53 protein-coding genes (2 of these 53 running past the window's edge) are annotated in these 55,800 nt (G+C 68.0%); 32 read left to right on the top strand and 21 right to left on the bottom strand.

The annotated features are described in order from the left end of the window. Window positions 1–353 carry the 3' portion of a YdeI/OmpD-associated family protein gene (locus tag AC5RVG_RS05940; RefSeq protein ID WP_494013097.1) on the top strand. The gene continues 241 nt to the left of window position 1, outside the view, so only the last 353 of its 594 coding nucleotides appear in the window; its start codon lies off the left edge, out of view; its stop codon occupies window positions 351–353. A gap of 103 nt (window positions 354–456) precedes the next feature. Here AC5RVG_RS05940 and AC5RVG_RS05935 read toward each other — a convergent pair whose 3' ends face one another. Beyond that, window positions 457–1,617, bottom strand: a complete 1,161-nt coding sequence (locus tag AC5RVG_RS05935; RefSeq protein ID WP_494013096.1) for a glycoside hydrolase family 76 protein — start codon at window positions 1,615–1,617, stop codon at window positions 457–459. A 162-nt stretch (window positions 1,618–1,779) separates the two neighbouring features. On the opposite strand from AC5RVG_RS05935, the gene AC5RVG_RS05930 reads away from it, so the two are divergent. The 12 genes from AC5RVG_RS05930 (at window position 1,780) to AC5RVG_RS05875 (ending at window position 17,793) form a co-directional block, all read left to right on the top strand. Beyond that, on the top strand, window positions 1,780–2,556 hold the full coding sequence (locus tag AC5RVG_RS05930; protein WP_494013095.1) for an SDR family NAD(P)-dependent oxidoreductase: 777 nt from the start codon (window positions 1,780–1,782) through the stop codon (window positions 2,554–2,556). A gap of 273 nt (window positions 2,557–2,829) precedes the next feature. Beyond that, complete coding sequence (locus AC5RVG_RS05925) at window positions 2,830–5,793, top strand: phosphoenolpyruvate carboxylase (RefSeq protein ID WP_494013094.1); 2,964 nt, start codon at window positions 2,830–2,832, stop codon at window positions 5,791–5,793. 442 nt (window positions 5,794–6,235) lie between these two features. Then, a complete protein-coding gene (locus AC5RVG_RS05920) occupies window positions 6,236–6,922 on the top strand; it encodes an HD domain-containing protein (RefSeq protein ID WP_494013093.1) in 687 nt (228 codons plus the stop codon). 307 nt (window positions 6,923–7,229) lie between these two features. Further along, entirely contained in the window at window positions 7,230–8,024 is a 795-nt protein-coding gene (locus AC5RVG_RS05915; protein ID WP_494002246.1) for an IclR family transcriptional regulator, read from the top strand. Window positions 8,025–8,402: 378 nt separating this feature from the next. Beyond that, window positions 8,403–9,677, top strand: a complete 1,275-nt coding sequence (locus tag AC5RVG_RS05910; protein ID WP_494013092.1) for a cytochrome P450 — start codon at window positions 8,403–8,405, stop codon at window positions 9,675–9,677. A gap of 4 nt (window positions 9,678–9,681) precedes the next feature. Then, a complete protein-coding gene (locus tag AC5RVG_RS05905; protein WP_494013091.1) occupies window positions 9,682–10,857 on the top strand; it encodes a PEP/pyruvate-binding domain-containing protein in 1,176 nt (391 codons plus the stop codon). Window positions 10,858–11,005: 148 nt separating this feature from the next. Then, entirely contained in the window at window positions 11,006–12,874 is a 1,869-nt protein-coding gene (locus AC5RVG_RS05900) for a PEP-utilizing enzyme (protein ID WP_494013090.1), read from the top strand. Window positions 12,875–12,978: 104 nt separating this feature from the next. Beyond that, window positions 12,979–13,782 (top strand): SDR family NAD(P)-dependent oxidoreductase, encoded by an 804-nt coding sequence (locus AC5RVG_RS05895; protein ID WP_494013753.1) that lies wholly within the window; start codon window positions 12,979–12,981, stop codon window positions 13,780–13,782. Window positions 13,783–13,805: 23 nt separating this feature from the next. Beyond that, a complete protein-coding gene (locus AC5RVG_RS05890) occupies window positions 13,806–14,126 on the top strand; it encodes a 2Fe-2S iron-sulfur cluster-binding protein (RefSeq protein ID WP_494002250.1) in 321 nt (106 codons plus the stop codon). A 2-nt stretch (window positions 14,127–14,128) separates the two neighbouring features. Continuing rightward, window positions 14,129–15,442, top strand: a complete 1,314-nt coding sequence (locus AC5RVG_RS05885) for an NAD(P)/FAD-dependent oxidoreductase (RefSeq protein WP_494013089.1) — start codon at window positions 14,129–14,131, stop codon at window positions 15,440–15,442. Window positions 15,443–15,481: 39 nt separating this feature from the next. Further along, the gene (locus AC5RVG_RS05880) at window positions 15,482–16,252 is read left to right on the top strand and encodes an HD domain-containing protein (protein WP_494013088.1); all 771 of its coding nucleotides are present in this window, start codon (window positions 15,482–15,484) and stop codon (window positions 16,250–16,252) included. Beyond that, entirely contained in the window at window positions 16,249–17,793 is a 1,545-nt protein-coding gene (locus AC5RVG_RS05875) for an aldehyde dehydrogenase family protein (protein ID WP_494013087.1), read from the top strand. Before AC5RVG_RS05880 ends, AC5RVG_RS05875 begins: the two co-directional genes overlap by 4 nt. Window positions 17,794–17,830: 37 nt before the next feature. Here AC5RVG_RS05875 and AC5RVG_RS05870 read toward each other — a convergent pair whose 3' ends face one another. Together AC5RVG_RS05870 and AC5RVG_RS05865 are read right to left on the bottom strand one after the other, a co-directional pair. Beyond that, entirely contained in the window at window positions 17,831–18,850 is a 1,020-nt protein-coding gene (locus AC5RVG_RS05870; RefSeq protein ID WP_494013086.1) for a glycosyltransferase family 4 protein, read from the bottom strand. Window positions 18,851–19,010: 160 nt separating this feature from the next. Next, entirely contained in the window at window positions 19,011–21,158 is a 2,148-nt protein-coding gene (locus AC5RVG_RS05865; RefSeq protein WP_494013752.1) for an amylo-alpha-1,6-glucosidase, read from the bottom strand. A gap of 371 nt (window positions 21,159–21,529) precedes the next feature. On the opposite strand from AC5RVG_RS05865, the gene AC5RVG_RS05860 reads away from it, so the two are divergent. From AC5RVG_RS05860 to AC5RVG_RS05850, 3 genes are all read left to right on the top strand, one after another. Beyond that, the gene (locus tag AC5RVG_RS05860) at window positions 21,530–21,883 is read left to right on the top strand and encodes a DMT family transporter (protein WP_494002255.1); all 354 of its coding nucleotides are present in this window, start codon (window positions 21,530–21,532) and stop codon (window positions 21,881–21,883) included. After that, entirely contained in the window at window positions 21,883–22,200 is a 318-nt protein-coding gene (locus tag AC5RVG_RS05855; protein ID WP_494013085.1) for a DMT family transporter, read from the top strand. The genes AC5RVG_RS05860 and AC5RVG_RS05855 overlap by 1 nt, the downstream gene beginning before the upstream one ends. Window positions 22,201–22,277: 77 nt before the next feature. Further along, a complete protein-coding gene (locus AC5RVG_RS05850; RefSeq protein ID WP_494013084.1) occupies window positions 22,278–22,586 on the top strand; it encodes a hypothetical protein in 309 nt (102 codons plus the stop codon). 24 nt (window positions 22,587–22,610) lie between these two features. Here the strand turns inward: AC5RVG_RS05850 and AC5RVG_RS05845 are convergent, their stop codons facing one another. Both AC5RVG_RS05845 and AC5RVG_RS05840 read right to left on the bottom strand, forming a co-directional pair. Beyond that, window positions 22,611–23,465: a TspO-related membrane protein gene (locus tag AC5RVG_RS05845; protein WP_494013083.1), complete on the bottom strand. Its 855-nt coding sequence runs from the start codon at window positions 23,463–23,465 to the stop codon at window positions 22,611–22,613. Window positions 23,466–23,491: 26 nt separating this feature from the next. Beyond that, entirely contained in the window at window positions 23,492–24,151 is a 660-nt protein-coding gene (locus AC5RVG_RS05840; RefSeq protein WP_494013082.1) for a DedA family protein, read from the bottom strand. Window positions 24,152–24,197: 46 nt separating this feature from the next. On the opposite strand from AC5RVG_RS05840, the gene AC5RVG_RS05835 reads away from it, so the two are divergent. Further along, on the top strand, window positions 24,198–24,719 hold the full coding sequence (locus AC5RVG_RS05835; protein ID WP_494002260.1) for an O-acetyl-ADP-ribose deacetylase: 522 nt from the start codon (window positions 24,198–24,200) through the stop codon (window positions 24,717–24,719). Here the strand turns inward: AC5RVG_RS05835 and AC5RVG_RS05830 are convergent. The 3 genes from AC5RVG_RS05830 to AC5RVG_RS05820 all read right to left on the bottom strand — a co-directional run bounded on the left by AC5RVG_RS05830 (window position 24,716) and on the right by AC5RVG_RS05820 (window position 27,280). Next, complete coding sequence (locus AC5RVG_RS05830; RefSeq protein WP_494013081.1) at window positions 24,716–25,594, bottom strand: FRG domain-containing protein; 879 nt, start codon at window positions 25,592–25,594, stop codon at window positions 24,716–24,718. The two genes, AC5RVG_RS05835 and AC5RVG_RS05830, sit on opposite strands and share 4 nt — an antisense overlap. After that, window positions 25,594–26,337 (bottom strand): MBL fold metallo-hydrolase, encoded by a 744-nt coding sequence (locus tag AC5RVG_RS05825; RefSeq protein ID WP_494013080.1) that lies wholly within the window; start codon window positions 26,335–26,337, stop codon window positions 25,594–25,596. Before AC5RVG_RS05825 ends, AC5RVG_RS05830 begins: the two co-directional genes overlap by 1 nt. 61 nt (window positions 26,338–26,398) lie before the next feature. Beyond that, window positions 26,399–27,280: a manganese catalase gene (locus AC5RVG_RS05820; protein WP_494013079.1), complete on the bottom strand. Its 882-nt coding sequence runs from the start codon at window positions 27,278–27,280 to the stop codon at window positions 26,399–26,401. Window positions 27,281–27,558: 278 nt separating this feature from the next. Between AC5RVG_RS05820 and AC5RVG_RS05815 the strand changes: the two genes are divergently transcribed. Further along, window positions 27,559–27,906 carry a hypothetical protein gene (locus tag AC5RVG_RS05815; protein ID WP_494002264.1) on the top strand — a complete coding sequence of 116 codons (348 nt, stop codon included), beginning with the start codon at window positions 27,559–27,561 and terminating at the stop codon, window positions 27,904–27,906. Here the strand turns inward: AC5RVG_RS05815 and AC5RVG_RS05810 are convergent. Next, a complete protein-coding gene (locus AC5RVG_RS05810; RefSeq protein WP_494013078.1) occupies window positions 27,903–28,946 on the bottom strand; it encodes an SDR family NAD(P)-dependent oxidoreductase in 1,044 nt (347 codons plus the stop codon). The two genes, AC5RVG_RS05815 and AC5RVG_RS05810, sit on opposite strands and share 4 nt — an antisense overlap. Before the next feature lie 327 nt (window positions 28,947–29,273). On the opposite strand from AC5RVG_RS05810, the gene AC5RVG_RS05805 reads away from it, so the two are divergent. Next, a complete protein-coding gene (locus AC5RVG_RS05805; RefSeq protein ID WP_494002266.1) occupies window positions 29,274–29,753 on the top strand; it encodes a DUF4383 domain-containing protein in 480 nt (159 codons plus the stop codon). A gap of 45 nt (window positions 29,754–29,798) precedes the next feature. Here AC5RVG_RS05805 and AC5RVG_RS05800 read toward each other — a convergent pair whose 3' ends face one another. From AC5RVG_RS05800 to AC5RVG_RS05745, 12 genes are all read right to left on the bottom strand, one after another. Next, window positions 29,799–30,794, bottom strand: a complete 996-nt coding sequence (locus AC5RVG_RS05800) for an RluA family pseudouridine synthase (protein WP_494013751.1) — start codon at window positions 30,792–30,794, stop codon at window positions 29,799–29,801. A 44-nt stretch (window positions 30,795–30,838) separates the two neighbouring features. Then, a complete protein-coding gene (locus AC5RVG_RS05795) occupies window positions 30,839–32,791 on the bottom strand; it encodes a DUF6541 family protein (RefSeq protein ID WP_494013077.1) in 1,953 nt (650 codons plus the stop codon). Window positions 32,792–32,938: 147 nt separating this feature from the next. Then, a complete protein-coding gene (locus AC5RVG_RS05790; RefSeq protein WP_494013076.1) occupies window positions 32,939–33,727 on the bottom strand; it encodes an Fpg/Nei family DNA glycosylase in 789 nt (262 codons plus the stop codon). Continuing rightward, entirely contained in the window at window positions 33,720–38,693 is a 4,974-nt protein-coding gene (locus AC5RVG_RS05785) for an Lhr family helicase (RefSeq protein WP_494013075.1), read from the bottom strand. The genes AC5RVG_RS05790 and AC5RVG_RS05785 overlap by 8 nt, the downstream gene beginning before the upstream one ends. Before the next feature lie 76 nt (window positions 38,694–38,769). Beyond that, window positions 38,770–39,411, bottom strand: a complete 642-nt coding sequence (locus AC5RVG_RS05780) for a DUF4232 domain-containing protein (protein WP_494013074.1) — start codon at window positions 39,409–39,411, stop codon at window positions 38,770–38,772. Window positions 39,412–39,510: 99 nt separating this feature from the next. After that, window positions 39,511–40,227 (bottom strand): YcnI family copper-binding membrane protein, encoded by a 717-nt coding sequence (locus AC5RVG_RS05775; protein ID WP_494013073.1) that lies wholly within the window; start codon window positions 40,225–40,227, stop codon window positions 39,511–39,513. A gap of 101 nt (window positions 40,228–40,328) precedes the next feature. Continuing rightward, entirely contained in the window at window positions 40,329–40,949 is a 621-nt protein-coding gene (locus AC5RVG_RS05770) for a hypothetical protein (RefSeq protein ID WP_494013072.1), read from the bottom strand. 2 nt (window positions 40,950–40,951) lie between these two features. Then, window positions 40,952–41,419, bottom strand: a complete 468-nt coding sequence (gene rlmH, locus AC5RVG_RS05765) for a 23S rRNA (pseudouridine(1915)-N(3))-methyltransferase RlmH (protein ID WP_494002273.1) — start codon at window positions 41,417–41,419, stop codon at window positions 40,952–40,954. Further along, on the bottom strand, window positions 41,416–42,276 hold the full coding sequence (locus tag AC5RVG_RS05760) for a thioesterase family protein (protein WP_494013071.1): 861 nt from the start codon (window positions 42,274–42,276) through the stop codon (window positions 41,416–41,418). Before AC5RVG_RS05760 ends, rlmH begins: the two co-directional genes overlap by 4 nt. A gap of 80 nt (window positions 42,277–42,356) precedes the next feature. Beyond that, a complete protein-coding gene (locus AC5RVG_RS05755; protein ID WP_494013070.1) occupies window positions 42,357–43,982 on the bottom strand; it encodes a hypothetical protein in 1,626 nt (541 codons plus the stop codon). Between the two features lie 9 nt (window positions 43,983–43,991). Next, window positions 43,992–46,277 carry a transglycosylase domain-containing protein gene (locus tag AC5RVG_RS05750; RefSeq protein WP_494013069.1) on the bottom strand — a complete coding sequence of 762 codons (2,286 nt, stop codon included), beginning with the start codon at window positions 46,275–46,277 and terminating at the stop codon, window positions 43,992–43,994. A gap of 463 nt (window positions 46,278–46,740) precedes the next feature. Further along, on the bottom strand, window positions 46,741–46,950 hold the full coding sequence (locus tag AC5RVG_RS05745; protein WP_494013068.1) for a hypothetical protein: 210 nt from the start codon (window positions 46,948–46,950) through the stop codon (window positions 46,741–46,743). A gap of 292 nt (window positions 46,951–47,242) precedes the next feature. Here AC5RVG_RS05745 and AC5RVG_RS05740 point away from each other — a divergent pair, with 292 nt between their 5' ends. From AC5RVG_RS05740 to AC5RVG_RS05680, 13 genes are all read left to right on the top strand, one after another. Further along, window positions 47,243–47,431: a hypothetical protein gene (locus tag AC5RVG_RS05740; RefSeq protein ID WP_494013067.1), complete on the top strand. Its 189-nt coding sequence runs from the start codon at window positions 47,243–47,245 to the stop codon at window positions 47,429–47,431. A 126-nt stretch (window positions 47,432–47,557) separates the two neighbouring features. Further along, a complete protein-coding gene (locus tag AC5RVG_RS05735) occupies window positions 47,558–47,911 on the top strand; it encodes an ArsR/SmtB family transcription factor (protein WP_494013066.1) in 354 nt (117 codons plus the stop codon). A gap of 298 nt (window positions 47,912–48,209) precedes the next feature. Beyond that, entirely contained in the window at window positions 48,210–48,818 is a 609-nt protein-coding gene (locus AC5RVG_RS05730; protein ID WP_494013065.1) for a gluconate 2-dehydrogenase subunit 3 family protein, read from the top strand. Beyond that, window positions 48,811–49,188, top strand: a complete 378-nt coding sequence (locus AC5RVG_RS05725; RefSeq protein ID WP_494013064.1) for a hypothetical protein — start codon at window positions 48,811–48,813, stop codon at window positions 49,186–49,188. Before AC5RVG_RS05730 ends, AC5RVG_RS05725 begins: the two co-directional genes overlap by 8 nt. A gap of 23 nt (window positions 49,189–49,211) precedes the next feature. Further along, window positions 49,212–50,528, top strand: coding sequence for a GMC family oxidoreductase (locus tag AC5RVG_RS05720; protein WP_494013063.1), 1,317 nt, complete (start codon window positions 49,212–49,214; stop codon window positions 50,526–50,528). Window positions 50,529–50,540: 12 nt separating this feature from the next. After that, the gene (locus AC5RVG_RS05715) at window positions 50,541–50,741 is read left to right on the top strand and encodes a tautomerase family protein (RefSeq protein ID WP_494013062.1); all 201 of its coding nucleotides are present in this window, start codon (window positions 50,541–50,543) and stop codon (window positions 50,739–50,741) included. A gap of 83 nt (window positions 50,742–50,824) precedes the next feature. Next, the gene (locus AC5RVG_RS05710) at window positions 50,825–51,637 is read left to right on the top strand and encodes a cyclase family protein (RefSeq protein ID WP_494013061.1); all 813 of its coding nucleotides are present in this window, start codon (window positions 50,825–50,827) and stop codon (window positions 51,635–51,637) included. A 153-nt stretch (window positions 51,638–51,790) separates the two neighbouring features. After that, a complete protein-coding gene (locus AC5RVG_RS05705) occupies window positions 51,791–53,200 on the top strand; it encodes an MFS transporter (protein WP_494013060.1) in 1,410 nt (469 codons plus the stop codon). Window positions 53,201–53,273: 73 nt separating this feature from the next. Next, a complete protein-coding gene (locus AC5RVG_RS05700) occupies window positions 53,274–53,672 on the top strand; it encodes a GlcG/HbpS family heme-binding protein (RefSeq protein ID WP_494013059.1) in 399 nt (132 codons plus the stop codon). Window positions 53,673–53,681: 9 nt separating this feature from the next. Further along, window positions 53,682–54,437 carry an SDR family NAD(P)-dependent oxidoreductase gene (locus AC5RVG_RS05695; protein ID WP_494013058.1) on the top strand — a complete coding sequence of 252 codons (756 nt, stop codon included), beginning with the start codon at window positions 53,682–53,684 and terminating at the stop codon, window positions 54,435–54,437. A gap of 258 nt (window positions 54,438–54,695) precedes the next feature. Then, complete coding sequence (locus tag AC5RVG_RS05690) at window positions 54,696–54,899, top strand: cold-shock protein (protein WP_494002279.1); 204 nt, start codon at window positions 54,696–54,698, stop codon at window positions 54,897–54,899. A 328-nt stretch (window positions 54,900–55,227) separates the two neighbouring features. Beyond that, window positions 55,228–55,407 carry a zinc-ribbon domain-containing protein gene (locus AC5RVG_RS05685; RefSeq protein ID WP_494013750.1) on the top strand — a complete coding sequence of 60 codons (180 nt, stop codon included), beginning with the start codon at window positions 55,228–55,230 and terminating at the stop codon, window positions 55,405–55,407. Between the two features lie 269 nt (window positions 55,408–55,676). Beyond that, window positions 55,677–55,800 carry the beginning of a Glu/Leu/Phe/Val family dehydrogenase gene (locus tag AC5RVG_RS05680; RefSeq protein ID WP_494013057.1) on the top strand. It continues 1,184 nt past the right edge of the window, so the window shows 124 of its 1,308 coding nt (coding positions 1–124); the start codon lies at window positions 55,677–55,679; its stop codon lies off the right edge, out of view.

Below are 55,800 nucleotides of genomic sequence, written 5' to 3'. Positions count from 1 at the left end.
GCAGCATCTGGTCACTGCGGAACGTCGGGCACATCGAGCGGCTGGAGCAGGCCGGGAAGATGCACGAGGCCGGCCGGGCTGCAGTGGCCGCGGCGCAGGCCGACGGCCGCTGGGAGAAGGCCTACGCCGGGCCCGCCACGGCCGAGGTGCCCGAAGACCTGGCCGCGGCGATCGCCGCCGTCCCGGAAGCGCAGGCGATGTTCGAGGTGCTCACCTCGCAGAACCGCTTCGCGCTGATCCACCGGCTGGCCCAGCTGAAGACCGATGCCGCCCGGCAGCGCAAGATCGCCGGCTTCGTGGAGACGCTGGCCCGGCAGGAAACACCGTATCCGCAGCAGAAGAAGCCGTCCTGACGGCCGGCCGAAGGCCCGTGCGCACGCCCCGGACTGCGCCGCTTCACCCGCCCGTTCCGACGTCCGTTCACTTCCCCGTGCCGACCCCCGTGCAGACGCCCACTCAAGCGGGCAGCGTGGCGGCGGCCTCCAGGGTCATCCAGGCCTGCAGTTGGGTGGACAGCTCGACGCCGACGCATGCCCCGCCCGCTGTGGCGGCCGGAACCGCGGGGTCGGGGGAGAAAACCAGCACCTCCCCGGCACGGTGGTTTCCGATGGTCCGCCCGTCCCAGAAGCCTTGCGCGGTGTCCGAGACCATCCGCGCCGCCAGTTCCCGCGCCGAGTCCGGCAGTCGGTCGGAGCGGGCTGCCAAAGCCAGGTAGCGGGCCAGGATCCCGGTGAAGAGGCCGCCGTCGCCGGCGCCGTGCGTGCGCAGGACGAGTTGACCGCCGTCGCCGTCGGTCGCCGAAGGTCGTTGGACGAAACCGGCCGCGATGCCCTGCACCAGTTCGGCGGCCCGCGCCAGGTCGGCGTCGCGGCCCGTTTCCAGCAGTGCCCCGAGCACCGGCCCTTGGTTGTAGGTGTAGAGGTCGTCTACCAAAACCGGCCGGCCGCCGGCGACCCGGACGCCGTCGAGATACAGCCGCTGCCGGGGCGCGTACAGGGTGGCGTCCAACCAGTCCAGGAGCCGGGCGGCCTGCGCCCGGTCGCCCGTGCGCGCCAGATACAGGGCCGCCGGTGCCGTGGCGGGGGTGTTCTTGAAGTCCCTGGCGGTGTTCCAGAACAGGCCTCCGCCCAGGTCCGGGGTGTGCGCCGATTCCAGCTGTGGCAGCAGGCCGCGAGCCGCGGCCCTGTTCCGGAAGCGGGGTTTGTGCGCCTCGGCGGCCAGCATGTCCAGCCGCTGCGCCGCCAACGCGAGCCAGGCCATGTCGTCGTAGTAGGCGTTGTCGAAGCGGAATCCGTTGCGCCAGCGCAGCGTGCGCAGCAGCCGCGCGGCGATACGGCCGGCGCTCGGCCCGGTGCCGCCGTCGTAATGCCGGCCCCGGCACAGCTCCCGCCACCCGGCATCCACCAGGCAGTCCAGGAAGTGGGCCTGCCACCAGTAGTGCCACGGCCCGCCCCGGCCGGGGGAGGGTCGGCGGACCGCGCCCAGCATGGTGAACGGAAGGCCCAGCAGGCGCTGGCGGAAATGGCGGACCACGGCGATGGCGGCCTCGTCCGCGCGTCCTGCCGCCAGAACAGGGTTGGGCGGGCGGAATGCTCCGCCGCCGGGCAGGGTGGGCATGTGGACCAGCCTAACGGCGGATCGGCGCGGCGCAGGCCGGAATCTGCCCGCCGATGCCCGGGGTGTGCGCCGGGCCACACTAGGCTGAGGGTTGCAATGCCGCCGGCAGGCAGGCGGCAGGCGGCCGGAGGTATGAGTGTTGAGGACCCAGAGGAGGATCCAGTGGAGGTAGCCGGAACCGTAGCGTTGATCACGGGCGGAGCATCGGGGCTGGGGGCTGCGACGGCCCGCCGGCTGCATGCCGCCGGTGCGTCGGTAGTGCTGATGGACCTGCCCGGCTCGAAGGGGAAAGAGCTCGCCGCCGAACTCGGGGACCGGGCCGTGTTCGCGCCCGCCGACGTGACCGATGAAGAACAGGTGCAGGCCGCGGTGGAGGCGGCCGCGGCGCTGGGACCGCTAAGGATCGTGGTCAACTGCGCCGGCGTCGCCACCCCGGGCAAAGTGCTGGGCCGCGACGGGGTCCTGCCGCTGGAGGCGTTTGCCAAGGTGATACAGGTCAACCTGGTCGGCACCTTCAACGTGATTCGCCTGGCCGCCGCCGCCATCGCCGCCACCGAACCGGTGGAAACCGAACTGGGCGGGCCCGAGCGTGGCGTCATCATCAACACCGCCTCCGTGGCGGCCTTCGACGGCCAGATCGGCCAGCCCGCCTACGCCGCATCCAAGGGCGGAGTGGCTGCCATGACGCTTCCGCTGGCCCGCGAACTGGCACGCTCGCTGGTCCGGGTGGTCACCATCGCGCCGGGCATCTTCGAGACGCCGATGATGGCCGGGCTGCCGCAACAGGCGCAGGATTCGCTCGGCCGGCAGGTGCCGCACCCGTCCCGGCTGGGCCGGCCGGCCGAGTATGCGGAGCTGGCCGCGCACATCGTGGCCAACTCGATGCTCAACGGCGAAACCATCAGGCTGGACGGCGCGATCCGGATGGCGCCCAAGTAACCGAAGGGTCGGTGGCGGGGGAGTAACCGGCGCTGCCGGGCTGCGCCCAGGTACCCGGCACCTTCCGGGTGGCGCCCAAGTAACCGCACGGTCGGATGGGCGGGGGAGTAACCGGCGCGATCCGAATGACGCAGGCAGCCGGCGCCTCCGAAACCCGTCGGCGAAAGGCGAGGCGTCGCCGTCGTACGCTTGAGGTGGACCGTGCCGAAGCTTGGAGTCCCCGGGAACGGCACGCCCGCCGCAGCCGCCCGCAGGACGCGAAAGGACGCACCCATGCAGCACGCCGCCCGCGACCGGGACCTCGACGCGAGCCTGCGCGCCGACGTTCGCCGGGTGAGCACGCTGCTAGGGGCATCGCTGGCCCGCCAGCACGGGCCGGAGCTGCTCCACCTGGTGGAGCAGGTGCGGCTGCTGACCAAGGAGTCCAAGGAAGCGGCCCGGGGCGAGGGCGAGGCCACGGGGCCGTGGACCGCCCGCGAGGTGATCGATCAGGTCCGCGAACTGCTCGCGGGGCTGGACGTCGACGAGGCCACCGACCTGGTGCGGGCTTTTGCCTTCTACTTCCACCTGGCCAACGCCGCCGAACAGGTGCACCGGGTGCGCCAATTGCGTGCCCGGCCGGAGGAAGACGGGCAGTTGCTGCGCACCGTCGCGCAGATTGCCGAGGAAGCGGGACCCGAGGCGCTGCAACGCGCGGTCAACCAGCTCGACGTCCGGCCCGTCTTCACCGCGCATCCCACCGAGGCATCGCGGCGCACCGTGTTGGACAAGCTGCGCGCCATCTCCGACTTGCTGTCCACCACGACGGCGGAGGGCAGCACGGCGCGGCGGCGGCAGGACCGGCGGCTGGCCGAGATCATCGACCAGATGTGGCAGACGGACGAGCTGCGGCACGTGCGGCCGAGCCCCGTGGATGAGGCGCGCAACGCCGTTTACTACCTGGGCAACATCCTCAACAACACCATGCCGGAGCTGATGGGGGACCTGGCCGAACTGCTGTCCGAACATGGCGTGACGCTGCCCGCCGACCGGGCGCCGCTGCGTTTCGGCTCCTGGATCGGCGGCGACCGTGACGGCAACCCGCTGGTCACCGTGGACGTGACGCATGAGGTCTTCCAGCTGCAGAACCAGCACGCGGTGCGGATCAACATCGGCTTTGTGGACAGCCTGATCGCCGTCCTGTCCAACTCGACGACGATCGTGGCCGCCAGCGACGAACTGCTGGACTCCGTGGCAAGGGACCTGGAGAACCTGCCGGGCCTGGACGCCAGGGTGCGCGAGCTGAACGCAAACGAGCCCTACCGGCTGAAACTGACCTGCATCAAGGCGAAGCTGCTCAACACCAGCGCCCGGATCCAGCGCCGGCTCCCACACGAGTCCGGGCGGGACTACAGCTCGACGGCGGAGGTGCTGGCCGACTTGGCGCCGATCGAGCGATCCCTGCGCGCCCACACCGCGTCGCTGGTGGCGGATGGTTCGCTGGCCGCCGTGCGCCGGGCGGTCTCGACCATCGGGCTGCACCTGGCCACCCTGGACTTCCGGGACAACGCGGGGAAGCACCACAAGGCGGTCGCGGCGCTGCTGGCCGCCCGCGATGCCGCGCGGACCCCGGCCGGCGTGACCGCGGCCTCGGGTGCTGCGGCGGGCCGAGTGGCGGGTTCGGGCGGGACGGCTGCGCCGGGGGCTGTGGCGACAGCTGGGGGTGGCGCGGCTGCTCGGGCGGGTGTGGCGACAGCGGTGGGCGGCACCGAGGCCGCGGCCGACGCTGCTGCGCCGTCCGGCTACCTCGAGCTGGCCCGCGGACCGAGGCAGCAGCTGCTTTCCGCGCTGCTGCTCGAGCCCGGACCGCTGGCACCGCCGTCGTCGTTGAAAAAGAAGCGCGCACGCACCCTGGAGGTGTTCGGAGCGATCGCCGAGGCCCTGCGCCAGTATGGTCCGGACGCCGTGGAGACGTACATCGTGTCCCGGGCACGCGGCGCCGACGACGTGCTCGCCGCCGCGGTGTTGGCGCGCGAGGCGGGACTGCTGGCGCTGGACGGCTCGGAGCCCAAGGCGCTGATCGGCTTCGCGCCGCTGCTGGAAAGCGTGGAGGCGCTGCGCAGCGGCGGGAAGATTTTGGACGACCTGCTTTCGGATCCGCAGTACCGCCGGATCGTGCGGCTGCGCGGCGACCTGCAGGAGGTCATGTTCGGCTACTCGGACTCCAACATGGAAGCCGGTGTGGCCACCAGCCAGTGGGAAATCCACAAGGCTCAGCTGGTGCTGCGCGACGTGGCCGCCCGGCACGGGGTGCGGCTGCGCTTCTTCCATGGCCGCGGCGGGTCGGTCGGCCGCGGCGGCGGGCCCACCTACGACGCGATCCTTGCCCAACCGAACGGCGCGCTCGCCGGCGAGATCAAGTTCACCGAGCAGGGCGAAGTCATTTCCGACAAGTACACCCTGCCGGAGCTGGCCCGGGAAAACCTGGAGCTGGCGCTTGCGGCGGTGCTGCAGGCGTCCGCGCTGCACCAGGAGCCGCGGACCTCGGAAGCCGAACGCGGCCGCTACCACGCGGCCATGGAAGCGATTTCCGGCGCGGCCTATGAGCGCTACCGGCTGCTGGTGGAGCACCCGGACCTGCCGGAGTATTTCCGGACGTCGACGCCGGTGGAGCAGCTGAGCGAGGTGAAGTTCGGTTCGCGTCCGGCCGACCACCCCGAGGCGGGCCCGGCCGCCGGCCAGGGGCTGGGCAAGCTGCGGGCCATCACCTGGGTGTTCGGCTGGACCCAGTCGCGGCAGATCGTTCCCGGCTGGTACGGCGTCGGCAGCGGATTGCGGGCCGCCCGGGCCGCCGGATTGCAGCCGCAGCTGCGCGAGATGATCAGCAACTGGCACTACTTCCAGTCCTTCATCTCGAACGTGGAGATGACGCTGGCCAAGACCGACCTGGAGATCGCGGCGCATTACGTCTCGACACTGGTGCCTGAGCCGTTGCGGCACCTGTTCGACGACATCCGTGCCGAGTTCGAGCTGACCGTGGCCGAGATCCGGAAGCTGACCGGCGAGAACGAACTGCTCGATAACCAGCCGGTGCTCCAGCGCTCGCTGCACATCCGCGACCAGTACCTGGACCCAATTTCGTACATGCAGGTGGAATTGCTGCGCCGCATCCGGACGTCGGAGCCGGACGAGGCACTGCAGCGGGCCATGCTGATCACCGTGAATGGCATCGCCGCGGGATTGCGGAATACCGGCTAGCGCGGGCTTGCGGCGTCGGGCGAGGCTCGTGCGCGCGGCCTACGCGGCGCGTCGGGCCGGGCTGGCGGCCTCGCTGGCAGCCGCGCGCGGCCTCGCGGTGTCAGAGTGCGCAGGATGCCTATCCTCGGCGGCCTGGCAGCGCACATCTGCCCATGTTTAGCCATAACTTCCCATGTCTTGGCCGACCCACCCACGTCTGACTAGGCAGGATGCTTAAGCATGCGGCTAAACGTGGGAAGTTGCGGCGCAAACCCGCCCGTCTGCGACCCGTCCAAGCAACGCGCAAGTGGCCCGGCCTTAGCCTTCCGCCCGCAAGCCGCCCGGCAAGCGAGCTGTCCACCCCGCTTAGGCCGCCGGCGCGCCCCATCCCGCCGCCCGCCCACCTTCCGTCCAGCGGAACCACCCGGTTGCCCGCGCCGCGATTGCTCGTCATGCTGTGGGCATGACGAAGCTGCTGCCTGCCGCCAACCTGTTCGGCCATGACGTCACCGCCGCCATCGAGGCCCAGCCGGACGGCGTGGTGCACCTTGATGCGCACTTGGACCTGATCTGGCAGCAAGCGGCTCCGTTGCTTGCCGTCCGCGATAACGACGCCCACACGCTCTACGCCTATGGCCTGGCCCAGGCCCTGCTGGCCGCCCACCCGGAGGCCGACGCCGGCGTCGTCCTTCCGGCCATCATGCTGCACGACATCGGCTGGTCACAGGTGCCCCCGGACCAGGTCCTCGCCGCGATCGCCCCCGGAGGCGGCCGGCCCGACCTCGTCTTGCTGCACGAGAAGGAAGGCGCCCGACTGGCGGCCGGAATCCTCGAAGAGGTTGACCATGACCCGGCGCTCATTCCGCGCATTCTGGAGATCATCGACGGGCACGACTCGCGCAAGGAGGCCCTCTCGATCGAGGACGCGATCGTCAAGGATGCAGACAAAACGTGGCGGCTCAGCCCGCACGGCGTCGACACCGTGATGGAGTGGTTCGGGCTGGACCGCGGCCAGGCGCTTCGGCTCTGCAGCCAGCGCGTCCTGGGCCATCTCTTCACCGAGGAGGCCAAGGCCATGGCGCGCGCGCTGTCTGCGCTGGAATCGGTAACGTTGTGGCCGCAGCGCCGGGCGCTGCTGGCCGACGGCTAGACTCGGTTTCGGGCGGGTGCCGCGAGGGCACCGGCTGTAAAGGTCAGCCGCACTGACGACGGCGCTGTCCGGCTTGCCCGGAAGACGGCGCCCGGCTTCGTTTGAACGACGGCGGTGCCGGGCTTTGCCTGGAAGACGGCGCCCGGCTTCGTCTGAACGACGGCGGTGCCGGGCTTTGCTTGGGCGACGGCGGTTGCCCGGCTATGCCCGGACGACGACGGTGCCCCACTTTGCGGGGCGACAGGGCGGTGCCGGGCTTCGTCTGAACGAAGGCGGTGCCGAACTCAGCGGAATATGGGAGGCAGCTATGGCCGGCGGTAGCCGAGACCCGGGACGCACGGTCACGTCCCGCGTGCTGGCTATCCTTGAAGCCTTCGAGCAATCCCGCAGCGCGCTGAGCCTGACCCAGATTTCCGAGGGTTCCGGCCTGCCGTTGAGCACCACGCACCGGCTCGTCGCGGAGTTGACGGAATGGGGCTTCCTCTCCCGCGGCGCCAACGGCCGTTACCAACTGGGCATTCGCCTCTGGGAGCTGGCGCAGAATGCCGGCCGGCAACTGCGCGATGCCGCGCGTCCGTTCGTGCAGGACCTGTTCTCCCTCACCGGCGAGACGTCACAGTTGGCGGTCCGGGAAGGCCACGAAGTGCTGTACATCGAGCGTATCTACGGCACCAAGCGCGTGCCCCGCGCTTCGCGGGTCGGTGGCCGGCTGCCGATGCACGCCACCGCCGTCGGGAAAGTCATCCTCGCGTACGAGGAGGAGTGGGTGCGCACCGCCTACCTGAACCGGCAGCTGGAACGTCCCACCGCGCACACGCACATCGTTCCCGGGCGGCTGGCGGAGGAACTGGTCCAGATTCGCGACCAGGGCTACGCCACCACGCTGGAGGAAGTCCGGCTCGGCTCCTGCTCCATCGCCGTGCCCGTTTTCCACACCGGCCGGATCGGCGCCGGGCTGGGGTTGGTGTTGCTGACGTCGCAGGCCGCCACGATGACGCGGCACCTTCCGGCACTGCGCGGTGTGTCGGCGCAGATCGAACGCGCCACCGCGCACATCCCACTGGAGTCCTTGCTGGGAAGCCACATCGCCAGGAAGGCGTGACCGTGGGGCGGCGCATCACGCTGGAGTCTTTGCTGGGCAGCCACATCGCCCGGAAGGCGTGAGCGCCCGGCGCACATCCTGGTAATTCCCGGACCGCCGCACCGCGCTACGGCGTATGCCTGATGAGTCGTTGCCGGGCAGCCATGAGGCGCGCAAGGCCTGGGCGCCCGGCCCAACAGCCCACCCGGGCTTATTGCTGGCAGCCACATCGCGCCCAAGGGCCGTACGCCGCCGCTCGCCACGAGATGCTAAGCACTATTCGTTTCCACTCAGTGGAAGAGCTCCTTAGGCCCCGCGAGTGACGTGGGCAACACTGGAGTCTAATCAGCCCGCTGACCGACAACGGCGACGGCGGGAGCAGACCCCAAGGAGTTCCAGATGTCATCTTCGACCGAAACGGCAGCTTGCCCGTTCGGCCACGGTGCCGAGGCCCCCGCAGGACACCACGGCTACGAGCCGTTCCAGATGAAGGACCCGTTCCCGGCTTACGCCGAGCTGCGGAACGAACAGCCCGTCATGTTCGACGAGCGCGTCGGCTACTACGTGGTTTCCCGCTATGACGACATCAAGGCCGTTTTCGAGGACTGGGAGACCTTCTCCAGCGAGAACGCCCAGGCACCGGTGCGCCGGCGCGGCCCGCAGGCCACCAAGATCATGGAAGAGGGCGGCTTCACCGCCTACTCGGGTCTTTCCGCCCGCCGCCCGCCGGAGCACACCCGGATCCGCGCCGTCGCCCAGAAGGCTTTCACCCCACGCCGCTACAAGGCGCTGGAGCCGTCCATCCGGCAGAACGTCGTGGACCAACTGGAAGCCATGCTCGCCAACCCGGATCGCCGCGGCGAACTCGTGAAGGACCTGGCCTACACCGTCCCGACGGTCACGATCCTGACGCTGATCGGCGCCGACGTCTCCCAGGTGGACACGTTCAAGCGCTGGTCCGATTCCCGCGCGGCGATGACCTGGGGCGACCTCAGCGACGAGGAGCAGATCCCGCACGCCCACAACCTGGTGGAGTACTGGCAGGAATGCCTGCGCCTGGTCCGTGTCGCCCACGAGGAAGGCGGCGACAACCTGACCGGTGACCTGGTCAAGGCCCAGCAGGACGGGGCGGAGATCAGCGACCACGAGATCGCCTCGATCCTCTACTCCCTGCTGTTTGCGGGACACGAGACCACCACCACCCTGATCGCCAACTCCCTGCGCGTGTTGCTGGCGCGCCCGGACCAGTGGCAGCAACTGGTGGCGGAGCCCAAGAAGATCCCGGCAGCCATCGACGAGGTGCTGCGCTTCTCCGGATCCATCGTCGGCTGGCGCCGGAAGGCGCTCAAGGACACCGAAGTCGGCGGGGTCAAGATCCCGGAGGGCGGCGAATTGCTGCTGCTGATGGGTTCCGCCAACCGCGACGCCGCCCGCTTCGAGGACGGCGAGGAGTTCGACATCTCCCGCGGCAACGCCCGCGAGCACCTGTCCTTCGGCTTCGGCATCCACTACTGCCTGGGCAACATGCTCGCCAAGCTGCAGGCCAAGATCGCCCTCGAAGAGGTGGCGCGTCTGGCACCGAACCTGAAGCTGGAGAACCCCGGGAGCATCGAGTTCCGCGAGAACATCTCCTTCCGAGTCCCCGAAACCGTCCCCGTAAGCTGGGAGGCCTGAGCCCATGCGCAGCAACGAATTCATCCAGTTTTTCGACGGCGGCATCGAGCCCCGGCTCGAACACCTCGGCGGCAAGGGCGCCTCGCTGGTCACCATGACCTCTGCGGGCATGCCGGTGCCCCCGGGATTCGTCGTCACCACCGCCCAGTTTGACCGGTTCATGCAGGAAGCCGGAATCACCGAGCACATCAACCAACTGCTGGCCGGCCTCGACCCGGAAAACATCGCGCAGGTGGACGCGGTATCCGCCTCCATCCGGGCAGACATCTGCTCCCGCCCGGTTCCGGCCGACATGCGCGCCCAGACCATTGAGGCCTATGAGGCCCTGATGTCGCGCTTTGACGCCCCGGTCCCGGTGGCGGTGCGGTCCTCCGCCACCGCCGAAGACCTGCCGGATGCCTCCTTCGCCGGACAGCAGGACACCTACCTCTGGCTGGAAGGCTTCGCCGCCGTCGGCGAACACATCCGCAGCTGCTGGGCATCGCTCTACACCTCGCGCGCCATCATCTACCGGCTGAAAAACAACATCCCGGACCAGGGGCTGTCCATGGCCGTCGTCGTGCAGAAGATGGTCAACGCCAGGGTCTCCGGCGTCGCCATGACCCTGGACCCGGCCAACGGCGACCGCTCCAAGATCACCATCGACGCGTCCTACGGCGTCGGCGAAATGGTGGTTTCGGGGCAGGTCACGCCGGACAACATCGTGCTGGACAAGGTCACGCTGGCCCCGGTCGCCGAACACCTGGGCGACAAGCACGCCGAACTGATCCCCGACGCCGCCGCACGCACCCTGGTGGAGCGGGAGGTCGACGCCGAACGGCGGGCCCGGCGCTGCCTGACCGACGACGAACTGCTTGCGGTGGCGCGGATGGCCAAGCGGGCGGAGAAACACTACAAGTGCCCGCAGGACATCGAGTGGTCGCTGGACAGGGACCTGCCCGACGGCGAAAACCTGCTGCTGCTGCAGTCCCGGCCGGAGACCGTGCACTCCTCCAAGAAGCCGGTCGCGGCGTCGTCCGCGGTATCGGGGGGCGGCGGGTACGCCGCGGCCCTGGGTGCTGCGCCCGCGACGGCGGCGCCCGCCGGGGCCGGGAACGCAGGAGCCGGGAACGAAGGCACCGCCACCGGAAGCTTCAGCCTGGGCAGCATCACCGCCTCACTGCTGAAGCCCTCCGCCTGACCATTGCCCTGAACTGTTCCGCCTGTTCCACCGCAAGGCAGCAAGGCTCCAACAGCCCCACCGCAAGGAAGCAAGGCAACAAGGTTCCACCGTTCCACCGAACCGCCCACCGAAGGCTCAATGCAGAGCCGTCACCGAAAGGACCGCCATGTCTATGAAGTCCTTCCCGAAGCCCTCCGAACTGCCGGTGCCCGCCGGCGCCGAGGGCTGGGAGAAGATTTACCCGTATTACCTGGTGTTCCAGGACAAGCTCAAGGAACAGGAAGACGCCAAGTTCTGGTTCTGCGACAGCCAGCACTGGCCCACCGTCTACAAGCCGTTCGAGACCATCGGCGGCGAGTTCGCGGTCAAGTGCCTGGGCCAGTACAACGCCCGGCACCTCATGATCCCCAACGCCAACGGCATCGAGTTCCGGGTGCACCTGGGCTACCTGTACATGTCGCCGATCCCGGTGCCGGAGGACCAGATCGCCGCCCGGGTCCCGCATTTCGAGCAGCGCGTGGGCCACTACTTCCAGAACTGGGAGGAACTGCTCAAGCAGTGGCACGTGAAGGTCCGCGGCACCATCGACGAAATGGAAACCATCTCGTTCAAGAAGCTGCCGGACATGGTGCCGATGGAAGACATCACCACAGGCAAGGCCAAGGACGGCTCCGAGGTGCTGCTGGAGAACTACGACCGGCTGATCCAGCTGGCCTACCAGAACTGGCAGTACCACTTCGAGTTCCTGAACCTGGGCTACATCGCCTACCTGGACTTCTTCAACTTCTGCAAGGAAGTCTTCCCGAACATCCCCGACCAGTCGATCGCCACCATGGTGCAGGGCGTGGACATGGAACTCTTCCGCCCGGACGACGAGCTCAAGCACCTCGCCAAGCTGGCCGTGGAGCTGGGCCTGCAGTCCGCCTTCGGCAACACGGACGACGTCGATGCCACCTTGGCCGCGATCCGCGCCTCCGAGGGCGGCGACCGCTGGATCGCCCGCTACGAGGAAGCCAAGGACCCGTGGTTCAACTTCACCGTGGGCAACGGCTTCTACGGGCACGACAAGTACTGGAACGAACACCAGGAAATCCCGCTGGGCTACATCGCCGACTACATCCGCCGGCTGGACGAAGGCCAGCACATCATGCGCCCGGTCGAGGAACTGGTGGCGGAGAAGGAACGGATCGTGGAGGAATACCGCGAACTGCTCGACGGCGAGACCCTGGCCGCGTTCGACGCCAAGCGCCAGCTGGCCGCCACCGCCTACCCGTACGTGGAAAACCACAACTTCTACATCGAGCACTGGACCATGGGCGTCTTCTGGCGCAAGATCCGCGAGCTGTCCCGGATGCTGCACGCCGAGGGCTTCTGGACCGAACCGGACGACCTGCTCTACCTGAACCGCAACGAGGTCCGCGACGCGCTCTTCGACCTGGTCACCGGCTGGGGCGTGGGCGCCGAACCGATCGGCCCCACCTACTGGCCGGAGGAAATCGAGCGCCGCCGCAAGATCGTGGACGCGCTGAAGACCGCCCGGCCGGCACCGGCGCTGAACACCCCGCCGGCCTCGATCACCGAACCCTTCACCCGGATGCTCTGGGGCATCACCACCGAACAGGTCCAGCAGTGGCTGGGCGAGGGCGAAGAAGTGGAAGGCGGCGGACTGCGCGGCATGGCCGCGTCTCCGGGCGTGGTCGAGGGGTACGCGCGGGTAATCCACGACTCCGACCAGCTCTCCGATGTCCAGCAGGACGAGATCCTGGTGGCCACCGTGACCGCGCCGAGCTGGGGGCCGATCTTCGGCAAGATCAAGGCCACCGTCACGGACATCGGCGGCATGATGAGCCACGCCGCGATTGTCTGCCGCGAGTACGGACTGCCGGCGGTGACCGGCACCGGCTCGGCCTCCACCACCATCAAGACCGGCCAGCGGCTGCGCGTGGACGGGACCAAGGGCACCGTGCAGATCCTGGACACCGAGGAAGCCGCCGAACCGGCCGTCGCCGGGCCTGGAGCACACAGCCACACCTGAGTTTCCGGCAGCGCCGCAGCCACTCAGGCACACCCAGTGCCGGGCCGGGGAAAGCCCGCCCCCAGCGGGTCCCGGCCCGGCACACCGAACATGAAAGCGTGACGATGACACAGCCTCCCCCCGACGCCACGGCCGGCCACGGCTTCCCGGACCCCGACCAGGGGGCCGGCACCCGGACCGTGCTGATCACCGGAGCCGCCGGCGGGCTGGGCCGCGCCTTCGCCCTGGGCTTCGCGGCCCGCGGCTACCGGGTGGCAGCGGCCGACACCAACCTGGCCGGCGCCGAAAAGACTGCCGCACTGGTCCGCGAAACCGGCGCGGAGGCCGAGGCCTTCGAAGCCGACGTCACCGACGTCGCCTCGACCGAGGCCCTTGCCAAAAGGTGCGCCGACTTCGGGCAGGGGAGCATCGACGTCGTCCTTAACAACGCCGCCATCTACGCCACGGTGACCCGCACCCCGTTCGAGGAGATCGACCCGGCCGAATGGGACCTGGTCATGAACGTGAACCTCAAAGGCCCCTGGCTGGTGACCCGCGCCGCCAGCCCCTACCTGCCCGACGGCGCCCGCGTCATCAACCTTTCCTCCGCCACCATCTACTCCGGCTCGGAGCAGTGGCTGCACTACGTCGCCTCGAAGGGCGGCGTGGTGTCGATGACCCGGGTGCTGGCCAAGGAACTGGGCCGGCGCAACATCACCGTCAACGCGATCGCGCCGGGCTTCACGCTCACCGAGGCCAGCTACGGGCTGATGGAGAACGCCGAGAACTACGGCGTGGACCGCGGCGCGCTCAAACGCGCCAGCCAGCCCGAGGACATCGTGGGCGCGGCGCTCTTCCTGGCCGGCCCGGACAGTTCCTACATCACCGGACAAACCATGGTGGTCGACGGCGGCCGCCAGTTCATCTGAACCACTGCAACCCAAGGAGAACCATGCCTACGGTACATTTCACCGACGCTGAAGGCGCCGTCCGCGACGTCGAAGGCAACCCCGGCGACTCGGTCATGGAAACCGCGGTGCGCAACGGCGTGCCGGGCATCGTCGCCGAATGCGGCGGCTCGCTGTCCTGCGCCACCTGCCACGTCTTCGTCCGCGAGGACACCATGGACCAGCTTCCGGAGATGGAAGACATGGAAGACGAAATGCTCTACGGAACGGCGGTGGACCGCCAGGAGAATTCCCGCCTGTCCTGCCAGCTCAAGCTCGCCGAGGGCCAGGACGTATACGTCACCACCCCGGAAACGCAGATCTGATCATGGACACCACCACCACCACAACGACGACGGCGGCCCCTGCCCGGGCGGCGGAGGGTGCCGTGCAAACCGGGCTGCTGATCATCGGCGCGAGCCAGTCGGGAGTCCAGCTGGCCGTTTCGCTGCGGGCGCTCGGCTTCACCGAGCACATCACGCTGCTGGGCGAGGAGAACCACCGGCCCTACCAGCGCCCGGCCCTGTCCAAGGAGTTCCTGCAGGGCACGGTGGAGAGCGAATCGCTGATCTTCCGGTCGAACCAGTACTGGGCGGACCACAACGTGGCCCTGGTCAAGGGCGAGCGGATTGAGCGGATCGAGAAGGAAGCGGACGGCTCCGGGGTGGCGCACGCGGTCTCCGGGGCGCAGTTCCCGTTCCGCCGACTGGCCCTGACCGTGGGCGCCCGGGCCCGCAAGCTCCAGGTGCCCGGTGCGGATCTGGACGGCGTGGTCTACCTGCGCAACGCCGACGACGCCCTGGCGCTGAAGGCCCAATTGGAGGGCGTGCGGGACGCGGTGGTGATCGGCGGCGGCTTCATCGGACTGGAGGCTGCATCCAGCCTGCACAAGATGGGCAAGAACGTTACCGTGCTTGAGTACGGGCCGCGGCTGATCGGCCGGGCCGTGGGTGAAGAAACGAGCGACTACTTCCTGACCGCGCACCGTGAACGCGGCCTCGACATCCGGTTGAACTCCCGCATCCGGGAACTGGTGCCGGCGGACGGCGGGGGCAGGGTGGGCGGCGTCGGACTCGACGACGGCACCGCCGTTGCCGCCCAGCTGGTGTTGGTGGGCATCGGCGTCGTGCCCAACACCGAGCTGGCCGAGCAGTTGGGCCTGGAGGTGGACAACGGCATCGTGGTGGACCGGCACGCGCTGGCCTCCGACGGAACCACGGTGGCGGTGGGCGACGTGGCCAACATGCCCAATCCGCTGCCCGGCTCCCCGGAGGGCGAGCGGATCCGGCTGGAAAGTGTGAACAACGCGATCGAACACGCCAAGGTCGCCGCCTATTCGCTGATGGGCCGGCGGGAGGACTACGCCGGGATCCCGTGGTTCTGGTCGAACCAGGCGGACCTGAAGCTGCAGATCGCCGGCCTGACGCTGGGCTACGACCGGACCGTTGTCCGCCGCGACGACGAGCGCGGCAAGTTCTCCGTCCTCTACTACCGCGACGGCCGGATCATTGCCGCCGACTGCGTGAACGCCCCGCTGGACTTCATGGCGGTCAAGAACGCCCTGGCCAAGGGCCAGAACATTCCCGCGGACGCGGCAGCCGACCCCGCCGTCGTCCTCAAGACCATTGCGACGGACGACTGACTGCCCGCCGTGCGGCTGCACGACAAGGAGACCCACCCCATGAGCACCCCCGAGACACAGACCCCGGAGGCCAAGGGCCAAACCCCGGCATGGGCCGCCGGCGGCCAGCCAGACCCCGCCGAGGATCCGCGCGCCGCCGCCTTCGCGGCCGCCCACCCCGTGCGGCCGCTGCCGGCCACGGGCGACATCGACACCACGCCCATCGCCACCACCCCGGCGGCCGCCGCCGACCTGGACCCGATCTGGCAGGCCGTGGTGCCGGAGACACGCACCCGCGCCAACGACATCCACCTGCCGATTTCGCTGGCCTTCGCCGAGCGGCTGTGCCGGGCGTACCCGCAAGCCGACGCGGAACTGGTCCGGGTAGCCGTCCTGCTGCACGACACCGGTTGGGCGCACGTGGACGAGGAACGGATCCTCTCCGAGGGGTTCACCGGCGACTGGCGCAAGGCGGCCATCCGCTTCGAGCACGAGGCCGAGGGCTGCAAGGTGGCACGCACGGTGCTGCCCGGCCTCGGGTATTCGGAGGAGTTCGTCGACCGCGTCTGCGAGATCATCGACGGCCATGACACCCGCCATGTGCCGTACTCGCTGGAGGACGCCCTGGTCCGGGACGCCGACCGGCTGTGGCGGTTCGACCACGCCGGCATCGCGGTGGCCGCCTCCTGGTTCGGCATGACGCCGGCCGTCTACACCGACCGGCTCGGCGCCGAAATCATTCCGGAACTGATCACCGAGGCCGCCCTTGCCATGGGAACGGCCGACCTGGAACGTTCCAGGGCCCTGCTGAAGACAGGAGTCATCCGATGACCACCACCCCCGGCACCGCCAGCCCTGCACCTGGGGGAGCGCCGGCGTCGTCCGCCCCGCCCGCCCTCGCCGCGCGCGCAGCGTTGCACCTGCCCTACACCCACGTCGACGACGTCTTCATCGACGGCGCCTGGGTTCCCGCCCGCGGCACCGGGCGCAATCCGGTGACCGACCCGGCCACCGGCGAGGTCTGGGGGTCGGTGCCGGACGGTACCCCCGAAGACGTGGACGCCGCCGTGGCGGCGGCGCGGCGGGCCTTCGACTCCGGCCCGTGGCCGACGCTGGCGCCGTCCGAACGCGCGGCGTATTTGCTGCGGATTGCGGACGAAGTGGAGAAGCGGTCCGAGGAGCTCTCGCTGACCAACACCCGCGAAAACGGTTCGCCGGTCTCCGAGTCGTCCCGAGCCGCCGGCAATGCCGCAGGAATCTTCCGATACTTCGCCACCCTGGCCGGCTATCTCGAACACGAGGACGTGCGCCCGTTCCCGCACGGCGGCGGCGAATCCGTGGTGCGCCGGGATCCGGTGGGGGTGTGCGGGCTGATCGCGCCGTGGAACTTCCCGATCAACCTCATGGTGATCAAGCTGGCGCCGGCGCTGCTGGCCGGCTGCACCGTGGTGATGAAACCGGCCTCGCCCACGCCGCTGTCCTTCCGCCTCATCGTCGACGCCGTGGCCGCCGCCGGAGTGCCGGCCGGCGTGGTCAATCTGGTCACCGGGTCGGGCAGGCTCGGCGACACCCTGGTCAAGCATCCCGGCGTGGACAAGGTCGCCTTCACCGGTTCCACCCCGGTGGGACGCAAAATCGCCGCCGCCTGCGGCGAGCTGCTGCGCCCCGTCACGCTGGAACTCGGCGGCAAGTCCAGCGCGGTGGTGCTCGAGGACGCCGACCTGGACGAGATGTCGAAGGTGCTGATCCGCTCCAGCATGCGCAACACGGGCCAGACCTGCTACATCTCCAGCCGCATCCTCGCCCCGGCCGCGCGCTATGACGAGGTGGTGGACATGGTGACGGCGACTATCGCCGCCGGCGTCCAGGGCGACCCGCTGGACCCGGCCACGGACTTCGGCCCGTCGGCCACCGAGTCGCAGTACCGGACAGTGCTCGACCATCTGGAGGCGGCCAGGGCCGAGGGGGCCCGGGCCACCACCGGCGGGCGGGCGGCGCGGCTCGGCGGCGGGCTCGAGGGCGGTTACTTCGTGGAGCCCACGGTGTTCGCCGACGTGACACCGGATATGCGCATCGCGCGCGAGGAGGTCTTCGGGCCGGCCATGGCCGTGTTGAAGTACACGGACCTGGACGAAGCCGTTGCGCTGGCGAACAACACCGGGTTCGGGCTGGGCGGACTCGTGTTTGGCCAGGACCAGGACGCGGCGCTCGCCGTGGCCGATCGCATGGACACCGGCTCGGTGGGCATCAATTTCTTCGCTTCCAACCACTCCGCTCCGTTCGGCGGCAGGCACGACTCGGGCCTCGGCACCGAGTACGGGATTGAAGGACTCAACGCCTACGTCAGCTACAAGTCCATCCACCGTCGCTAGGGCCTGTCCGGCCGTCGTCTGGCCTGTCCCGCCGTCGTTAGGTTTGTCCGGCCAGCAGCCGGGCGTAGAGGTTCAGGTGGTCAGCCGTCATGCGTGCCGCGCTGAAGCGATCCTCGGCGGCCGCCCGGCAGGCGCGGCGGTCCAGCGCGGCGGCCTGGGGCAGGAACCTGGCCAGTTCCCGATGGTCCTCGGCCAGATGCCCGGTGGCGCCGGGCTCGACGATTTCCCGGGCGGCTCCCCGCGGCGTGGCGACCACGGGGGTCCCGGCGGCCAAGGCCTCGATCATGACGAGGCCGAAAGGCTCGGCCCACTGGAGCGGGTTCAACAGGGCGACCGCCTCGCCCAGCAACCGGTATTTGTCGCCGCCGGCGACTTCGCCGAGGAACTCCTCATCCGGCCCGAGCATGGGTTCGATGACGTCGTGGAAGTACCGCAGTTCCTCGGGCTCGCGCATCTTGGCGGCGATCTTCAACGGCATCCCCGCCATGCGGGAAATCCCGATGGCCTCGGCCACTCCCTTGTCCGGACACATCCGCCCCAGGAAACAGGCGTACCCGCCCCGCCCCGCGCCCACCGGGATGGCGGCGGTATCGATCCCGTGGTGAATGACGGCGGAGACGTCGAGGCCGGTACCGGCCACCTGCTGGTGAGAGATGGCGACGAGGGCGACGTGTCGTTCCGCGGCGCGGTAGATACCGGTCAGCTGCGCGGTCAGCCCGGTGTGGATAGTCATGACCCCCGGCACCGAACCCGGCCGGTCCCGGTAGAACGGCCCCGTCAGGGTGTGGTCGTGGATCAGGTCGACGCCGTGGAGCCCCTCGTAGGCGCGGATGATGTGGTGGAGCTCCGACCAGTTGGTCCCGATGGCCTCCGGATCGGACGGCTCCGTGCCCGGCACCAGGGGAACGGGGCATGTGCTGTCGGCGGCGGCGGCCAGCACCACGTCGTGTCCTGCGTCCACGAAGCCGCGGGCGAGGTTGTCAACGACCTCTTCGATACCGCCGTAGCCGCCCGGCGGAACCGGAAACCACGGTGGGGCGATCAGCCCGATACGCATCGTCGGCCTTTTCTCCCGGAGGGGCTCCAGCGTACGACAGCGCAGCCGGGGTTGGCGAGGCGCGCAGGTTCGACGCCTGTGGTCCGGCGGAGCGGCGGCCGGTCACCGGCGGCGGGCGGCGTGGGCCGCAAGGGTCGGCCAAGCAGGGCATCGAGGCGGCTCATCTGTCCCCGGCGGAGCTTTCAGACCCTTCCGTTTCCCGGCCGCTGAGCACCAGCAGCTCCGCCAGCGGCGACCGCGCGCCGTGACGCACCCTCACCTCGGGAGCCAGGCCCTCCACCGTAAAAGTTTTCCCGGTGGCGGCCAGGGACACCCGGGATTTCCCGAGCAGCAGGTTGTCCGCGCGGAACGAGCCGAAGTCTGCCGGAATCTCAGGAGCGAGCCACAGCTCATCCGCCGGGAGATAAGGATCCAGGCGCAGGAGCATGCGCATCAGATGGACCGGCGAGGCGGCGGCCCAGGCCTGCGGCGAGCAGGACGTGGGGTAGGGCACGGGCACGTCGTATTCGCTCCGGTCGAAACCGCAGAACAGTTCGGGCAACCGTCCGTCGAAGTGAACGGCGGCATCAAAGAGCCCGCCCGCCACCCTCCGGGCCTCCTCGACAAACCCGTAGCGCATCAACCCGCTGGCGACCAAGGTGCTGTCATGGGGCCACACGGAGCCGTTGTGGTAGCTGACCGGGTTGTAGGCGCCCATGTCCGATGCCAGCGTCCGGATCCCCCAGCCCGTGAACATCTCGGGGGACATGAGCCGGGCGGCCACTTGCGGTGCCTTGTCGTCATCGACGATGCCCGACCACAGACAATGCCCCATGTTGGAAGTGCAGGCGTCCACCGGCCGCTTTTTTCCGTCCAGGGCCACGGCGTAGTACCCCAGGTCGGGAAGCCAGAAGCGCTCGTTGAACTCCTCCTTCAGTCTTGCCGCGCGGCGCCCCCACTCGGCGGCAAGGTCCTGATCACCGGCCGCGGCGGCCAGCAGGCCGCGGCCGATGTAGGCGCTGTAGACATACCCCTGAACCTCGCACAGGGCGATCGGCGGCTCTGCCAGCCGCCCGTCGGCGAAGTTAATGCCGTCCCAGGAATCTTTCCAGCCCTGGTTGAGCAGGCCGTGGGGAACGGCCCGGTTGTACTCCACAAAGCCGTCACCGTCCCGGTCCCCGAAGTTTCGGATCCAGTCCAGCGCCCGGTCCGCGTGCGGCAGCAGCGACTGCAGGACGTCCCGCTCCATGCCCCAGCGGTTCAACTCCGACATCAGGACGACGAAGAGGGGAGTCGCGTCCGCCGTCCCGTAGTACGCCGCGTGGTCGCCCAAAACTACTCCGGCCGCCACTCCCAGGCGCACCTCGTGGAGAATCCGGCCGGGCTCCTCCTCTGTATCGGGATTGAGTTTGCTGCCCTGCCGGGCGGCGAGCGTCTGCAGCGTCCCGCGTGCCAGCGAGGGGTCCACGGGCAACGCCATGTAGGCGGACAGGAGCGAGTCCCGGCCAAAGAGCGCCATGAACCAGGGGGCACCGGCGGCAACCACGGCGCGTCCCGGATGGGCGGGGTCGAAGATCCGCAGCGCACCGAGGTCCTCGTGGCTTCGCCGCAGCACCGCTTCAATGTCGGTGTTGGCAATGTCCAGCTGCGGCGTTGATTCCCCCCAGGCCCGGTGGCGGCGTGCCGCTTCCAAGTCGGCGACGGAGCCGGTGGCGACGAACGGCTCGGCGGGCCGGTCCTGTTCCACCAGCGGAGTGACGATGACGCTCGTGGTCCACTTCCCGCGCGCCGGAATGACTGCCTCGAAGTGAAGGACGTCCTCGTTCACCGCTGCGCCGCGCCCGTGCACGAGGATGCCGCGCCGGCGGCCGCGGCGTACTACTTCGAGCTGGAGTTCATCACCGTGGGCCTGCCGGACCAGCTGGACCGCAGGCGCCGCCCGCCCGCCTTTCACGTCAAAGAGGTCCGCAAAGTCGGCTTCCACCCGCAACTCCAGGACGCACTCCGCCGGCAGGGCCGAGTGATTGGTCACCACCAGGTCCTCGCGCAGGCCGGCCCCGACGAGGCGTTCGCGTTCGACCACCAACTGGGAGTCGGCCAGGCCGTCCGCTCGGCGGGCCCGCCCGACGAAGAGCGCACGGTACGGCTCCAACACGCGGGACAACAGGGGTTCGAGGGGAAGCCCGTTGACGGTCAGGCACCAGCCGGACAAGATCCGGGTGTCCTGGTAGAAGGCGCCCTGCGTCAGGCCGGGAAACATGTCGCCTCCCGCCGAGGAGATGCAGAAGGACGAACCTTCCACCACCGTCACCGCTCCGCCGGCGCTCATCGGCCCGGCCGCGGTATCGGCATTCCAGCCGCCGTCGGACTGCGCCTGCCCCGGCGCGGCGCCTTCTTGTTGAGCGGATGCAGGGGCGATCGATTGCTTTTCCACAGTTGACTCTCTTGAACTGCGCAGCGGAACCCTGATGCTGAAACCGGCCGTTGAGGGAGGCTGCTTCGGCGGCTTGCCTCAGCGGTTTCTCTTTATTTGATGTTCTGGCGGATTAGTACGTCAAGATGGCGGCGCCATAATTCCGGTTCGTCCTGCCTTTTGCCCGGGCACGGTGCGCGCCCCGCCGTCATACCGCACCCGGCGATCCGTGCTCCGGGCGTGCAATGAACCCCGTAACCTGTTGTGCTGGTGGGGGAGGTTGGTAGATGAAGAATTGGTTGCTCCTCGCGGGAGCGATTGTTTGCGAGGTGGCGGCGTCCCTGTCGTTGAAGGCTGCCTTGGATTCGCCGGGAATGTACGCGGTGGTGGTCGCCGGCTACGTCACGTCGTTTGCGCTCCTCGCCGCCGTCCTGCGTGCGGGAGTGCCCGTCGGGGTCGCCTACGGGATATGGGGTGCGCTCGGCGTCGCCCTCACGGCCGTCCTAGCGGCAGTGTTGTACCAGGAACCGTTAACGGCCTTGATGGTTGCCGGCATGGCGCTCGCCGTCGCCGGGGTGGTGCTCGTGCAATGGGGCGGGCACCGGGCTTCGTCGCGCCGGGCAGAGCGGGCGCGTACCTAATGGCCTGGGTCTTCCTCGCTGTCGCGATCGTCCTGGAGGTAGCCGCCACGCTCTCGCTGCGGGCCAGCATCGACGGGCACAAAGCCTGGCTGGTGGCCGTCGTGTCGGGCTACCTCGTAGCCTTTACCTGCCTGTCCTTCGCCCTGCGTCAGGGGCTGGGAATCGGGATTGCCTACGGCATCTGGACTGCCTGCGGCGTGGCCTTGACGGCGCTGGCCGGAAAGTTCCTCTTCGACGAACCGCTGACCAAGCTGATGGCGGCCGGAATCGTCTGCATCGCGGCCGGCGTGCTGCTGATCGAACTGGGCACGCCGTGACGCCCTCCGCCACAGGGCTGCGAACGCGCCCGGTTGACCGCGTGGGCGGGTGGCCCGGACGCAGCTAAAGTTGAGGGATGCCATCCTTCCGCGCCCAGTTGGAGATCACCGGACTGCGGCCCGGCAACCCTCCGGAAGCGGTGATGGACGCCGCAACGGCAGCTGTGGGTTCCGCCCACGTGGTGGAAGCACACCAGTTGGACGTGGTGGCCGGCGTCCCGCGGATCACCGTCCGCTTCACCGTTGACGCCAACGCTTATGCCGTGGAGAATCGCCAGGCGTTGCAGGCCGGCGCCAACATGCGTCATGCGGTTGAAGAAGTCGCCGGTACGGCCGGTCTGGCCGTGCTGCGCCGCTCGCGCGGCAAGTGGGCTCCGGTCCGCTAAGGGGGAGATGCGCCGCCCTCGGGGTTAGTCCAACGGTTCGCCCCGGCGGATCGCGAGGCGCTCGGCATGCCCCACCTGGAATCGGCGGGACATGCCGCACACGAGCACGAAGAACAGGCCGAAGCCGGCCGCCATCGCCACCGGCGGGGACGGGGAATCGCCCAGGAAACGGTCGTAGAGCAGCCAGCCCAAACCCCAGCAGACTGCCAGCACCACCGCCATCCGGCCGCGGCCGGTCATGGCTGCCACGGCCGCGGCAAAGGACACGGCCGCCACCGCCAGCACGGCCCAGGCCGCGGCGCCCCAGCCGAACAAGTCGGCGCCGCGACCGGTCAGCCAATCCGCGGCATGGACCGCCGCTGCGAGCAGCATCCACCCGGTGAAGAGACCGATCGGAGCATCCGCCAAGAGGGCTTCCACCGGTTCCCGGCCGGGGTGGCGGGTCAGTCCGTAGACCGCCCGGCCCAGGGATGCCAGCACCAACAGGGTAAGGGCCAGCGTCAGCCCCGCCTGTCCGGCCCGCGCTGCCACGACGGTGCCCGCGGTCAGCAGCATCGCTGCCGCGACCGGCCATCCGGTGGAGCGCTGCCGTGCCGACTCGCGCACGGCCGGCCACCACTGGAAGATCGTGTAGCCGAAGAGGCCCAGGTAAATCAGCGACCAGATCTCGGCTGCCCGGGCGTCCAGCGACAGCAGGGTCCGGTCGGGGGAGGGAGGCCCACCGCCCGCATCATGGATCGGAGTGCCGCCGAGCAGGCCCACGCTGCTGGCTCCTGCCAGCAGGCACGCGACCAAAGCGACGGTCACCGCGCACTGGCGTGCCAGGTCGGCGGCCAGCAGGGATCGAAGCCGGCGGACCGGGGGCAGCGCCGTAGCCATCAAGGGTTCCATGGAAGGCGCAGTTTTCACTCTGCTCCCAGGTCGGCGGAAGGGGATGCGGCGGGACGCGGGATGACGGCGTCGGCAGCGCCATTGGCACGCAGGTAGGCCCGCCGGCGGAAGCCGATCACGGCCGTGATCACCGAAGCCACCAGGACGCCCACCACCGTCCCGATCAGGATGTTGACCCAAAACGGGAAGGTGGACACCGTGCCCGCGACGTAGCCCAGCCCGATCATCCACGCGGCCCACAGCACCGATCCGGCGGCGGAGGCGAGCAGGAACGGCTTGAACGGCACATCCGCCAGCCCGGAGGCCGCAACCGAGGCCGTCCGGCCGCCCGGGATGAAACGGGCCGCCACCACCGCGGCGTAGGTGGAGGATTCACCCGCTTTGCTCAGGGCCAGCGTCACCCCTCGGTCGATCATCCGGCCCCAGCTGTAACGGTTAAGCCAAGCGTTGACGCCGCGCTGAAACAGCAGGAAAAGCAGGAGATCGCCGAGCCAACTGCCCAGCACCGCGGCCAGGATAACCAGCGGCAGGATCAGTTCACCGTTGGCCAGCAGGGTGCCGCCGCCGATCACCATCACTTCCGACGGAGATGCCGGCATCGCGGCGTCGAGAATAACCAGCAGCAGCGTCATGGGGTAATACACCCACTGCAGCGGCCCCTCGGGAATCTCCATTGGCCCAATCTATCGGGAATACAGGCCCGGTGGCAGACTGGAAAAGATGGAAATCCGCATCCTTGAAGGCGACATCACCCAGCGTCAGGTGGACGCCATAGTGAATGCCGCCAATTCCAGCCTGCTCGGCGGCGGGGGCGTGGACGGGGCCATCCACGCCGCCGCGGGACCGCAACTGCTGGAAGCCTGCCGCCTGCTGCGCGCCACCGAACTGCCGGACGGGCTGCCGCCGGGCCACGCGGCGGCCACCGAGGGCTACTTCCTGCCGGCCAAGTGGGTGATCCATACCGTGGGGCCAAACCGCCGTGCCGGCCAGACCGACCCGGAGCTGCTGGCCAGTTGCTTTCGGGAATCCCTCCGCGTGGCCGACGGGTTGCGGGCCGAGACGCTGGCGTTCCCGGCGATCGGTGCCGGCGTCTACGGCTGGGATGCGGAGACGGTCGCCCGCCGCGGCATCGGCGAGGTTCTCAAGTACGACGGCGGCGGGATCCGGGTGGTCGAATTTGTCCTGTTTTCGGCGGGGCTGGCGGAGACCTTCCGCCGCGTCCACGCGGAACTGGGCGGTTAGCCCTTATCCCGGAGGCCGTAGTAGCGGCGCAGCCACAGCGAGAGACCGTCCAGGCCCGGGAAGAGCACCCGTTCGGTGACATTGGCCTGGTCAAGGTGGTCCCGGATGCGCCACTTGAGTGTCGCCGGGATGATGATCTTGCGGTAGATCCCGGGATGGCGCCCCAGCCACTCGTCCAGGCCCGCCGATGAGTCCGACATGGTGGAAAAGATCGCCGCCTGGTTCACGATCCGCTCGTCCAGCGACGGCGGTTCGAAGAACAAGGGCACGCTCCGCCCGTCCGCGTCGGTGAAACGGTCGAACTCGTCCAGGGTGAAGGCGGCACGGGAGAGAACGCCGGTGGTGAACAGGCCGCCGCCCAGTGACTCGACCGCGGCGCGCAGTTCCTCGGGCAGCGTGCGGTGGGCGGCCGCATAGTCGACGCACCAGACGGCACCGTCCTCGTCGTACCTGCTCGTGTCCCGGGTGGCGAAGTGCAGCGCCACGTAGGGCGAGTGCGACCAGTCCAGCAGCCGGGTCGGCAGGCCATGGTGCTGGGCGACGCTCAGCCAATTCCAGTCCGAGTCCCCGGGTGAGGTGTCCCGGTGGGCGTACTTGCGGAAGTTGCGCAGGATGTGCCGTTCCACATCTGTCTCCTGCTGCCCGCGCAGCCGGACCAGCCCGGTGGAAAGATCCCGGGCGGCGGAGGTGTGGCCGCGGTAGGCGACCGTCGGCCTGAACTTCCCCTGCGAGGATTGCCAGCGGCTCTCGGTCAGGGTGGCGATCAGGCCAAACAGGTCGTCGCCGTCCGGGTGGACGACGGACTCCTGCCCGCCTCCCGCGGGGGCAGGGCAGTTTTCGGCCACGCCTCGCGCGGGGTGGCCGTTTTCAGCCATCAGGACGGTCCGCGCTCGATGGCCTGCTGCACCGCCGAAGCGATGCCGCCGGCGAACGGCTCCCCGTGGCCCGGGAGGGCGATTCGCGACTCCGTCTGCGCCAAGGCCTGGAGCGACTGGAGTGCTTGCCGAGTGTCCGCGGTGGCGGCGGCAGCTACTATGTGCGGTCCGCGGGCACCGGTATACGGGTCGAGAGTGACCAGCGCGTCGCCGGTGATCAAGGCCCCGCGCCCGGGGAAGTGCAAGGCGCAGTGCCCGGCAGTGTGTCCGGGAGTGGGCACCACCGTGGGTGCGCCGGGCAGGGTTGCGGCGGCACCGTCGTCGAGCGTCCGCAGGTCCGTGACACCCTTGACCATGAGCGCGCCGGCTGCCGTCATCCGGCTCAGGATGGGTATGCACCGGGGGTACTTGACGGGATACATGAGGCGGTTTTTCTCGTGCTTGTACCGGTACGGATGGGCGGCGATGTAGTAGTCGCCGGGGTGGCAGTACACCGGGACGTCGAGGTCGTGCTGCAACCGGGCGGCAAACCCCACATGATCGAAATGGGCGTGCGTCAATACCAGGGCACTGATGTCGCGGGGCGAACGGCCCAGCTCCCGGATGGCTGCCACGGTCATCTTCCACATGGCCGGCAGTCCGGCGTCGACCAGCATGATCCTGTCGCCGTCCTCGACGATGTAGAGGTTCACATCGGCATGGCCGACGCGGTGGATGTTTTCGGCGACGTTGCGTTGAAACATATCTTCCTTTCGGAGTCAGGGCATCCCCGCGGCGCTGCCGGCCGCGAGGATGCGTGGCATGCTATTCCTTGCGCAGCTTGTCCTGGACCGCCCCGGCAGTCTTCTCGACCAGGTTGGGAAGCTCCGTGGTCCCGTAAAAGCGTGCGTCCGGGTGGGTCGGCTTGGGCATCGGGGCTGCAGTGGTGGGGCCGTCGTGGTAGGTGAACTCGCCCTTGCCGTCGGGGGAAGCCCCGCTCGCCCAGGACCCTTGTGCCGCGGCGGCCCCGTCGGAGAAGTTCTGGTACTGGTAGGCCACGTCCCGGTTCTCTTTGGACAGCGGGAAGTTGCTCGGCACCGGCAGGGTCTCGGACCCCTCTTCCTGGAGTTCCCGTGCCGCGGCGATCCACTGGTTCTGGTGCATGGTGTCCCGGGCGAGCAGGAAGGAGAGCATATCGCGCACGCCGTGGTCGTCCGTCATGTGGTAGAGCCGGGCTACCTGCAGCCGGCCCTGCATCTCGGCGTTCGCGTTGGAGGTGAAGTCTGCGAGCAAGTTGCCGCTGGCGGTGATGTAGCTTCCCGACCAGGGGTTTCCGTTGCTGTCCACCGGGCGGGCGCCCGCCCCTGCGACGATGGCCTGCTGGACATCGGTTCCGCCCACCACGGCGGCGATCGTCGGATCAGATTGGACCGCTTCGTCGGTGATGCCGAGCGGGGCTTTCTCCAGCAGCTGCGAAATCATCTTGGCCAGCATCTCCACGTGGCCGAACTCCTCCGCGGCAATGCCGAAGAGCAGGTCCTTGTACTTGCCGGGGATGTGGATGTTCCACGCCTGGAAGCTGTACTGCATGGCAACCGTGATCTCGCCGTACTGACCGCCCAGGACCTCCTGAAGTTTCCGGGCGTAGACGGCGTCCGGCTGGTTTGGTTCGGCTTTGTATTGGAGCTCTTGTTTATGGAAGAACATCTGCGGCAACCTCCGCGAAAATGGGCTCGCCGTCGCTACTGCCAACTCATCTGTCCGGGCTGGCCACGTGCGGGCCGGATGCTTTCCACGCTAGGCACGCTGAATTTAATAAGCAACCTTAGTGACCGGCAGCGGGGTGCCCGGACTTCGATTGAAGCCAGTCCTCCGGCAGCACGCGGGTCACGGCGGCGAAGCGTGGATTTTCATAGTCCCCTGCGGCACAATTGCCGCAGGCACACCGCCCAGATCCACTCCGACGACGGCGAGAGGTGTTCCGTATGCGCCAGGCAGGTTTGGCCGTCGCCCACGGCGTGTTCAACGTGGCCTTCGGGGTGTGGCCGCTGCTGCACTACCGCAGCTTCGAAGCGGTGACCGGGCCGAAAGCGGAGCCTTGGCTGGTCAAGACTGTCGGCGGCCTGATGATCGCGGCGGGCCATGCGCAGATCAGGGGCGCCGGGACTTCCGACGGCACAGCCGCTGCCCGGCGGATCGGCATGGGGGCGGCTGCCACCTTTGCGGCCGTCGACATCCTCACCGCGGTGCCCGGACGGATCAGTAGGATCTATCTTCTCGACGCCGTGGTCGAGGCCTGCTGGCTGGTCGCCTGGGCGCGGCGCCCGGTCTAAGGGCGTCGCCGCTTGCGGGTTCCGCGGAGCCCGGCGCGCGGGTGCCGCCGCTTCCGCGTCCTTCGGTAACCGGCCACCGCCAGGCCTGCCAGTCCGCCGGCCAACACACGGGCGCGTCCCGAACGCCAGTTCCCGCTGACTTTGTTCGACGGCGGATCCGGGGCGAAAACAGTCCCCGCCGATGGCGCGACGCCCTGTCCCCGAAGTGCCAGGGTGTCCATGAGTGGCCCCGATACGCGGTCGTGCAGGCCCGGGAACCAGCGCTGGAACGGAATGAATACGTGCTGGAGCCGGCCCACCACCACCTGGCGGCGGGGCTTTGAGGCCATCCGGGCGATGACCCTGGCCACCCGGTACGGGCTGACGACCGGAGGGAGGGGGTGGACGCTGCGGCCGGTGTAGTTGGCCGCGTGCTGGAAGATCGGAGTGTCGACGGTGGCGGGCAGGACGGTGCAAACGTGGATGTTCTTCTCGTCGAGCAGTTCCTGTCGCAGCGCGTTGGCCAGCCCCAGCAGCCCGGCATTGCCGGCCACATACGCGGACACGTAGGGCGTGCTGATCTTGGAGTAGACCGAGCCGACGAGGATCAGGACTCCACGCCGCTGCCGTCGGAATTGCGGCAGCACGGCCCGAATGCTGTCGGCCTGGCTTAGCAGGTTCGTCTCGACTATCTTCCGGAACACGTCGGCCGGTGTTTGTTCGAACGTGCCGTAGCCATAAACGGACGCAGCCCCGATCCACACATCGATCCGCCCGAACCGGTCCAGCGCAGCTTGAACCAGCCTCTCGGAGCCGCCCTCATCCGTGATGTCGGTGGGCACCGCGATGGCCTGTGCACCCAGCCTTGAGCACTCGGCCGCCGCCTCGTCGAGGCTGGAGGCGCTGCGCGCCGCCAGCACCAGGGCAGCTCCGCGCTTGGCCAGGATCCGGGCTGTCGCCCTGCCGATTCCGCTGGAGGCTCCGGTGATCACGGTGACCGGGCCGGTGGTCTGATCGGTGGACCGGCCGGTTGCCCGGCTACGGGGTGATTGCTCTGCCAATGCTTCTCCTCGCCTGGCCCTCTGGCGGACGTGGCATCAGCGTAGACCGCTACCCCGGGCCTGGCTAGGCGGCGGGACCTTAAACCGGCAGTGGCCCTGCCGTGTGACGGCCCGCCGGTCCGGAACAGCGGCGGCAGGAGCTGCCGCACCTGGCTATATCCGCAGCATAGGCAGCGGATTATCCGCAGGAAAGGCAGCCGAATTCGGCTGAGGCTGGCTGCGGGGGCTTAACTAGTAAGCAAGCTTATTGTAGAGTGTTTTGATCAGGGTCCATATCGAACGGCGTCGGGGCACGCACCTGCCAAGGCGTCAGAGGGGAAGATCGCCATGGCAAGAGAAGGCAACGTCCAGGCCCGAAGCACCGGACGGACCCCGCTCCAGACGGCGGCAATGGTCTTCGGTGCCGTTTTTCTGTTGATCGGGCTCTTGGGCTTCATTCCGGGAATCACCTCAAACTATGACCAGATGTCATTCGCGGGACACCAGTCCGAAGCCATGCTGATGGGCGTGTTCCAAGTTTCGATTCTGCACAACATCGTCCACCTCCTGTACGGCGTGGCAGCATTCGCGCTCGCGAGGACTGTGTCCGGTGCCCGGAACTTCATGATCTGGGGCGGCGCGGTCTATCTGGTCCTCTGGCTGTACGGCCTGTTTATTGACCAGCAGAGCGCAGCCAACTTCGTGCCGTTGAACACCGCAGACAACTGGCTGCATTTCGTCCTGGGCGTGGTCATGATCGCCCTGGGCCTGCTGCTCGACCGCCGGCGGGACACCAGCGCCCGCGGAACCGCTGCCGGCCGGGCCTGAAGCGGCCGAATCCCGTAGTCCGCCAGGCCCGAATCCCGTAGTCCGCTAGGCCTGCCGGGCAGGGGCGAACGCGCCGCCGGCAGCAATTGCTCCGGCGGCGCTATCTGCTGCCCCTTCGCGTCGTGCTGCCCATTCGGCTGGCGCTGCCCATTCGGACAGTTCCAGTTGGCTGCGGTATTCCACCGGTCGTCCGCTGATCGGGTCGGTGAAGGAGATACCGCGGGCCAGTAATTGCAGGGGACGCTCGAAGTCGTCAGGAGCCTGGTCCAGCAGCACCGGGTAGAACGGGTCGTGTAGGATCCCGATGCCCAACGACGCCAGGTGCACGCGCAGCTGGTGGGTCTTCCCAGTATGCGGTTCCAGTTTGTAGCGGCCCAGCCGTCCGCGCTGTTCCAGCAACTCGATCCGGGTCTCCGCGTTGGGCTCTCCCTCGACGACCTCGGCCAGCAGGTAGGTGCGGGACTTGACCATGCGGTTCCGCACCGTGTGCGGGAACTGCAGCCGCGGATCCACCGGTGCGATGGCCTCATATTCCTTCTGCACCAAGCGTTTCTCGAAGAGCACCTGGTACTTGCCGCGGGTGGCGGGATTAGTGGAGAAGAGCAGCACTCCGGCGGTGAGGCGGTCCAGCCGGTGCATGGGAATCAGATCCGGGATATCCAGTTGGCGGCGCAGCCGGACCAGCGCCGACTCCTGGATGAAGGTTCCGCCGGGGGTGGTCGGAAGGAAATGGGGCTTGTCCACCACCAGGATGTTCGCGTCCTGGTGGAGAATGCTGGTCTCCACCGGCAGCCGCTTCTCCCGCGGCAAGGTCCGGTAGTACCAAATGAACGTGTGGGCATCCAGCGGCGTGGTCCGGTCCAGCACGGCTCCGCCTTCGCCGACGATCTCGCCGCGGTCGAAGCGGTCCCTGATGCCGTCGGGATCCACATGGCCCCACCGGTGCAGCATGTAGTCCAGCGCCGTTTCCCACGGCCCCTCCCCGGGGAGGCGCAGGCGGGTGGCGTTGACGCCGTCACGCACCGGTAGCGGGGATTCCATCACCCATCAAGGGTACCGGGTGGCACCACCCGCAACCGCAACGCTCAGGGACAGCCGGTGACCCGGTAAAGCTTTGCTTCGCCCTCGGAGTCCACCAGCTCGAACCCGTTGGCCTCGGTCAGCTCCTGCAGGCCCGGCACCGAGGTCCTCTCGCCGGGGTGCACCGAGTGGTCTCCGAAGTCGAGCACGAACTGCACGTTCTGGGCCTCGACGGCGGCGCACACCGCCGGATCCGTCTTCATCTGATCCAGTTTGTCCATGATGAGCTTGCCGTCCACCCGCGGGGACGTGACTCCCGACGGGACCAGCGCGGGACGCCCGGTGTAGGCGTAGGACAGCGAGGCGCCGGTGAGCGGGTTGCCGGCGATGACCGCGCCTTCCGGAACGTGGGCGGGAATCCGCTTGATCAACGCGAGCTCGTCCGCGGTGAGCAGGTGGGAGCTGTCCGTGAACCGGTACTTGGCGGCGGCCTCGGAAATGCCCCGCTGCACGGCAAACAGCGGCACCACTGCCAAACTGGCGACCACCAGCAGCCCGGTGGCGGCCGGCCGGAACCACGACGGCGGCTTCTTCTCGCGACGAACCAGCGTGGCCCGGAAGAAGGAGCGCGCAGTCCCGGCCAGTGCGACGCCGCCGATGGCTGCGATCAACAGTCCGGCCACCGGAAGCATGGCGCTGATGCGGAAGAAGTCGTTGTACCAGATACCGGTCACCCACCAGCGCAGGCCCGGCATCTGGTGCCAGTTGCCGATCACGTAGAGGGCAGCCGCGATAGCGTACATTGCCAGCGCGAAGCGGTTTTTGCGGAGATTGAAGACGACCGCGGCGCCCACGATCGTCAGGACGGTCGCCAGGATGGAGATGGGGCGCTCGAGCGGCGAATGCAGCACCACGTCGGCCAGGGCCTCGGCGGCACTGCCCAGGTTGTCCCAGTTGGTGCTGCTGCTGCGGGCGGGCCGGAGCGTCATCCAGAGCGCGGCCAGCACCACCAGATAGGCGACGGTGCCCGCCAGGGCGCGCCGCCGTCGTCGTTGTTCTCCGGAGCGCAGCGCCGGGTGGGCGGCCGCGAAGACCGGCGGCACCGAGAGCGCCAGGAGTCCCATGATGGTGGCGGGATGGGACAACGCCATGCCCGGCAACAGCCCGACCAGCAGCAGCACGTTGCCTTCCGTTGACACACGCGTGTGCACGCCCACCCGGAGCAGTTGCAGCACCACCCCCAGCGCGGCCGGAAGCATGGCGATGGAGAGCATGAACGGATAGACGACGCCGAACTCCAGCAGAAGGTAGGGGAAGCTGCTGTAGGCGAGCGAGAGCACCGCGGCGACCAGCAGCGGCATGGTGCGTTCACCGGTGATCCGGCTGACCAGGAACAGGCAGCCGCTGCTCCAGATCCCGGTGATCAGCACCAGGTTGGTGATGTTGATGGCGGCCGCGGGCTGCAGCCCCGCGGTGATCATCACCAGGGAGACCACGTCGTGCCAGCCCGCCGGGTAGAAGGTGCCCCGGTCCGTGGTGCCAAGATAGCCCAGCGTCAGCGAGGAGGCGTTGCCCGAGTCGGAGATGTAGCGCAGCGCGTTGAGGTGAAAGATGTTGTCGTGCGACTGCGCGATGTTGTCCGGGGCGCCGAAGATCCAGAGCATGGCGGCCGCCAGCGGCACGGCCGACACCGCCCAGGCCAGCACGACCGACCGCCAGGGCGCCGGCCGGTCCGGGGCTTCGGGATCGCGGTGCAGGCGGTGGCCGACGCGGCGGCGGAGCAGCCAGAGCAGGACGGCCACGAGCACGGTCACCGCCAGAAGTTGCGGCCAGGCCCAATCCAGCCCGACCAGGCGGCCAAGCTCGGCGGCGACCACGATGGCGGTGACACCGAACGGGCCGGCCAGTGCGACCAGGGACAACCGGCGCAGGCCGAGCACTGCACCCCAGAGCAGGCCGGGTCCGAAGACGAGGACGATGGCCAACAGCGCGGCCGGAATCGTCTGCAGCCAGCTCATGGGCCCCCTTCGTCGGTCATCGTCACCATATTACGGTTTGTGCCGCCCGGCCGCCGTCGGAGCAGGCCACGGGGGGGCCTGTGGCAGGCGGAGGGCGGCCCCCTGGACCGGGGGCGGCGGGGGTGTGTCGGGCAAACGCCCCGCGCGTCAGGGAGCCAGCGGTTGGCAGTGCGGGCAGAAGTAGACGTCGCGCTGGTCGGCGTCGGTATTGCCTTGCTGGTCGTGGACAATCGGGGTGCCGCAGCGGCCGCACGGCCGGCCGGCCCGCCCGTAGACCCAGAACGATTCGCGGCGGGCGGGCGACGCGGTGGTGCTGCGGCTGCCGCGATCCTTGTTGACCTCCAGCAGTTGCTTGGACTTCAACACCATGGCAGGGAGATCCGGCACCTGGCCCACAGGGGTGGACGGGTGCACCCGGGCAATGAAACAGACCTCGCAGCGGTAGACGTTGCCGATCCCGGCGAGGTTGCGCTGGTCCAGCAGGGCCAGTCCGATCGGGCGGTCCGGTTCCTGCCGCAGCCGCCGCAGCGCCTCCGCCTCGTCCCAGTCCGGCCCGAGCAGGTCGGGACCGAGATGCCCCACCAGCGTGTCTTCCTCGGTCCGCGGCACCACGTCCAGCGCGGCCAGCGCGAAGCCAACCGCCGTCGTCGTGCCGGTGGAGAGGATGAGGCGGGCCTGGAAGGCGGGTTTGCGCCAGCGCTCGCCGGGTTGGTAGATCTGCCAGCTGCCGTCCATGCCCAGATGCGAGTGCACCGTCAGCGCACCGATCCGCATCAGCAGGTGCTTGCCGCGGGAGCGGACTTCGTCCACGGTCTGCCCGGACAGGTCCAGCGTGGCGTAGCGCGGCACCCGGAAGTCGCTGCCGGCGAGCTCTTGCCCGGCCAGCGCCGCATGCAAGCGCCGGGCGGCACGCCAGATGGTGTCCCCTTCAGGCACGGAACCTCAATCCCCGCGGGGTGGAATAGAAGCCGGCATCCATCAGCGCATGGGCCAGCGGCGTGTCCAAAATTCCGGAGCCATTGACCTTTTCCACGGCCATCTTGTCCGCGGCACCGCGACGGATCACCTGCACCAGGGCCCGGGCACACAACGCCAGCGCCTCCTCGTCCTCGGTGAAGGCCAGCAGCGTCTTGCCGCCGCGTTCCGCGTAGAGCGCAAGCTCTCCGTCCACCAGGACAACCAGCGCGCCCGCCTTGCGGCCGGGCCGGTGGCCGGAGTCCTGCGGGGGCCAGGGCAGGGCGGCCCCATAGGGGTTGGCCGGATCGGTCGCAGCAAGGGCCACGGCCGACGGCGCCTGCTCACCCAGCTGCGCATCGCGGCTGAAGGAGCGCAGCCGGTCAACGGTGGGGGAGACGGCGAACTGGGCCGCCCCGAGGTGTTCGATGAAGTAACCGCGGCGGCAGCGGCCGGTTTCCTCCAGTTTGCCCAGCACCTTGTACATCAGCCCGAACCCGCCCGGGATCGACTCGGCGGCCACCGAGCCGCGGGTGACCACGCCGTAGCGGTCCAACAGCAGTTCGGCGGTGGCATGTGCGCGCACGGTGGGGTCGGTCTCCGGCGCCGGCAGCAGCGACCAGCGCCCCGCGACGGTCGGTGGCGAGGTGCGCGGCTGGCCGGGACCCTTGCCGGGACCCGCCCCGGCGCCGCCGGGTTGCAGGCCGGTCCCGTGCAGTCCGGGCAGGCGTCCGAGCCGGCCCAGCCGCGCCGAGCGTGCCCGCGGCGGTGCGTTGCGCTGCCGGTGCGAGGTGGTCCCGCCGGCCAGCAGCGAACGCACCGGGGCGAACGTGTCGTTGGTGATCCGCCCGGCCCACAGCAGGTCCCACAGCGCGCTGCCGACGGCGTTGTCCCCGGGTTGGGTGCCGCTGGCCGCGAGCAGGTCGGTGAGCTGCCGGAAGAAGTAGGCGCCGCCGTAGCCCCCGGTCCCGGAGAGCGCGTTGAGCAGTTCGTATTGCAGCACGCTGGGTTCGAAATCCGGCTGGGGATTCAGCGTCAGGTGCGCGGCGTCGGCCAGATGCAGGCTGATCCAGCCGTCGTTGCCGGGCATCGACCCGGCGCCGGAGATCAGGATTTCGCCCGTGGCGGTCAGCTCGTCCAGCATGGCTGGGGCGTAGTCGCTCACGCGGGACGCCAGGATGAGGGGTTCCCACGCCGACGCCGGGATGGGTACCCCGGACAGTTGGTCCACCACCGTGACTACGCCGTCCAGGCCGCGCAGCTTCGCCCCGACGTTCTGCCAGGTCGGCAGGAACCGGCCATAGGTGGCAGGATCCACCGGTTCGACTTCCTTGCGCAGGGCGGCCAACGACCGGCGGCGGATCTTGCGCAGCACCTCGACGTCGCACCATTCGGTCTGGCGCTGATCCGTCGGGGCCGGAGAAGCCACGTCGGCCGTGCCGTGGGCTCCGCCCTCCTCAGCTGGCGATGCGCCGCCGGGCCGGAACTCGCCTTCGACCACGCGGCCGTCCTTGAGCAACCGTTGCAGCGCGGTGTGCACCACGGCGGTGCCCAGGCCCAGCCGCCTGGCACATTCGGCGGCGGTGAACGGGCCATGAGTGCGGGCGAAGCGGCTGACCAGGTCGCCGAGCGGGTCGGCCACCGGCTCGATGAACGCCAGCGGCACGCCCACGGGCAGCGGCACGCCGAGGGCATCGCGCAGCCGGGCCGCGTCTTCCACCGCCGCCCAGCGTTCGCCGCCGGCGACGCCCACCTTCAGGGCGCGGTTGGCCCTCGCCAGCTCGGCGACCAAGGGTTCGACGTCGGCAATCCCGACGGGCGCGGAGCCGGCGGGAACGGGTCCGTCGACCGAGGCATCCGTCGGCCCATCCGCCGGTCCGTCCATCGGCGCATTCACGGGTCCGCTCGCCGGTTCGGCGGGCCGGACGCGGGCTGCGATCTCCGCCGTCGTCAGCGGTCCCAGCAGCCGCAGCAAGTCGGCGATGCCCTCCGCGCCCCGCACCTTGCGGTCCTCGGTCAGCCGCTGCAGCTCCTGCTCGGTTTGGGCGATGATCCCTTCGTCCAGCAACTCACGCAGTTCGGCCCGGCCGAGCAGGTCGTTGAGCAGGCCCGGGTCCAGCGACAGGGCCGCGGCCCGGCGCTCGGCCAGCGGGGAGTCGCCTTCGTACAGGAAGCTGGCCACGTAGCCGAAGAGCAGCGAGCGGGCGAACGGCGACGGCTGCTGGGTGGTGGTTTCCACCAGGCGCAACTCCCGGCGCTCGATCCCGGCGGCAATCTCCTTGAGCGCGGGCAGGTCGTAGACGTCCTGGAGGCATTCGCGCACCGTCTCGAGGATGATCGGGAACGTCGGGTACTTGCGCGCCACATCCAGCAGCTGGGCGGAGCGCTGGCGCTGCTGCCAGAGCGGGCTGCGCTTGCCCGGATTCTTGCGCGGCAGGAGCAGGGCGCGGGCGGCGCATTCGCGGAAGCGGGAGGCGAAGAGCGCGGAACCGCCCACCTCCGCGGTGACGATCTGGTCCAGTTCCTCGGGGTCGAAGAGGAACAATTCGGCGCCGGGCGGCTCTTCTTCCATCATGGGCACGCGCAGCACGATTCCGTCGTCGGCGGCCATGGCGGAACCGTCCAGCCCGTACCTCTGATGCAACCGGGCGCCGACCGCCAGCGCCCAGGGCGCGTGGACGGGCATGCCGAACGGGCTGTGCAGCACCACGCGCCAGTCGCCGAGCTCGTCGTGGAAGCGCTCCACCACCAGGGTGCGGTCGCTGGGAACATCGTTGGTGGCCTGCTGCTGCTCGGCCAGGTAGGCCAGCAGGTTCCCCGCTGCCCAATCGTCCAGCCCGGCGGCGGCCAGCCGCTCGCGTGCCGGCTCCTCGGCCGTGCCGGACACTTCCCGGACGAAGCGGCCCAGCGCCCGCCCGAGCTCCACCGGCCTGCCCAGTGAATCGCCCTTCCAGAACGGCAGCTTGCCCGGCTGCCCGAAAGCGGGGGAGACGAGGACGCGGTCGTGGGTGATGTCTTCGATCCGCCAGCTGGTGGCGCCCAGCGCGAAGACGTCGCCCACGCGGGATTCGTAGACCATTTCTTCGTCCAGCTCGCCCACCCGGCGGCCGCCGCTGTTCTTCGCGTCCTCGGAGCCCACCAGGTAGACGCCGAACAGCCCGCGGTCCGGGATGGTTCCGCCGGAGGTCACGGCCAGCCGCTGCGCGCCGGGCCGGCCGGTGATGGTCCCGGCGACCCGGTCCCAAACGATCCGCGGGCGCAGTTCAGCGAATTCGTCGCTGGGGTAGCGCCCGGCCAGCAGGTCCAGGGTGGCCTCGTAGGCGGAATGCGGCAGCGTGGCGAAGGGCGCGGACCTGCGCACGACGTCGAACCATTCCTCCACGTCGACGGCGCCGAGGGCGGTGGCGGCCACGGTCTGCTGGGCGAGGATGTCCAAGGGATTGGCGGGGATATACAGGGGCTCGATGCGGCCGGCAAGCATCCGCTCGACCGTCACCGTGGTATTGACCAGGTCCTGGCGATGCTTGGGAAACAGCACGCCTTGGGACACCTCGCCGACCTGGTGCCCGGCACGCCCTACCCGCTGCAGGCCGCTGGCCACGGACTGCGGGGATTCCACCTGCACCACCAGGTCCACGGCACCCATGTCGATGCCCAGCTCCAGGCTCGAGGTCGCGACCACGCAGCGCAGGCGTCCGGACTTCAGGTCGTCCTCGATCTGCGCGCGCGCCTCCTTGCTGACCGAGCCGTGGTGGGCTCGGGCGAGGACGGCATCCGCGCCGGAGGCCGAACCGGCCTGGGCCATGATCTGGGCCGGCGGCTTGGTCTGCGTGCGGGAACCGGAACCGGAAGCTGAACCCGAACCGGAACCGGAACCCGAGCCGGGCCCCGGACCGGGAGCGTTCTCGGCAGCGTCGTCATGGGCGGCGGCGGTGCCCCAGACGTCCTCGCCGGACAGCGGGAGGGACTCGCGTTCGGTCCAGATTTCGTTGAACCGGGCGGTGAGCCTCTCCGCCAACCGGCGCGAGTTGGCGAAGACGATGGTGGACCGGTTTTCGGCGATCAAGTCCACGATCTTCTCTTCGACGTGCGGCCAGATGGACGCGGGCTGCGCGCCGGCGCCCAGTTCCTCCTGGCTGGGCGAGGCCAGCGCGGTCATGTCCTCCACGGGCACCGTGACCGTCAGGTCCCATGACTTCCGGGCGGGAGGGGCGACAATCTCCACCGGGGAATTGCCGCCCAGGAACCGGGCCACGGTATCCAGCGGCTCGACGGTCGCGGAGAGGCCGATCCGCTGGGCGGGCCGCTGCAGCAGGGCGTCCAGCCGTTCCAGGGTGACAGCCAGGTGGGCGCCGCGTTTGGTCCCGGCCACGGCGTGGACTTCATCAATGATCACGGTGTCCACCGACGCCAGGGTTTCCCGCGCCCTGGAGGTCAGCATCAGGAACAGCGATTCCGGCGTGGTGATCAGGATGTCCGGCGGGTGGGTGAGCAACCGGCGCCGTTCATTGGCCGGAGTGTCGCCGGAACGGACGCCGACGGTGATGGACGGGGCAGGCAGGTCAAGCCGTTTGGCGGTCTGGGTGATGCCGATCAGCGGCGCGCGCAGGTTCCGCTCCACGTCCACACCCAAGGCCTTGAGCGGCGAGATGTACAGCACCCGGGTGCCGCCGGACTCCTCGCGGGCGGAGCGTCCCCGCTTGGGCGCCGCTTCCGGCACAGCGGCGGGAGGTTCGGCCTGAGTCTGTGCGCGGGAGATGAACGTGTCCAGCGCCCAGAGGAAGGCCGCCAGGGTCTTGCCGGAACCCGTGGGCGCCACCACGAGGGCATGGGAGCCGGCGGAAATGGCGTTCCACGCACCGGCCTGTGCGTTGGTGGGCGCGGCGAAGGCGCCGGCGAACCACTCGCGGGTGGCCGGGCTGAAGCGTTCGAGCACAGACGTCGTCATACCGATGTCTTGAGCCTAGCGGCCGGCACCGACGCTGTGCAGTTCCCGGTGTGCAGTCCGGGGAGCGGGCAGGCGGCTACGGGGCCTGGAAGGTGCCCACGGTCATCAGCACCACGGAGGAGTCCGAGCAGCCGACCGTCTCCTGCTTCGCGACGAGCGATTCCTTTTGGTTCGGCGGGTAGACCCTGACCCCCGCCACATCCGTGAGTCCGCATTCCTCGCCGTAGTTCTGCGCGTTGGTCTGCTGCAGCTGCGCCTCGGCGGTTCCGCCCGGCTCCAGCGTGACGGCCGCCGCCGCTGCCGCCGGGTCCCGTTCGGCCGGCGCGCCCACCTGTGCGCCGTCGGCGTCGACGTAGGAGACGCCGGGGTACCCCTGGAGCGTGCAGGACCCGGTGCCGGTGTTCGTCAGTACCAGCGTGCGGTAGACGCTGCCGGCGGCCCCGGCGCCGGGTTTGGTTTGAATGGCCGCTTCCAACTGGTCGGTGCGGCAGGAACCGTCCGCGGCGCCGCCGCCGGCCTCCGGGGACGCGGTGGCGCTCCCCGCGCTTCCCGTCTCCGGGGCGGGTGCGGGGGACGACGACGGCGCGCTGGCCGCGGGGGCGGACGACGCAGCTGCGGTGCCGGGTTCCTGAGCCGGTTGCCCGCATCCGGCCAGCAGCAGGGCGGATCCAACGAACAGGGCCGCGGCGGCCGGGCGCGCCCAGAAACGATTCATCATGGTCATATTAAACACCCTCGCCAGCCGCCCTCCGGCTTGGGACTCCAGCCGGCGGACGGCCGCCTTCAGGCGGGCCGCCCGCCGGGAGCAGCTTGTGGGTCAGGGCCTCTTGCGTGTGCGGACCAGCGCGGTCACGCCGGCGGCCAGGCCCAGCACGCCGGCCCCGAGCCCGGTCCAGCCTGCCACCGTCGCCGCGCCGTTGCCCGCTGCCCCGGCCGCCCCGGCATCCGGAGCCGCGCCGTCGTCGTCGTGCCCTCCGTGGCTGTTGGCGGATGCTTCGCCGATCACGAACGACGGAGCCGGGGAGTCCAGGTCATGGGGATCTTGGCCCTCCGCGGGGAGCTCTGCCCAGTTGATCTCGCCCTTCTCGCAGGTCTGCAGCGTGGGGAAGGCCAGGCTCTCGCCGGGGGCATCGGGCAGCAGCATTTGGAGCTGCAGCGCGTCGCGCAGCCCGTCGGCCACCGGTTCCTTGGCCGTGTAAACAATCTGGCTGACCCGCTCGGTGATGGTGGCCCCGCTGTCCAAGGTTATGGGGGCATCGAGGGTTTCGGTCACCTTCTCAACGTCCCAGTTGGGGTGCACGGTGGGCGTGGCGTCGGCCAGCTGCTCGGGCAGCGAGATAGCAATCTTCGTGGTCGGTGAACCCTCACATCCATGGGAGAAGGAGAACGTCAGCACGGAGCTGCTGCCGGCGGCGTTGTCCTCGGGGGTGACGCCCACGTGGGCGGAGGCTGCTCCGGCGCCAACAGCCAACAGGCCAGCCGTGGCTCCGACGGCCAGTAAAGAGCGAAGGGTAGTGCGGTGAATGGTAGTCACAGAATGCCTTTCGGGAGGCGCTGGGCCGCGGTCCGCGTAGCAAGGCCATAGCGGCCCGTCGCGGCGCAGGGCCGGGGAATCGATGATGTTTAGGACTTGGGTTAGGTCCGGTTTTGGAAGCTCGCCGGCACCGGCGGTCCCCGCAGCGGCACGAGTGTGACCAGGTACTGGGTTAGGAGAGGCAACGGATCTTGCTTGGCGGCAAGGGCGACGCCGGCGGGCGGCAGCGCCGTCACGGTCGACTGGCGGACCAGCGGACGCAGCCAAGCGGCCAGGCTCCACAGCGCAGCCTCGCCGCGCGCCAACATGAGCGCGGTCAGTGCTGTGGCCAGCACATGGGCGGCGAGCATGGCAGGCGAACTCCCGGCGTGGGATGTGGCCGCACAGTCGAGTGCCACGGCAGTGGATCCGGCGTGGCCCGCATGGCCCACGTGTACGGCGTGTCCGTCAGAGTATGGGTCCGGCGCGCAGCGGACGGCTGCGAGAAGTTCAAAGGCTTGGTGCAGTGCGAGCTGTCCGACGGCCAGTACCGCAAGGATCGTCACCAGTTGGAGTTTCCGCCCGGCCAGGATCATCACCGGCAACCATGTCAGCGCGCCCAGCGCCAGGACGACGGCGGCGGGTGGCAGGGTTCCTCCGGCCGCAGTGTGCGCGCCGGCGGCTACGCTGAAGACAGCGGCGGCGACTGCCGCGGACCGCCCGAATCGCAGCGCGCTACCCAAGATCATTCATGGTGGTAGGGACGCCCGCCGGCGATCTCCTGGGCGCGGTAGAGCTGCTCCATGAGGATCAGCCGGACCAGCTGGTGCGGGAAGACCAATTTGGAAAGGGACCAGACGAAGTCGGCCCGCTGGTGGATCGAGTCGTCCACCCCGTACGCCCCGCCGATGATCAAGGTGACGTTGCGGGAGCTGTCCAGCGGCTGCTGGAGGGTGCGCGCGAGGGTGGGCGAATCGATGTTCTTGCCGCGTTCGTCCAGCAGCACCACGAAGTCGTTGGCGTACTTGCCGCTGAGTTTGGCGAGCAGGGTTTCGGATTCTTCCTTGCGCGCGGCGTCATGCTCCCGGGAGGAATGGGGGATCGGCTGCCAGCTGACGTCGAAGGGCTTCTTCATCCGCTTCTCGTAGCGGTCGATTCCTTCCGCCACCCACGACTCGTGTTTGCGGCCGATGGTCAGGATGCGCAGGGTCATCCGGCTGATCCGGGGAATTTCCGGACGGTCAGGATCTGGGCGGCGCGGCCCACCGGACCCTGTTCGTCGAACAGTTCGGTGTCCGTCAGGCCGACGCCGTCGTCGCCAAAGCTCACGCGGGTGTCCAGGCCCGTCCACTCGCCCTGCGGCTGGCGGAACAGGTGGATGGTCAGGTCAAGGTTGGGGAACATGTACTCGCGCGGATCCTGCCGCACCGCGATGCCGTTGGCGGTGTCCACGATGCTGACGAAGCGCGCCAGCGGGTGGCTGTCCTCGCCCTGAACCAACGGGTGCAAGGTGCGCGCCCAGACGGTCCGGTTGCCGGGACCGAGGTCCGCCGCGGTGCGGAACTCCGTGGACCGGATGAAGCCGCCGTCCCAGACGCTGGTCATGGGCGCCGGGGGGCAGCCGGCGGGTCCGGGAAGGGGCCCGCTGAAGGTGCCGGCGACGGCAGCGGTATCACCGGTGAGCAGGCGCCAGGCCTGGGCGCGGATGGCCGTGCGGCCTTGCGCGGTGAAAGTGGCCTCCAAGAGCTCAATCGTCTTGCCCGGCCGCAGGACCCGGGTCTGGACCTCGAACTCGCCGCCGTGGATGATGCCCAGGATCTCGAAATTGATCCGGCTCATCACCATCTCGGGGCGGGGATGGTTGCGCAGCAGCTCGTGCACGATCAGGCCGGAAGCCGGTGCCATGTGCTGTTCGTGGTCGTTCCAGGCTCCTTGGGAATGCAGCGTGGATTGGAATCGTCCGCCGTCCAGGCGCACGTAGTAAGCATCCGGAACTGTACCTCCATCGGCGCCGAGGTGTTCGGTGGCGGCAATGCCGGCGGTGGCCGCGGTGGCGGTGGATTCAACCATGCCCCCACTCTAGCCAAAGCGCGCGGCAGCCCCGCCTCCCGCACCACGGGCCCCACGCCGGCAAACGGCCGCTGCCGGGGTCACCGTTCTCCGACAGGGCGGGGATCGGGCGGGGGCGTCGGGGCAACCGGCTTGGCCGGCGGCGCCCAATCCAAGATGGCCGGCTGGCCTATCGCGTCACAATCCGCCGGCTCTGGCCGTGAGGGCTCCCGGGGCGGACTGGGCGGCTCCGGCTGCTCTTCCTCCTCGTCTTCGTCGCCCTGGTTTTCTTCGGCTGCTTCCACCGCCTTCCGGTAATCTTCCAGCGCCTTCTTGTACTCCTGCCGCGCGTTTTTGTACTCCTGCTCCGCGTTCCGGTTGTCCGCTTCGCACTGCGCCACGGCGTTCCGGTAGCCGGCCCGTGCATTATCCCGCTGGGTGAAGAATGCCGATCGCTCCGCCAGGGCCTGCTGGTAGACGGCGTATTCGGCCCAGTAGTCATTCCACTGTGCCGCGATCTTGTCCCACTCCTTGTTCACCTTGGCCACCGCGGCGGCGTAGTCCTTGTACTCCTGCACGTCCGTCCGGTAGTGGTTGTAGGCGGCCCAGTAGTTCAGCACGGCCTGTTGCCATTTCCTGGCGCCGGCGGCGAGTCTCGACTCTGCGGCCTGGACACGTTCCCGGTTGGCGGCGGCTGCGTCCCTGGCGTCGAAAGGCACCGGTGACATGCCGGTGAACTCCCAGCCGCAGCCCGGCCCGGCGGCGTCCTCCGTCAGCAGATGGACCTTCGCCGACCTCGCGGGCTCGTTCGCGGGGCTCTTGGGCGGCCGGGGGAACTCCCGGGCGTCCGGCATCGGCGGCCAGACCGGGTAGGCCGGTAGGGCCGCCGGATTGGCCGGCCTGACCTTCAGGTCCGGTGCCGGGAAGGACACGGTTTCGTAGTCGGCGTCGGCCGGGGCCTTCGGCAGCGGAACGGCGGGGATGGATACCGTTCGGGTGATCGTGAACGGCTTGTAGCCGGCGGTCGACCAAGGGGAGCGGGCAGCGTCGCCGGCTTTGGATTCCTGGTCTGCGCAGACGTCGGCGAGCGCGGCCGCGAGCTTCTTGTCCAGTTGCCTGGCCAGTTTCTGCAGCGGTGCGGCTGCCTTTCCCGTCACGAAGGCCAGCACGTCCCCGCGCCGGAAGGTGAGCACCTGCATGGTGCCGTGGCCGTTCTTGGCCGCGTAGATCCGGTGGGCCTGGACGCCGGGGCCGTCCAGTTCCTCGCTCCGGACAGCAATCGCCGCCCCGGCGCAGTTGGCCGCGTTGTCCGCCAGCTCGTCCATGGCTTCGGCGCCGAGGCCGGCGGTGTAGGCGGCGGCGAGCACCTGCACCCTCTCGCCGCGCACCCTGAAGGAACGGGACAAAGCCACCGAGGGCGCCGCGCCGATATCGCATGCGTAGGGCACCGGCAGCGCCGCTCCGCGCTCCACCGGACCCTCCGGCTTCCACTTTCCGGGCGGTTCGGCCAGCAGCCCGGTCAAGGAAATGGAGGCCGGGCTGTCCGTGAGCACCGCGCTGATTGCCACCGGTGTGGCAGGCTCGGCCACCGCCGCGGCCTGTTCCTGCGCGAAGAACATTGGCAGCCCCGATGCCTGCAGGGCCACCAGCCCCGACGCGGTGAGGGACGCCAGGCACAGCGCACCGGTGGCCAGGGCAAGGGCCGGATGTTTCTCGAAGATGGACACCGGGACTCCTTACAACCCGTCGGGGACCGTGATGGCAGTGTTGCTGCCGGCGCTGAGCGTGATGGTCACTTCCTGGCGGAAGGTCAGCCTGCTGCCCGGCGGTGCCGACTGCGCGGTCACCACGTTTTGATCCACCCGCGCGTCCGGTTTGGCCGTTTCCTGCCCGACCACGGGCACCAGGTTGTTGCGCAGCAGCACCGTGATGGCCTCGTTTACGCCCAGTCCGCGGAGGTCGGGCATGGACCGGGACGTTTTAACGCTGGTGGTCAGCGGGTCGGCCTCGGGCATCGGCTCGGCGGGCAGGCCCTTGTGCAGGCCTTCCATGGTGTCCTTCCATACGGGGCCGGCCAGTTCGGAGCCGGTGAGGTCGTAGAAGGTTTTGCCGTAGGCATGCACCGTCTTCAACGGGTGCTGGGCCCCGCCGCGGGGGTCGCCGAGCCACACCGCCGTCGCATACTGCGGGGTAACGCCCACGATCCAATTCGCGGCGAAGTCGTTCGTGGTACCCGTCTTGGCTCCGGCCTGGCGGCCCTTCGGCATGCCCAGGGCGCCCAGCGTGCCCGCCGGGTGGAACGGTTCGGTCAGCGCGTCCGCTACCGTGGCCGCCACCGAAGGGGCGATGGCCTGGTGGCAGTTTGAGGCGGGAACCGGGAGCTTCTCCCCGGTATCGCTGCGGATGGCTGCGGTGATGGTGACCGGCCGGCACAGCACCCCGCCGCTGACGAAGGTGGAGTAGGCGTTGGCCATCTCAAGCGGGGAAATCTCGTAGGAGCCGAGCGCCAGCGATGCCTCCCGGCCGTGCAGCTTATCTACGGGGATCGAGGTGATGCCCAGGGTTTCCGCGAACTCGGCGACTTCCTTCACGCCCGTGCGCTCGATCAACCGCACGAAGTAGATATTCACCGAAGCGCGCACGGCCTGGTAGGCGTCGATAGAGCCGTAATTCTCGTAGCCGTAGTTGTGGAAACCACCGGGCGGATTATCCAGCGAGGAGTAATAGGGGCCGTTGGCCAGCAGCTTTTGGCGCGGTGAAATCCCCTGGGACAGCGCCGTGGCGAGCACGATCGGCTTCATCGCCGACCCCACCTGGAAGGCACTGTCGGCGAAGACCACCTCGGTCTTGCCCTTGCCTTCGCCCCAGGACCGGTTCTGTGCCACCGCCGTGACATGCCCGGTGCCGGGTTCGACGACGGCGGTGCCCAGCGCCGCGCGGTTCTTGTTGCCCATCGCTTTGTGCACGGCCTTTTCGGCCGCGTCGAGGGCCTTGCGGTCCAGGGCCGTGGTCAGCGTCATGCCGCCGCGCGAGAGCCGGTCCCCGCGTTCTTCCTGGGTCTTGCCGAAGGCAGGATCGGTAAGAATTTCATCCCTGACCAGATCGCAGTAGAACGGGTACTCGGAGCCGCCGCAGCCCGAGGGCACAGATCCCGGGTCGAGGCCGAGCCCGCTGCCGCGGGCCGCCGCAGCTTCGTTCGCCGTTATCGCGCCATGACGCTCGAGCACATTGAGCACGGTGTTGCGGCGGCTGAGCGCTCGATCCGGGTATTTCATCGGATCGTAGTAGACCGGTCCCTTGAGCAGTCCGACGAGCAGGGCCGACTGGGGCAGGGTGAGCTTGGCCGCCGTCGTATTGAAATAGATGCGCGCCGCCGCCTGGATGCCGTACGCGCGGTTGCCGAAATAGACGGCGTTGACATACATGTTCAGGATCTGGTCCTTATCCAGGCGCTTTTCCAGCTGGACGGCGTACTTGGCCTCGCGGATCTTGGCGTTGTAGGTTTCGCCCACCGCCACCGACTTCTCGGTTTCATCCCGGGCATTGTTGACGAGGATGTTCTGTACCAACTGCTGGGTGATGGTGGAGCCGCCCTGGCGCTCGCCGCCCACCGAGTTGCTCACCATCGCGCGGGTGACGCCCATGGGGTCCACGCCGTGATGTTCGTAAAACCGGGAGTCCTCGGTGGACAGCAGCGTGTCCAAAAACGCCGGCGAGACCTGATCCAGGTCCACGTCAATCCGGTTTTCGCTGTAGAAGCGGGCGAATTCCTTGCCGTCCTTGTCGAGCAGGACCGTATGTTGCGGCAAGGCGGTGTCCAGTGGAAGCTCGGCGGGCAGGCCTTCCCACAGGTCCAGCACGGAATCCGTGGCAGCAGAGAAGGCGATGGCCCCCGGCGCTACCAGGGATCCGGCGCTGAGCGCGACGACGGCGACCGCACCGGCCCATCCGGCCACGCGGATCAGGGTGCCCTGCCGGCGCTCCGGCCGGGCCGCAGGCCGCAGCAACTCATCCAGCCCCACGGTTTCCCGCCGCCGGGGCCACCACCGCCGCGTTTTTCTCCGCAGGTGGGCGGCGCTTGGGCCCGCCGGAGCCGGTGTGTGACCGGCAGCCGTTATCGGGGCGCCGCTGGTTGCGCTGCCCGCCGGATCACGATCCTCTTGGTTCACCCGTAGCCCCCGTCCCCCTCAGCAGGCCCTGGACGTCCCCCGACGCCACCACAGGGAAAACCTGCAGACGAATTACCTCAAGGAGGCGGCTTTCGTCAGCCGCCGCGACTTGTGAGGTGGTCTTAGCGTACGGCTAAAATTCCACGACTCAACCTCTTTTTCCGGCGCTTTTCGATAGCTGTCGAAATGTGACATGGGCGGCATTTTTGTGATGGATGTGAAAGGCCGGATTGCGCCTGAAAGCATTGACAGGACCGCTGCATGGCACTAAAGATGGCACCCCGCCCGGGCACCATCTGCGGCATGAAAGCACGCGCTAGAGCACGCGCTGGTGAACCACGGCCGACCCTTCGGCGGGTACCGGGACCGGTTGCGGAACTCCCTGAAGATAGACCAGGAAATCCTCGCTGTGCTGCCTTCGGTGGAATGCGGTCAGGACGCCGACATGCTCGTCCCCGTTGGCCGTGGTCACTGAGACGACCCGGCCGATGGCGGTGGGCTTCAAAGCCTTGGCAGGGGTGGCCATTCTCTTACCTCCGAAGCCAGAGAAGGTGCATGGATTAAGGCTACGCCTCACGTGGAGCAGCGGCAGGATGTTCAGCGAGACCAAGGCCCCGTGAGGGTCGGGTTGGCCGCGCCCGAGGGGTTGTGGACGTGTGCCGGATCGGCGACAGTGATAAGGAGCCGTGCTACGGGTTGGATGAGGGCGTTTGAAAAGAGCGCTGGACATCGACGCCTTCGTTGCGGGCGTGCTCCGGGGCCCCTGACGAACACCTGGTAAATCAGCTAAACAAAGTATCTCCGGATCAGGAGCAGTAATGACGGAAAACGTTCAGCCCGGCGGCGAAGACGCCGTCAGCGAAAACATCGAAGAGTATCAGCAGGATGACCGGCTTACCCCGGCCGACCGCATGGACCTTATTGCCAACGCCGTCGCCGAGGACGCCGACCGGGACGACGAATCCCGCAACCCCGTCAAGGACGAAGGAGCCGGCGACTCCTCCTAGAGAACCTGCGGCACGCTGCGGGACCGGCGGGCAGCCGAGGTAACGGCAGGACAGGGCTACGGCGACCGCTCGCGCCGACAACCCGCGGGCCTGGCCCCTCCGGTACGTGTTGAGGAAACAAGCACCATGATCGACTCCGTCCGGGCATCGAGTCACGGGCACCCGATCGCACTAAACCGGCACCAGCTTGAGGGTGCCGCTGAGACGCTGCGGCTGCTTGGAGAACCCACGCGATTGCACCTGCTGTTGGTCCTGACCGCCGGACCGGCGGGTGTCGCGGAGCTGGTTGAGGCGACCGGTTCTGCCCGCACCATCGTGAGTCAGCACTTGGCGAAGCTGCGCCTCAGCGGCCTGGTCAGTGCCCGCAAGGAAGGGCGCAAAGTCATTTATTCGATAAGCGACAACCACCTGAATCGGTTGATTCAGGAAGCCATCAGTCACGCTGGCCACGCCACGCCCGGGCAGCCCGAGAAGGACTGAGGGCAGGTATCGGCCGGGCTCCGACATCCAGCGTGCCGAACCGGCAGCACCACCCGACGGAGGCGCCGTTACGCCGTCCTTCAAGCCGCCACGGGCATCTTTTATTGGGCAAGGCACTCCCGTTGACACTGGGTAATTACGGGGTGGAAAATTCTGAACATACCGATAGGTGCGCAGTTGCGGGGATATTTTTGCAACGGCGCAAACCTTCGTCCGGGTCTTCCCTGGTGGCGCTGAGGCAACCGGAGCGTCGGCGCATCTCGCGATTTGACGCGGGCGACGCCGAAGGAGGCGTTCTATGGACGCGAAGGATGGATCTCGGGGCGCGGTTACCTTCCTCAACAGGCATGAGGCGGAGACCCTCGATGCGCTGGCAGGACTGATAATACCGGGATCAGAGGAAGATCCAGGGGCCCAGGAAGCGGGAGCGGTTATCTATATCGACCGCGCTCTTGCGGGGCCTTACGGGAAACTGCAGCGGTTGTACCGTGCCGGCCTCGCAGCCCTTGACGAGAGTTGCGTCCAGCGACAGGGGCGTACGTTCGTCGAGCTTGACGAGGGAGAGCAGAACTCCGTCCTGGAACAGCTTGCAGGAAGTGGGCTGGACAGTGCGGTGGGCGCCGAACGTGCGGAATCCGACGGGGCGGAGAGGCCCGACCTCGGATTGCTGCCGTATTTTTTCGCCGTAGTGAGGCAGCACGTGGTCGAGGGGACATTTGGAGACCCCGTCTACGGGGGCAACAGGAACGCCGTCGGTTGGCGATTAGTTGGATTTCCGGGCGCCCATTGGGGATACGGCGAAGACGAGATGGACTACGGATTCGACGCCGCGGCCCTGCCCGTCGTAACCCTTCAGGACCTGCGGCATGAGCGAGAGCAGCGTAAAGGAGAGCCGGACCATGGCTGAGCATGTGGACATCGTGATTGTCGGCCTTGGTGCAGCCGGCGGGGTAATGGCGAAAGAGATGGCTCAGGCCGGCATGAGGGTTGTTGCCCTCGACAAGGGTCCGCGCTATGTGGATGAAGATGTCGAGGTCAAGCACGACGAGTTGCGGTACTTCGTCCGGCAGGAAATTTCCCCCAACATGGGCAGCGACCCCGTGACGTGGCGGCCCAACAGGGAGGGAACCGCAAGCGTTTTGCCGTGGTCGGTCGGACCACTCGCTCTCGGTCCTTTGTTTGTGCCTCCCTCCATCGGGGTGGCGGGGGAACGATCCACTGGGCCGCGTGGGCTTGGCGGTTCCGCGATGCGGAGCTGCGCCTGCGGACTACGCTGAGCGAGCGTTTAGGCGCGGAAGCAGTGGCGGACACCGCCATTGTTGACTGGCCGATGGGGTACGACGAACTCGAACCGTATTACGAGCGGGCCGAGTACGAGATCGGAGTCGCGGGCAAGGCAGGTAACCTCGACGGGGAGATTCAGGAGGGTGGGAACCCGTTTGAACCGCCGCGGAAGCGTGACTATCCCATGCCGCCGCTGCGGATGACGGCGGGTGACAAACCATTCTCGGAGGCAGCGAAGCGGCTTGGCCTTCACCCCTTCCCTGCTCCGGCAGCGGTGAACTCCGTGGAGTACCAGGGAAGAAGCGCTTGCGTGTACTGCGGATTCTGTCGGGACTACCCCTGCCACGTTGGCGCCAAGTCGAGCAGTGCGGTCGCCCTCCTTCCGCAGGCTCTCGAAACGGGCAACCTCGAGATCCGCCCGTACTCGCGTGTTTTCGAGGTGAAGCGGGATGCGACCGGGAGGGCCTCCGGTGTGCGATACATCGATCTCGTGCGGGAACAGGAACGAGAACTCGACGCCGACTACGTAGTGCTCTCGGCATACGCCTTGGAGAACACCCGGCTGCTGTTGGCTTCGGGCATCGACGGGAACGGCGTCGTCGGCAAGTACTTCATGACACATAACTACGGCTGGTTCACCGGCACTCTTCCGGACTGGACTAACCCGTTTGCCGGTCCCGCGGTTGCGACCAGCGTGATCGATGACTACACCTCGGAGCTCGTATCCGGTGACGGCGCGGTCTGGGGCAGCCCGATTATTGGCTTTGGCGGGGATGTTCAGCCGGTGGAAGCCACCCGGAATATGCCGGATTCGGCACCGAAATTCGGGCAGGGGTTCAAGGACTGGATGCGGGACAACTACCGGCGTACTTTCAGCATGTACCACCAGACCGCGACCTTCCCACGTGAAGACTTCTGCTGCGATCTGGATCCGAAGGTTAAGGACGCGTTCGGTCAGCCGGCGCTACGGATCACCCATGACTGGACGTCGCGCGACGAACAGGACGTGCAGTTTATGCAAGGCAAGAAGCGTGAAATCGCACGTGAGATGGGAATGCTTGAGTGGTGGGAGGCGCCGACCGCGCCGCCTTACCACGTGTCCACCCACGAGGTAGGTACCCACCGAATGGGCGACGATCCGGGCACCTCGGTCGTGGATCGCTACGGCCAATGCCACTCCGTGCCCAACCTCTTAGTTCTCGGCGGAGGACAGTTTCCCACCTACGGCGCCTATAACCCCACGTTGACGATCTATGCGCTGGCTTACATGGCGGCTGATCATCTTCGGGCGGAGACCGGGGCGAAAGCGCGCGCCGAGGTTCCTCATCGCTGAAAGGTTGGAAAGATGCCGGTCGTACAGGTCCACATGCGGGCGGGCCGGTCCGCAGAGGACAAGCGCAGGCTCATCGAGTCCATTACCGACGTCGTGGTAGATGTCCTGGGCTCAAAGAGGGAAAGAGTAGTGGTCCTCTTGGATGAGATCGATCCGGGGAGCTGGGGTCAGGGCGGCCGGCTTCTTGCTGACGAGTTATCGGAGAAGACGTGATGGGTGGTTCCCATGTCCTGTCCGGTGAACGATCTTTCGACGCGGTTCCGTAGCTCGAAACCTGGCACAGGGCGGGCGATGAGATGACTGTTTCCTCGGTGGCCTCGCTGCTGGCGACGCTCAACCAGGCCACTGTCTACGACCTTGAACAGCCCCGGTACGCCGGTGCCCCGATCTTTGCGGCGCACCGTCCCGGGTTCATTTACACACTCCACCGGCGGCATGAATCCGGGCTAGGTGAAGCCAGGACCAGTGCCTCCGGATTGATCGTCACCGCAGAGCACGCCGGCACGCACATTGATGCGCTCTGCCACCAGGCGGTGGACCTGCGGATGTTCGGCGGCCTGCCGGCCGACGCCAAGACGCAGACTTCTTCCGGTTTCACGGAACTTGGCGTGGAGACAATAGCTCCCATCATCGCCCGCGGCGTGCTGGTCGACATCCCGCGGCATCGCGACGTGGAGCGGCTTCCAGCAGGCACGGTCGTTGGAGCGGATGAGCTGGAGGCTGCCGCCTCAGAGCAGCGTGCTCGGGTGACCGCGGGCGACGTCGTCCTCGTCCGCACAGGCAGCGGGTCTCTTTGGAACGAACCGGATGAATATCTTCAAGGCGCCGGCCTTTCCGCCGAAGCCTCGGAATGGCTTGCGGATCGTCGGGTGCAGGCTGTAGGAGCTGACAACGTTGCATGGGACGCCGTGCAACCGGACCCCCGGCGCGGGAGCCTGCCGGGGCACGTGGTGCTCATCGTCCGCAACGGGATTTACATCATCGAGAATCTGCAGCTCGAGGAGCTCGCTGCCTCCGGCAGTCAAGAATTCATGTTCATATGCCTGCCGCTCAAGATGGTCGGCGTGACAGGATCACCTGTTCGCCCGTTGGCTGTGGTGCCGGCATGAACAGCCGGCTGGATGCCGCCTTGCGGGCTATCTGCCGAGCCGACCCTTGCCTGCGCGCCCGGTGCCTTCGGCGGCTCCCCGGGACCCAGGGCCAGGCTATTGCAGACGCGTCAAGACCACTACGGTGACCGCCTGAGGAAAGGAGAAGGCGAAATGGCACACAAGGACGTGCCGGCTACCGGGCCGGCACAGGAAGGTCCCAAGAATCGAGGCCGCGTTCCGGCAACCGCCGTTGGAGCGCTCATTTTCCTGTGGCTCGTCTATGCGATGAACGCAAATACGCGCCAAATCTTCTACTACGTCCTGCCCCCGATGGTTGAAGAGTTCGATCTGACGCCGGAGGAAGCCGGTGTCGTCAGTACGATCGTGACGGTAGCTGTGGCATTGGTGGCAATTCCCGCCGGCGCCTGGTTCGATCGGGGCGGACATGGCTGGGCCCGCAAATACCGCAACGCGATCGTCGCGGCCGGATACTTCCTGTTCTCCATTCTCACGGGCATAGTCGCACTCACGAAGACGATCTGGAACGTCGTCGTCATCCAGTCCATCAAGAACGCCTTCGGCGGCGCAGGCGAAGCGGTCGAGGTCACGTCGATGGTCGAGTGGTATCCCGTGGAAAAACGGGGTCTGGCGCTCGGGATACAGCACGCGGCATACCCTTGGGGCACAGGCTTGGGCGCCATCGCCACCGGGGCGATTCTGGCCACCTTCGGGCCGGAGAACTGGCGGTATGTATTCCTGATCATTCCGCTGGCGATGATTCCTATCTGGATCGGCTGGTGGTGGTATAGCTCTCCGAAGCGCTACGAAAAGTTCGAAGACGACACCCAGGCCGCGGGGCTAACCAAGCCTCTCGCCGGTGGGGCCGGCGCCGAGCAGCGGCACGCCGAACCCGGTGCGCTGCGCCGCAGCCTTGCGAATCCGAACATCTTGGTTCCCGCGCTGGCATCAATGTTCGGGATCATGATCTACACGGGGATCAGCTTCTGGCTGCCACAGTACATCGCCTTCGTGGGCGGTTTCAGTTTCGCGGAAGCCGCCGCCTACAGCGCCGTGTTCACGATCACCGGCGGTATCGGGCAGATCTTCTGGGGTGTCGTTTCCGATTACATCGGGCGAAAGCTGAGCCTGATCATCGCCTTTGTGTGGCTGGCGATCGGCCTCTATCTCCTGCGGTTTTCGGCGGTGAGCTTGACCGTTCTGATCGTGGTGCAGCTCATCGCAGGTCTTGCGACGAACGCCATCTTCCCTGTCCTTTACGCGTTCGGCTCTGACTCGGCAGAGCCTGGTGCCATGGGGACGGCGAACTCGATTCTCCTGTTCTTCCTTTACATTGGAGGCGTTTCCCCCCTCGTCCTTGGATGGCTGATTGGACTCGGAGGCGGGTTCGAAAGTGAAACCGGATACTTCTACGGCCTCTACTTCCTGGTGGCCGTGGCGGTCATCTCGGCAATCATCATTGCGCTGTTCACACGCGAGACGGTGGGGCGGTTTAAGGACCGCGATAGGGCCCTGGTCTCCCGCGAGCGCACCCACGTGCGTCCGGGGCTGCCCCAGGAGTAAGTCGTCACCCTTGCGTCCCCGGCCGCGGCCCATGGCAGTGATCTCAATCGATGATAAGGAGAAACCGATGGGAATGAGTTACGAGCAAGCACGGCAGGCGCTGGAAGCGGCGCTCGACAAGGCCACGGAGATCGGGTCCCCCTCCAGTGTGGCCATCGTCGACTCCGGGCGTGAACTGGTTGCGTTCGCGCGGCAGGACGGGGCGCTTCTGGCTAGCACCGAGATTTCGGTGGGCAAGGCCTACACAGCGTGTTCGATGAAGATGGCAACGAAGGACATCGGACCCTTGACCCAGCCAGGCCAACCCCTCTATGGGCTCGAGTACACACACCATCGCCCCCTCGTTACCTTCGCCGGAGGACGGCCCTTGGAGATCGCGGGGGAGATCGTCGGTGGCGTCGGAGTAGCCGGGGGAACCGTCGACCAGGATGACGAGATTGCGGCCGCCGCGCTCGCGGCTCTCACCTCGTAGGAGGAATGCATGCAGCTCCAGGGGAAAAAGGCGATCATCACGGGGGCGGCAACGGGTATCGGGGCGGTCACCGCCAGGGCGTTTGCTCAAGAAGGTGCGGCCGTCGTTGTGGCCGACATCAACGAGGACAACGGCTGGCGTGTGGTCGAGGAAATCCGCAGTCAGGGCGGCGCAGCAGAGTTCGTCCGCACCGACGTAACCAAGGAAAGCGACGTAGAGGCGCTCGTGAAGCAAGGCACAGAGACGCTGGGTGGTCTCGACGTCTTGTTCAACAACGCAGGGGCCCAGCGCTCGGGGGCCATCACCGGTTTCGAGCAGGATCAGTGGGACCTGCTCATGGCGGTCAACCCCCGCTCCTGCTTCTTCGGTGTCAAGCATGCCGTACCTGTCCTTCGCGAACAGGGAGGCGGGTCGATCATCAACATGGCATCGCTGGCTGCAGTAAAGGGAGGTGCCGGCTTGACTGCCTACTCCGCGTCCAAAGGCGCCATAGTGGCGTTCACCAAGGCACTGGCCCCCGAGCTCGCGCCTTACCGCATCAGAGTTAACAGCGTTTGCCCCGGATGGATCGACACTCCGTTCAACCGGCCGGCAATCGAGTTCATGGGCGGTGCGGAGGAGCAGGAACGCGTCGTCAAACAGATCGTACCCATGGGCCGTCAGGGAACGCCGGAGGAAATCGCGCCCATCGTGGTGTACCTCGCCTCGGACGGCTCCACCTATATGACCGGACAAGCACTGGTAGTGGACGGAGGCGTGTACTGACGGGGCGCTTTACGGGTTGCTCATGGATCGGGTCGATGACCTCGTCGTCGCTCGCCCTGCCAGCGGAGTGTGAAAGGCGGTAGCGGTGTGGCCGGGGCAGGAGCTCACCTCAAAGTAGGGGAATCTCCCACTGCTTCTTTTGCGGTCCGGGCGTCGGCTCTTGCTGCACGGCCGGTGCTCACCTAGGTTGAAGGTGGACGGTCGCGGGCAGGTTCCCGTTGGGGGAGTCGGCGCTGCCGTTCCAGAAGGAAGATCAGCATGGCAACAGGCACCGTCAAATGGTTCAATGCCGAAAAGGGGTTCGGCTTCATCAGCCAGGACGACGGCGGGCCGGACGTGTTCGCACACTTCTCGGCCATCGCCGCCAGCGGCTACCGCTCGCTGGAGGAAAACCAGAAAGTTGAGTTCGACGTCGTTCAGGGACAAAAGGGACTGCAGGCCGAGAACATTCGCCCGCTTTAACACACGCTCAAACCAACGCCCCGCTCTCCGAAAGTGCGGGGCGTTTGTGTTGTAGCCGCCGTGAACCGCACAGGCTAGGGGACTCATTACTTACGCTGCGTCATCTTGGCAGACGTGAGAGCCCTCGAATTCCTTTCGCTCCGCGCTGGTAGGTAATCGCCAAGTATGCTTACTATCTTGACAAGGGCGTCCTCTGCCAAGAGAACGGAGATCCATGTCTGCGATGCCCGCATCCCATCCGGGACTGACTGGAAACAACCTCTGAAAGGCACGCACAGTGTTTCTTCTCTTCGGTCTCAAGACCGCCCTTCGCGATCTGCCCGGACGGATGGCTACGTGCCAGTATTGCGGCCGGTTCGTGCACCATCGCCTGCAGGAACGCGCCACCAAACTCACAGTCTTCTTTATTCCGGTCTTCACAACATCCAGGGGCTTAGTCATCACCTGCACGAACTGCGGGCGGAGCTCCACAACGAAATCCCGACAGAAGAACGCACTCTTTAGCTAGCTGAGAGACTGCGTTTCACCTGGAAGGACATTTTTCCGAGGCGGCATAGGGCCTCGTTGTCTTGGCCGCGCCGTTCATACCGGCAGGCGCGCGGCGAAGCGGAGCGGGCGTCTCGTCCCCGCTGGCCGGGTCTCAGGCCGCGGCCGCTGTTGAAGCTGCTAGTTGCGTCACGCCGTTTTGTGCACTCGCACACTGACGTCCCTTTCGCGCCCTTGTAGCGTCACATGCACACCCTCCGAAAGACCTAAGCCAAGAAGGAACCTCTGTCGATGACGACACCTGTCTTATCTCTGTCAACCGCACAATCCGAGCACGGCACGTCGGCTCCCACCCAGGACGCGGGACCGCTGGAGAACGCCCACAGGCAGCTTGCTTCAGCAATCCGTACGCTGG

This window comes from Arthrobacter senegalensis (assembly GCF_059091765.1).
Note: the sequence above shows the minus strand (reverse complement) of the source record. Positions and strands in the feature narration are given on the sequence as shown.

Excerpts from the sequence above, each read along its gene's own strand:
- AC5RVG_RS05935 (WP_494013096.1), bottom strand. The coding sequence starts at position 1,617 with ATGCCCACCCTGCCCGGCGGCGGAGCATTCCGCCCGCCCAACCCTGTT.
- AC5RVG_RS05925 (WP_494013094.1), top strand. The coding sequence starts at position 2,830 with ATGCAGCACGCCGCCCGCGACCGGGACCTCGACGCGAGCCTGCGCGCC.
- AC5RVG_RS05920 (WP_494013093.1), top strand. The coding sequence starts at position 6,236 with ATGACGAAGCTGCTGCCTGCCGCCAACCTGTTCGGCCATGACGTCACC.
- AC5RVG_RS05915 (WP_494002246.1), top strand. The coding sequence starts at position 7,230 with ATGGCCGGCGGTAGCCGAGACCCGGGACGCACGGTCACGTCCCGCGTG.
- AC5RVG_RS05910 (WP_494013092.1), top strand. The coding sequence starts at position 8,403 with ATGTCATCTTCGACCGAAACGGCAGCTTGCCCGTTCGGCCACGGTGCC.
- AC5RVG_RS05905 (WP_494013091.1), top strand. The coding sequence starts at position 9,682 with ATGCGCAGCAACGAATTCATCCAGTTTTTCGACGGCGGCATCGAGCCC.
- AC5RVG_RS05900 (WP_494013090.1), top strand. The coding sequence starts at position 11,006 with ATGTCTATGAAGTCCTTCCCGAAGCCCTCCGAACTGCCGGTGCCCGCC.
- AC5RVG_RS05895 (WP_494013753.1), top strand. The coding sequence starts at position 12,979 with ATGACACAGCCTCCCCCCGACGCCACGGCCGGCCACGGCTTCCCGGAC.
- AC5RVG_RS05890 (WP_494002250.1), top strand. The coding sequence starts at position 13,806 with ATGCCTACGGTACATTTCACCGACGCTGAAGGCGCCGTCCGCGACGTC.
- AC5RVG_RS05885 (WP_494013089.1), top strand. The coding sequence starts at position 14,129 with ATGGACACCACCACCACCACAACGACGACGGCGGCCCCTGCCCGGGCG.
- AC5RVG_RS05880 (WP_494013088.1), top strand. The coding sequence starts at position 15,482 with ATGAGCACCCCCGAGACACAGACCCCGGAGGCCAAGGGCCAAACCCCG.
- AC5RVG_RS05875 (WP_494013087.1), top strand. The coding sequence starts at position 16,249 with ATGACCACCACCCCCGGCACCGCCAGCCCTGCACCTGGGGGAGCGCCG.
- AC5RVG_RS05870 (WP_494013086.1), bottom strand. The coding sequence starts at position 18,850 with ATGCGTATCGGGCTGATCGCCCCACCGTGGTTTCCGGTTCCGCCGGGC.
- AC5RVG_RS05865 (WP_494013752.1), bottom strand. The coding sequence starts at position 21,158 with ATGAGCGCCGGCGGAGCGGTGACGGTGGTGGAAGGTTCGTCCTTCTGC.
- AC5RVG_RS05860 (WP_494002255.1), top strand. The coding sequence starts at position 21,530 with ATGAAGAATTGGTTGCTCCTCGCGGGAGCGATTGTTTGCGAGGTGGCG.
- AC5RVG_RS05855 (WP_494013085.1), top strand. The coding sequence starts at position 21,883 with ATGGCCTGGGTCTTCCTCGCTGTCGCGATCGTCCTGGAGGTAGCCGCC.
- AC5RVG_RS05850 (WP_494013084.1), top strand. The coding sequence starts at position 22,278 with ATGCCATCCTTCCGCGCCCAGTTGGAGATCACCGGACTGCGGCCCGGC.
- AC5RVG_RS05845 (WP_494013083.1), bottom strand. The coding sequence starts at position 23,465 with ATGGCTACGGCGCTGCCCCCGGTCCGCCGGCTTCGATCCCTGCTGGCC.
- AC5RVG_RS05840 (WP_494013082.1), bottom strand. The coding sequence starts at position 24,151 with ATGGAGATTCCCGAGGGGCCGCTGCAGTGGGTGTATTACCCCATGACG.
- AC5RVG_RS05835 (WP_494002260.1), top strand. The coding sequence starts at position 24,198 with ATGGAAATCCGCATCCTTGAAGGCGACATCACCCAGCGTCAGGTGGAC.
- AC5RVG_RS05830 (WP_494013081.1), bottom strand. The coding sequence starts at position 25,594 with ATGGCTGAAAACGGCCACCCCGCGCGAGGCGTGGCCGAAAACTGCCCT.
- AC5RVG_RS05825 (WP_494013080.1), bottom strand. The coding sequence starts at position 26,337 with ATGTTTCAACGCAACGTCGCCGAAAACATCCACCGCGTCGGCCATGCC.
- AC5RVG_RS05820 (WP_494013079.1), bottom strand. The coding sequence starts at position 27,280 with ATGTTCTTCCATAAACAAGAGCTCCAATACAAAGCCGAACCAAACCAG.
- AC5RVG_RS05815 (WP_494002264.1), top strand. The coding sequence starts at position 27,559 with ATGCGCCAGGCAGGTTTGGCCGTCGCCCACGGCGTGTTCAACGTGGCC.
- AC5RVG_RS05805 (WP_494002266.1), top strand. The coding sequence starts at position 29,274 with ATGGCAAGAGAAGGCAACGTCCAGGCCCGAAGCACCGGACGGACCCCG.
- AC5RVG_RS05800 (WP_494013751.1), bottom strand. The coding sequence starts at position 30,794 with ATGGAATCCCCGCTACCGGTGCGTGACGGCGTCAACGCCACCCGCCTG.
- AC5RVG_RS05795 (WP_494013077.1), bottom strand. The coding sequence starts at position 32,791 with ATGAGCTGGCTGCAGACGATTCCGGCCGCGCTGTTGGCCATCGTCCTC.
- AC5RVG_RS05785 (WP_494013075.1), bottom strand. The coding sequence starts at position 38,693 with ATGACGACGTCTGTGCTCGAACGCTTCAGCCCGGCCACCCGCGAGTGG.
- AC5RVG_RS05780 (WP_494013074.1), bottom strand. The coding sequence starts at position 39,411 with ATGATGAATCGTTTCTGGGCGCGCCCGGCCGCCGCGGCCCTGTTCGTT.
- rlmH (WP_494002273.1), bottom strand. The coding sequence starts at position 41,419 with ATGACCCTGCGCATCCTGACCATCGGCCGCAAACACGAGTCGTGGGTG.
- AC5RVG_RS05760 (WP_494013071.1), bottom strand. The coding sequence starts at position 42,276 with ATGGTTGAATCCACCGCCACCGCGGCCACCGCCGGCATTGCCGCCACC.
- AC5RVG_RS05745 (WP_494013068.1), bottom strand. The coding sequence starts at position 46,950 with ATGGCCACCCCTGCCAAGGCTTTGAAGCCCACCGCCATCGGCCGGGTC.
- AC5RVG_RS05740 (WP_494013067.1), top strand. The coding sequence starts at position 47,243 with ATGACGGAAAACGTTCAGCCCGGCGGCGAAGACGCCGTCAGCGAAAAC.
- AC5RVG_RS05735 (WP_494013066.1), top strand. The coding sequence starts at position 47,558 with ATGATCGACTCCGTCCGGGCATCGAGTCACGGGCACCCGATCGCACTA.
- AC5RVG_RS05730 (WP_494013065.1), top strand. The coding sequence starts at position 48,210 with ATGGACGCGAAGGATGGATCTCGGGGCGCGGTTACCTTCCTCAACAGG.
- AC5RVG_RS05725 (WP_494013064.1), top strand. The coding sequence starts at position 48,811 with ATGGCTGAGCATGTGGACATCGTGATTGTCGGCCTTGGTGCAGCCGGC.
- AC5RVG_RS05715 (WP_494013062.1), top strand. The coding sequence starts at position 50,541 with ATGCCGGTCGTACAGGTCCACATGCGGGCGGGCCGGTCCGCAGAGGAC.
- AC5RVG_RS05710 (WP_494013061.1), top strand. The coding sequence starts at position 50,825 with ATGACTGTTTCCTCGGTGGCCTCGCTGCTGGCGACGCTCAACCAGGCC.
- AC5RVG_RS05705 (WP_494013060.1), top strand. The coding sequence starts at position 51,791 with ATGGCACACAAGGACGTGCCGGCTACCGGGCCGGCACAGGAAGGTCCC.
- AC5RVG_RS05700 (WP_494013059.1), top strand. The coding sequence starts at position 53,274 with ATGAGTTACGAGCAAGCACGGCAGGCGCTGGAAGCGGCGCTCGACAAG.
- AC5RVG_RS05695 (WP_494013058.1), top strand. The coding sequence starts at position 53,682 with ATGCAGCTCCAGGGGAAAAAGGCGATCATCACGGGGGCGGCAACGGGT.
- AC5RVG_RS05690 (WP_494002279.1), top strand. The coding sequence starts at position 54,696 with ATGGCAACAGGCACCGTCAAATGGTTCAATGCCGAAAAGGGGTTCGGC.
- AC5RVG_RS05685 (WP_494013750.1), top strand. The coding sequence starts at position 55,228 with ATGGCTACGTGCCAGTATTGCGGCCGGTTCGTGCACCATCGCCTGCAG.